Consider the following 56488-nt stretch of genomic DNA (forward strand, 5'->3'; position numbering starts at 1 on the left):
TAAGTAGTTTGCTATGTAGTCATGATATAGAGCTAAAAATTATTTGAGGAGGGGTTAGCTTGATACCTAGAATTAATGTATTGCAAAAATTGATGCAGTCAGGGGTAGTTGCTGTAATTCGAGCACAGAATTCTGAGCAGGCCATTAAGATCACTGAGGCATGTATGAAGGGTGGTATTGCTGCCATTGAAATTACCTTTACTATTCCAGAGGCAGCCCAAGTGATTACGGATTTACGGAAGGTATATTCGCCGGAAGAAATGATTATTGGGGCAGGAACGGTGCTTGATCCTGAAACAGCTAGAATTGCCATTTTAGCAGGCGCTCAATATATTGTCAGCCCATCACTAAACCTGGAGACAGTTAAGTTATGCAATCGTTACCAAGTTCCTGTCATGCCTGGAGCTATGACCATTGCTGAAGTTATTGCCGCCATGGAAGCGGGTGCTGATATCGTAAAAATATTCCCAGGTGATGCCTTTGGACCATCTTTTATTAAAGCCATTAAAGGACCAATTCCACAAGCACCACTCATGCCAACTGGCGGCGTGAATTTAGAGAATGTGGGAGAATGGATTAAAGCCGGTTGCGTCGCAGTTGGCATCGGCGGAAATTTGACAGCGGGTGCTAAAACTGGTGATTATCAGTCTATTGAGGAGATTGCGAAACAATTTATTGGAAAAGTACGTGTTGCTCGCGGTTTATAAAACATATATTTTAGGGGGAATTAATGGTGGAAAAATTAAATAGTTCATTAGTAAATGGGGATTTTTCATTTACAAATGATTTAAAAGTACAAAAATATCCAGGGGATTTGCCTGAACGTGTAATACAGTTCGTTGAAGAGAATTTTTCTAAGAGCTCTTGCTGATTGGATGATTCGTTTATTAAATCAACAAAATTTGTTTAATGATCGTGTTATAGTGGTGCAACCCATTAAAGAAGAACTTGCTGATATGGTCAATGAACAGGACGGCTTATAAAATAAAGTCAAAAAGGAATGTGTCAGAGAAACAATCTAAAATGAAACGAGGGTGTACCCCTTCTGTTACTTCTATCACCGAAGATGGAAGAAAAATTAGTAATGAGCAAATTAAAGAATGTTCTTACGAAAAGAAAAGCTTCCGTCAGTGCAGAGGTCTCTTTGTCCTTGGTTAGCCTATAACCTAAAATGAGTCAGGAATATCCTCGGAAGCAAAGAACTCATAAGACGCTGCCAGTAAAAAATAACAAAGAGAAGTTACTTATAATCAAGTTTGTTACTCAATCATAAGTAGCTTCTCTTTATTTTTTGCAAATTAGTTTTTCTGATGTTGCTTTAGTGAATCAGGTTTCCTTTAATTCAAGGGGCTTGCTGATTCTAGTGACAAGTCAAATACCACCCAGAATTAATACCATTCTCATAATGGTATCAATTCTGGGTGGTTCAGAAAGAAAGATTACCTCCGATAATTGTAATTGCTAGTATTGAGGTAGATGCCTTACCAGCTTCGGTATTGGATAAAATATAGATTCAGAGGAAAAATGCTAATGCTGAAGCTAATACGCCATCATATAGAAGATAAGCTATTGCGTAGAATCCCCACTGTACGGTACCATGTTCAAACAAAGCTGAATAAAAGGAAATAGGATAGCTCCTTAAGCATTGTTGCATATTGCAAGGCATCACAGTGCTGCAATTTTAATTTGACCAGAATACTTGGGATTCTCCAAGCAACGGCACCTGAAAGTGTTAAAGCAATAATCCACCAGGCACCCCCACTATTTACGACACCTTCATTGTTTTCGATTTCCCTCTACAAGTTGAGTTTAAAAAATTACTTGAATATTATGCTCTTTAAAGAGATCCATCCAATTGGCGGCAGGTTCACAGTCCGTAATTACATAATCAATATAGCTAAAATCAAAAAGTTTTACAAACGCGGTTTTATTAAATTTAGTATGGTCTGCTAGTAGAATGACTTTTTCTGCTTGTTTGACCATACTTTTTTTTAATTCACTTTCAGGTTCATTTGACTCCATAATACCTTTATCTAAGGAAAGTGCCTTACAACTCATGATTGTCATATCAACGTAATAGTTTTGGAATGTATTGTGGGCGACGGATCCTACCAGTGCAAGAGAGAAAGCGCGGAGTGTTCCACCCGTCGAAATAATATTGAAATCTGAATTGCTAAAATCATGAGGAATTTTAATTGAATTCGTAATAATGGTTATATTCATTTTGTCCTGAAGGATAGGTAGGAGTTCTAAACAAGTGGTACTTGTATCCATCATAATAGTGGAACCATTATTGATTAGCAGAGCAGCTTTTAGGGCAATTTTTTGTTTAAGATCACTATTGATTGATTTTCTTGCGGGAAAGGATAAATCTTCGTTTGTATGTTGGTTGAGGACAGCACCTCCGTAAGTACGAGTCAGCATATTATCATTTTCTAATTTTTCCAAGTCGCGGCGAATGGTTTCTTCTGTGACATCAAATAATTGACTCAAATTTGATACATGTACTTTTCTGTCTGTTTGAATAATTTCGACAATCTTCTGCCGACGTTCTATGGCAAGCATAAAGGTTTCTCCTTTACATTCAAATATGGCACTTATTTATATTATAACGGTATAGTGACTGTATATCAAACAAAAACAAACATATAAATAAAAGCACCCAAAGAAAGAAAAAACAAATAAAATCAACAAAATAATCTGTTTTTATATTGACAAAAAAGATTATGATGATAAGATTAAAGTAGAAGTTTCAGAAAATAGTAATTAAATCAACAATTGATTTAATTTAAGAAACGTTCTAATTGTGGAAAAACAACATAAATAAACAAGAAGGTATAGTGCTAAAGCTCATTATATAATTCGTCGCAAATAAGGGAGTGCAGATGAAAAAACATATTGCAATTGATATTGGTGCATCAAGCGGACGCTTGGTGAGTGGAAGTCTCAATAATGGAAAAATTGAATTACAAGAAATTTATCGTTTTGATAATGGGGTTATTGGTCAAAATGGAAACTATTTTTGGAATATTGATAAATTGTTTGATGAAATTATTAATGGTTTGAAAGTGGCTAAAGAAACAGGTGTCGAAGAATGTACTCTAGGCATTGATACTTGGGCAGTAGATTATGTTTTGATAGATGCACAAGGCAACCGTATACAAGAAGTTTATGCATATCGTAATGATCGTGTTAAAACAGCCATGATGGACATAGAAAAACAAATATCTCTTACGGATATCTATGAAAGAACGGGAATCCAGCTTTTGCACTTTAATACGTTGTTTCAATTGTATATGCATGATAAGGAAGAATTAAAAAAAGCACATAAAATACTGTTAATACCGGATTATTTGTATTATCGCTTATCAGGAAAATTAATTAGTGAGAAAACCAATGCATCAACAACCCAACTAATGAATCTTGCTACTAAAGAATATGATAATGATTTGTTAAATCTGATAGGTGTAAGGCGCGAACAGTTCGCTATGTTAACTGAGCCAGGTGCATCTATAGGAATGATGCCTGCATCCCTACGGGAACAGTATAATTTACCTCAATGTGAGCTAGTCTGTGTAGCAAGTCATGATACCGCCTCCTCTGTTCTGGGAGTTCCAGGGGCAGGTAAGCACTTTGCTTATCTTTGTAGTGGAACTTGGTCTCTTATGGGAGTAGAAAATGCTTACCCCATCGCGAATGCACAGTCCTATTCCATGAATTTTACGAATGAATGGGGAGCTTATGGAACCTATCGATTTTTAAAAAATATTATGGGACTTTGGCTGATTCAGGAAGTGCATCGTGATTTAGGTACAGAGTTTTCCTTTGCCGATCTTATGATGGAAGCTGAAAAAATTATACCTTTCCAGTTCTTAATTGACTGTAACGATGATTGTTTTTTGAAACCGGAGAATATGATCAGCGAAATTCAAAACTATTGCAGCCAAACAGGGCAATTAGTACCAAATACAAGGGGAGAGCTTGCCAGGTGCATTTTTGATAGTCTTGCCTTAATGTACCATAAGACACTAGAGGAACTTGTCACGATCACTGGACATTCGATTGATTTTTTACATGTAGTTGGAGGAGGCGTGCAAAATGAACTGCTTTGCCAAATTACAGCAAATGTTCTACAAATTCCAGTGATTGCAGGTCCAGTAGAATCAACTGCACTAGGTAATATTTTGGTGCAGATGATTAGTAAGGGGGAAGTGAATACTATTGCTGAAGCTCGAAAAGTGATTATGAAATCTTTTGCTATAAAAACATATCAACCTACTAAAGTCGAAAATTTAGATGAAGTGTATAAAAGATTTAACCAGTTAATAAGAACATGCTAATTATATTAATTTTAAAATAGTAGGTTATGATCTATAAGAGCATTTTTAATAAAAATATAGAGTTGTAGAGGGAGAAATATAAAATGGAAAATTTGCTGAACAGACGATATGAAGAAGCAAAAACAATTTACGCTGCAATAGGAATTGATGTGGAAGCAGTGCTCACTAAACTGGCACAAGTAAAACTTTCACTGCATTGCTGGCAAGGAGACGATGTGCATGGTTTCCTTAGAAATGAAGCATTATCAGGTGGCATTTCAGTTACAGGTAATTACCCAGGAGCAGCTCGCACCCCTCAAGAGCTCCGTCAGGATTTAGAAAAAGCACTTGTGATGATTCCCGGAAAGCATAAGGTGAATTTACATGCCATTTATGCCGATACTGATGAAAAAGTTGATATAGATGCATTAGAACCGAAGCATTTTACACCTTGGGTAGACTGGGCAAAAGAACATGGGCTTGGTTTGGACTTCAACCCAACTTGTTTTTCCCACCCTAATTTCCAGAATGGATTCACTATAAGCCATCTTGATCGCAACATTCGAAATTTTTGGATAAAACATTGCAAAGTATCTCGCAGAATTGCTGAATATTTTGGTAAAGAATTAAAGCAGACTTGTGTTACGAATTTCTGGTTTCCTGATGGATTTAAAGATGTACCTATTGACCGCATGGCACCTAGAAAACGGATGAAAGAAGCACTTGATGAGGTGTTTGCTGAGAAAATAAGTTGCCAATATATTGTGGATGCAGTGGAAAGCAAGTTGTTTGGCATTGGTTCAGAAAGTTACGTAGTAGGCTCCCATGAATTTTGCTTGAATTATGCGATTCAAAATAAGAAGGCAATTTGTTTAGATGTAGGTCATTTTCATCCGACAGAAACCATATCAAACAAGCTTTCTGCTATAGCGTTGTTTGATACTGAAATTTTGCTGCATGTGAGTCGTCCAGTTCGCTGGGATAGCGATCATGTTGTTATTATGGATGATGAATTACAGGAAATAGCCAAAGAACTTGTACGTAATGATTTGTTAGGTAAAGTTCATATAGGGCTAGATTATTTTGATGCTAGCATTAATCGCATTGCTGCATGGGTAATTGGATCGCGTAATATGCTTAAAGCATTGCTTCGTGCGTTGCTTGAGCCGACTGAAATGCTAAAAGAAGTTGAAAATAAAGCTGATTTTACAACCCGCTTAGCTATGTTAGAAGAAATGAAATCCTATCCTTTCGGTGCAATCTGGGATTACTATTGCGAAACAATGGATGTTCCGATTCGAGAATCATGGTTGGCAGATGTAAAGAAATATGAAATAGACGTATTGCTAAAACGATAGGATTAGGATAAGTAATTGCATGCCATAATAATGGCTGCTAGTCAAGGAATGGAGGAATAAATATGGGATTAATTACAACACAACATAAAATTCCCTTTGTAAATGAGATGATGGAAGTTACTCGCAATATGTGGGAACTAGGCTGGGATGAACGTAATGGTGGCAACCTCAGTTATCTTCTAACAGAGAATGAGGTGGAAAAATATATCGATATAAATGATGTAAAGCGGACTCTTTCTCTTGAATTCCCAGTCAAAGAGTTGAGCGGCAAATATTTTATTGTAACTGGAACGGGTAAATTCTTTAAAAATGTGGCTGCCAACCCGGAAGAGAATCTTGGGGTTATTCGTGTAACAAAAGATGGAAATGGGATTGATATTTTATGGGGATACGACGATGGTAGTCGACCCACTAGTGAATTAGCAGCACATTTTATGAGTCATAGTGAACGCCTGCAGAAAGATCCAGATCATCGTGTTATCATGCATGCTCATGCTACAAATACACTGGCGATGACTTTTGTGCATGATCTTGATGAGAAGATTTTCACCAAAACTTTGTGGCAGATGTGTACAGAGTGTTTGGTTGTTTTTCCCGATGGCATTGGTGTCGTTCCCTGGATTGTTCCGGGAACGAATGAAATAGGTCAAAGAACAGCAAAAAAAATGAAAGATTATCGGTTGGTTATATGGCCACAACACGGAATCTTTGGCGCAGGTACAACAATGGATGAGACCTTTGGCTTGATCGAAACTGTGGAAAAGGCAGCGCAAATTTATATGCTGATTAGTTCTCATCAAGGAGGAGTGAAACAAATTATTACAGAGCAGCAACTTACTGATTTGGCCAGATTCTTCGGGGTGAATCCAGTAGAAGGAATACTCAATGCAAAATGAAAATAAGTTTTCACAGTAAAGAAGGGAGGGAAAGAAATGATTCGTAAAGCATTTCTGATGAAACTATTTGATAACTGTTATGAAGAATACAAAAAACGTCACGATGAGATCTGGCCAGAAATGGTTAAGATGCTAAAAGAACATGGGGCATGCAATTATTCGATTCATTTTGATCCCAATACCAATTCATTGTTTGCGTACCTTGAAATTGAAGATGAAAGTCAATGGCGTAAAAGCAGCGAAACATTGGTTTGCCAGGAATGGTGGGCTTATATGAAGGAGGTGATGGAGACTCATTCTGATAATTCTCCGGTGACAGTTAACTTGCAAGAAGTATTCTTTTTAAAATGACTATAAAGTGGAAAAGGAGTGTTAATTAAATTTATGGCAAATAGTTTGAAGGGCGTTGGAAGAAGAGATATAGTACATAAAATAAATTTACTTATGGATAATTTAATCAATATTAAAGACGAAACTGGAGAGTTTCTATTAAAGCTCGACGATGGAAGGATTATAGATACGAAAGGCTGGGGCGGCTGGGAATGGACCCATGGAATTGGGTTATATGGAATGTATAAGTACTATGAATTAACCCAAGACGAAAAAGCTTTATGTATTATAAATGAGTGGTTTACTGCTCGGTTTGCAGAGAGGAGCACAACAAAAAATGTCAATACAGTGTCGCCTTTCTTGACCTTAGCTTATTTATATGAAGATACAAAAATTAAATCCTATCTGCCTTATTTAGAGCAATGGTTGGATTGGGTCATGTATGAAATGCCTAGAACAGACGAAAATGGTCTGCAGCATATTGTTTATAATAGTGAAAATAAGCAACAAATTTGGGATGATACCTTAATGATGTGTGTGTTGCCCTTAGCAAAAGTAGGTAAGCTTTTCAATAATCTTGCGTATATAGAAGAAGCAAAAAAACAATTTTTATTACATATCAAGTATTTGGCAGACAAAAAAACGGGGCTTTGGTTTCACGGCTGGAATTTTGAAGGGCGGCATAATTTTGCAAATGCTTTATGGGCAAGAGGAAATTGCTGGATAACAATAGCTATACCTGAATTCTTAGAGCTTTTGGACTTGAATGAGGATGATTCTATAAAAGAGTTTCTTCTAGATGCATTAAAAAATCAAGTAGAAGCATTGGCTAAATGTCAGGATGAACATAGTGGCTTGTGGCATACCATATTGGATGATGATACTTCTTATTTAGAAGCTTCGGCTACAGCTGGTTTTGCTTATGGCATATTGAAGGCAGTTCGCAAGCGTTATATTGATAAGAAATATGAAGAGATAGCGATTAAAGCAATACAGGGGATTTTGAATAATATCAGCGAAGATGGCGAGCTACAAAATGTCTCTTTTGGAACCCCTGTCTTTAATACTATTCAAGAGTATAAAGATATACCTCTTACCTCTATGCCTTATGGACAATCTCTTGCAATATTATGTCTGTCAGAATATTTACATAGTTATATTTAATACGCTTATTTTAGTAGTACTTCGTAATGTTACCTACTTTCCAATCATTATATCATTTTTTTATAATTTTGATTTTAGACCTATTACAGCTAAATATACTTTTCAATTGATGAAATTAGTGGAGAGAAGGAAGGCTTTTATTGTTGTTGCTGGGTAAAACAATGTAATTGGACTAATCATATTTTGAAAGGAAGAGTGTTTATATGATTGGAGAAGAGCGAAAATTAAAATTTATCAATTATTTTTCCTATGGTATAACCGATTTTATAGGCGCGGGAGCCTTTGCATTAACGAGCGCATGGTTATTATATTTCTATACTACATTTTGTGGATTAACATTAGTAGAAGCTAGCTCTATATTTGCATTGGCGCGTATTGTTGATGCAGTGGCTAGCCCTACAATGGGTTTTATAACCGATAATTTTCACAAAACTCGATTGGGCAGAAAATTTGGCAGACGCAAATTTTTTTTACTGATCAGTATTCCCTTGGTTATTTGTTATTCATTCATATGGATGACTGGCTTTTCCTATCTATATTATCTGATGACATATATCATATTTGAAATTGTATACACTATGATATTAATCCCTTACGACACATTAGCAGCGGAAATGACATCAAATTATAAAGTGCGTGCAAAACTTACCAGTGCCAGAATGTATTGTGCTCAGTTTTCGGCATTTGTAGCAGCATTCTTGCCAGGGAGATTAATCAACGCTTTGGGAAAAGAATCTTCTGGATCTTTTTTATATGCAGGAGCCATTTTTACCGGCATTTTCATAGTTGTGCTAATACTTGTATATAACTTTACCTGGGAAAGATCGTTAGAAGAAATAAAATCCACAGAGTCTAAAGAGCCAAAAGTAAAATTGGGTATTGGACAGAACATACAAAAAATTTATATCGATTTAATCACAACTCTTAAAATTCAAACATTCAGAGCTCATTTGGGAATGTACATAGGCGGATATCTAGCACAAGACACTTTCAATGCCGTATTCACTTACTTTATCGTGTTTGCTCTTTTTAAAGATGCGGTTTTAGTGTCAAATTTGCTGGCTATCATGTATATATTTCAAATTGCTGGTGTGGGAATAGCCACATATGTGACATTGAAAGTGAGTCCAGGATCAGCCTTTAGAATTGTATCTTCTCTGTTTATGCTAAGTATTTTTGGGTATTTGGCTATATATGGTGTTGGTGCTGATAGTGTAATTGCCTTGTATGTAGTGTCAGCTGTTGCTGGGCTTGGAAGAGGCGGGATTAACTTTATTCCTTGGAACAATTATACCTTTGTCCCTGATGTAGATGAAATTGTATCTGGTGGTAGAAGAGAAGGTGTTTTTGCTGGATTTATGTCTTTTTTAAGGAAAGCTTCACAAGCACTTGCAATCTTTGTGGTTGGGATTATATTGCAAGAGTTTAATTTTGTCTCTGGCATAAAGCAACAGTCTCATGAAGCCTTGACAGCTATGGTGGTTATATTGGTACTGGTACCTTTAGCATTCCTCATTGTAGGTATTATAGGGTCATATAAATTTAAAATTACAGATGCATCACATTCTATACTCAAAAAAGAAATTGAAAGAATAAAAAATGGCGGTCTTAAAAGCGACGTAGATGATATAACTCGCAGTACTGTTGAGGTTTTAACGGGATGGAAGTATGAAAATTTATGGGGCAATAATCCGGTGGGGTATGAAAATTGGAAAAAGTACAATAGAGTAGAAAAACCATTGATATCTAATTCTACCCCCAAAAATATAGCCGATTAAGATGTGCTTAAAATATCGTAAATATGAACAGCTTAAAATCTGATTAATTATATTTTAAAACAGGGGAGAAAATAATAAAAATTGAAAATATATGACAATTTGCTCTGATTATAACATCTGGGATTGATCGCATTGGGGTGTTGCTTGTACACCTTAAGTAATCCTTTTGGTAATGTTCGAATTTGACATATAATTCAATGTTTATTACTAGAAGGACTGTCGGAGGAAAGGGAGGGATTTTAAGCTTCCGCTGCTAGTCTAGTTCTTGTAGTTTGCGATAGATATGAGCATTGTTGGGGAAACAATGGACGCTCAGCTTACATTTTCTAGTTGACTTAGAAAAAAGTCAATAACTTAGGAGGGATAAGATGAAAAAGGGTTTGATTATTACATTAGCACTAGTATTTATGCTTAGTATTGCTGGTACAGCTTTTGCTGCCAAGCGTACTTTTGATGATGTTCCGCATACTGATTGGTCATATGGCGCTGTTAACAAATTGTTGCAAGCTGGTATCATTGATGATTATGATGATAAAACTTTCAAAGGTGAAAAAATTGTTACCCGTTATGAAATGGCTCTGATTGTACGCAGAGCTATCGAAAAATCAGAAAAAAATAAAAATATAGATGATGAATCAAAAGCACTTATAAAGAAAATGACCACCGAATACGGCAGCGAACTCAAGGACTTGGGTGTTGGCTTTCTAGCTACTTCTGAGTCATCTTCAAAAAATAAAAAAGGGAATGTCATAGATTGGAGTGGTTCAAACTTTCGTATCCGATCTGACCGTAAATATACAACAACAAGTACGGGTACAACAACCTCCAGTTCGCGCCCGAAAGATTTCAATTACAATTTTGAATTGGTAGGCCGTTCAGAATTTGCTCCAGGTTGGACTGCGGAAGTTAGATTAGAAGGCAACAAAGATTCTAATGGTGTTGATACTGCTGCGGCTGATAACCTTTCTGGTGATTTTGATATTGAACAAATGTTTATTACAGGACCTGTTGGTTCAGGTACTTTGGAAGCGGGGAGATTTAAGAATAATCCTATTTTTGGCTTTGTAAACAAGGAGTTTGGAGAAGGGTTTCGTTATAGCTTTGGTAAGGTAGTAAAAACAAATATAAGTTGGGCTAAAAATGACAGTAAATATACATATGTTAAGACAAAGACTGTTACATCTAGTTCTGCTGGGCTTGCAGGAGAATCAAGTCTTAATCCTGGTTATGGCACGAATGTAGCTACTATAGATTTCAAATATTCTCTAGACAAGACAACTGATTTATTTGGTGCAGTTTATCTTACCAATAGTTCTAACTCAACGTATAAATCAGGTAGAATTTTCGAGGGTGCTTTTGCTAAAAAGCTCACTTCCGATGTTACATTGCGAGGAGATTATGCCCAAAGCAATCGCGACGACAACAATCACGCATATTATGCCAGCATAAGCTATAAGAAAGCTGATCTTGCTAAAGTCAGATCTTATGGCTGGGTTTTTGAAGTAGTAAGGAATGAGGCTAAGGCTACCATTAAGACAGATTCTGATATCAAAGATTATGCATATGATTCTACAAAAACAGGTTTAATGACTAATTCAGGGGAAACTCTTTCCAGTATTACGAATGGACAAAAGGGATTTGATATTGTATATCAGTATGTTCCTGTTAAAAACATGAAATTTACTGGCAGATATCTTTATGCTATGCCTATTAACGGAGATACTTATGATCATAAAACGCAAATTCGATTGCAACTGGAAGTCTTCTTTAATTAAAAAAGTTGAATCATTGTAATATCATTTTGAGCTTCTTCAGTTCTTGCTTTGAAAACAACATAATTTGTTGTTTTCAAAGCATTATGAGAATTATTGAATAAATTTAAAGTTATTTTTTTTAGAAAAGTCATCTTCAAGTTGTCAGCAAACTGCTAAGCTAAATGGAAAGGAGAACAATGTTAGTATGAGTGACATGAAAAAATGGCAGCATGAAGAAAGCGCAAAGTATATGGTTGCTGTATTAGAGCGTAAAGGTTTTGAGGCATATTGTGTAACTGATTTAGAAGAGGCAAGAAATAAAGTTCTAGATATAATACCAGAGAATGTATCTATAGGTCTTGGTGGTTCTGTAACCCTGGAAAAGATGAACATATTAGATACGCTAAGGTCTGAAAAGTACAGCCTGATTGATCGTTATCAAAAAGGTTCTTCAGAACAGCATATTAGATTTTATAAAGAGGCCTTACTGGCTGATTACTTTTTAACAGGAGCAAATGCTGTTACCAGAAATGGAGAAATTGTATGTACTGATTGTTCAGGTAATCGAGTTGCTGCTATGATTTTTGGACCAGAAAAAGTCATAGTGGTGGTTGGAGCAAATAAACTTGTAGAAGATATTGATGAGGCATTAAAGAGAATAAAAAAAATTGCTCCAATGAATGCAAAAAGAAACAATCATCAAACACCTTGTACATTTACAGGAAAATGCGAAAATTGCAATCATCCGGAGCGTATGTGTAATTACACAGCGATCATACACAATGGAATGAAGGTTAAGGGGCGAACAACTGTAATCGTTATAGCAGATGAGGTTGGATTTTGAGATTTCCCCAATGGTTAATCGGCAAAGGCAACTAATAAAAATGGTCAATGGAAGTGAAAAAATGGAATTTGATGTTGAATTGATAACTTGTGGCTTGAAAGCCAAGTTATCAAATGGAATTATAACTGTCGAATTTGATGAAAACGCTATGGTAACGTCGCTGACTAAAAATAATATAGAACTGGTTAAAAACTTAAGTGGTGCAGCTACAGACCCGGATAAAGATCATACATTTTATCTTGACTATCATGCGGAGGGCAAATTTAGAAATATTACAGTGAGCAATTTGAAAGTGCTTAAGAATACTAAAGATGAGGCTCATATTGCTTATATTGATACAACAGGCTTGCTGCATATTGAGTATAACATACTCATGAAAAAAGGGGAAAGCGGGCTGCATTCCTATGTTGTTGCCAAAAACAATACAGAAAAACAATTCAAACTTAGTGAATTGCGGACGGTTTATCGTTTGGATTCTGGTATTTTTGATCATGCTTATAATTCGGAACGAAAAGGCAAACAACCTGTGCACAGCCATTTATGCCAAGGGAAAAAAATCCAGGATGAAACTTATGAATTGCCGGATGGTGAAGAATATACCAATGGCAAAATATATTCCAAATATGATTATGCTGGCTATTATAAGGACAATCCTTTTTGGGGGCAGTACGGAAACGGTTTTGGGTTTTGGTTTATTCCGGTAAGCAATGAGTATTATCCCAGCGGTCCTTTAAAGCAGGAATTATTAGTACATTATAACGCGATTATCTTAAATTATATGACTGGCGCTCATTTTGGCACAGGTGATTTTTATGTACCGCCAAGCTGGCAGAAATTATACGGGCCCTGGTATCTTTATATAAATTGCGGCAACGAGGAAGAAATGATTTGTGATGCCGCAGTAAAAGCTGCTGCTGAAGAACAAAAGTGGCCGTACGATTGGGTTAATGAATCTCTATATCCTATGATTAGAGGCGCTGTCACAGGAAAATTAACAATTACTCACAAGCGGTCCAGCAACAGGATGATGGTTGTTTTAGCAAAACCCGGTGGTGATTTTATCAGGCAAAAAGCGGATTATATTTTTTATTCACAAGTTGATAAAAATGGGAATTTCAAATTAAATAACGTCAGGGCGGGGACATATACATTGTATGCCTATGCTACGCAAGGCGACATAACTAGTGAATTTCAAAAAGATAATATAGTTGTTAAAGATGTTGATATACATCTAGGTGAAATCATTTGGGATCCAGTTTATCGCAAAAATAAGCTCTGGCAAATTGGCAACGCTAATCGTACTGCAACAGGATTTAAATTTGGCAATGAATTAAGAAATTATAAATGGCACTGTATGGTTCCGGGACGGTTGGATTATGTAATAGGGAAAAGCCAAGAGAGTGAAGATTGGTATTATGCACAAGCGAAACCGGGAGACTGGAACATACGCTTTCTGATGAAAGATGTTGCAGCTAAGAAATATTATTTGACAGTAGCCATTGCAGCAGCTACAAAAGGCAAAATTGATGGAGCCGAAGATCCTGATGTAATTATCAAAGTGAACGACCATGTAGTAAAAGCTCTTTCTTATTCTAGTGATACTACGATTTATCGTTCAGCGACTCAAAGCGGCTGGTATCATTTGCAGGAGATTGAATTGGATGCAGCTATGTTACATACTGGGGAGAATATCGTTACTTTTACCAACAACCATAGCGCCATAATGTATGACACAATTTTATTAGAAAGTGATTAATACCAAATATCCAGAAAAAATTGAAATATTAAAAAATATATTTTATGGAGGGATATGAATGTATAGACGCTTGCTATGGGTATTTCCAATTATCTTGTCAATCTTATTTTGTTCTTTGGAACCAGTTATGGCTGCTCAACGTTCGAGTGCAATAGATGAAAAGACATCGAAGGAGATTGGACAAGATGTTCAGTTAACGGTTGATGGTTTGAAAGTTAGAATATCAAATGGATTATTGACCGTCGAATTTAAGGAGAACGGTACAGTTCAGTCGTTAGTAAAAAATAATGTGGAGCTAGCTCACAATATTGTAGATGGTAAAGATACTTTTTATGTGGACTATTACGCAGAAGGTAAAGCTAGACCGTTAACTGTGGCTGAGTTGAAGGTCATCTCAAATACTGCAGATGAAGCTCATATTGCTTATATTGATAAAACGGGTATGCTCTACGTTGAGTATCATACTATTATGAAAAAAGGAGAAAGTGGAATTTATTGTTATACGGTTGTAAAAAATAATTTTGGGAATGAATTTAAGCTTAGCGAGTTGCGATCAGTGTATCGACTAGACACTGGTATTTTTGATCATGCTTATAATGCAGAACGAAAAGGTAGGCAGCCGCTGCGCAGCTATATGATCCAGTACAAAAAAATCCAAGATGAAACCTATGAATTACCGGACGGTGAATTATATACCAACGGTAAGATATATTCGAAGTATGATTATGCTGGTTATTTTAAAGACAATCCTTTCTGGGGGCAATATGGTAATGGCTTTGGCTTTTGGTTTATTCCAGTCAGCACGGAATATTACCCGAGCGGTCCTTTAAAACAAGATCTTTTAGTGCATTATGATGCCATTACATTGAATTATATGACAAGTGCTCATTTTGGAACAGGTGATTTTACAGTTCCGGCTAATTGGGAGAAATTATATGGTCCATGGTATGTTTATGTAAATGCTGGAAATGAAGATGAAGTGATTCGTGATGCCAAGGAAAAAGCGATAACCGAGGGAAAAAAATGGCCATATGCTTGGATGACTGAGCCACTATATCCTATCCAGAGAGCCTCTGTTACAGGGAAATTAGCTATGACTCATAAACGGTCCAGTGAAGGAGCAATGGTCGTTTTAGCTAAATCCGGCGGCGATTATATCAGACAGAAAGGGGATTATATATTCTATTCCCAAGCTGATAAAGATGGAATTTTCAAATTGAATAATGTTAGGCCTGGAACATATACTTTGTACGCTTATGCCACAAAAGGATATATAACTAATGAATTAAATAAAGATAACATAGTTGTGGAGAAAGCTAATATGAATCTGGGAACGATTAGTTGGGATCCACCCTATCATAAAAATAAGTTATGGCAAATTGGTGTGGCCGATCGTACTGCAAAGGAATTTAAGTATGGTAATGAATTAAGAAATCATAAGTGGCAAGCTGATGTTCCTGAAAAATTAGATTATGTGGTGGGTAAAAGCAAGGATAGCGAGGACTGGTATTATGCGCAAACCAAATCGGGAGATTGGAATGTACGATTTAATATGCAGAATGTCAATGAGAAAAAATTCTATCTGACGGTAGCTATGGCGGCTTTTACTAAAGGCGGCATCTATGGAAAGAATGGGAATTTAGCCATTACAGTGAATGGACATACTGTTAAAACCATTACATATACCAATGACAGCACTATTTATCGATCTGGTAACAAAAGTGGCTGGTACCACATGGAAGAAATAGAGATTAGTTCCGATTTGTTACAAGCAGGTGAAAATGTTATTACTTTTACTAATAATAACAGTGCCATAATGTATGACACGATATTGTTAGAGAGTGATTGAGCGATTCTTAGGATACGTTTGGATAAAATAGTTAATTATAATGTATTTTGAGGGGAGAATATAGGATGGAAAAACCTGTTCGTGAACTAAAGTTAATCAATAAATTGGGGTTTGCGTGTTATCAAATGTCCACAGTGACAGATACGCTAGTTAATGCCTGGCAAATGTATTTTTACACAACATTTTGCAATATATCCATTGTTATGATTACCTCTGTACTTGCTGCGAGCAAACTGATTAGTGCCTTTCTTACTCCAGTGATGGGGTCAATTAGTGATAATCTTTATAAAACGAAGTTTGGCAGAAGATTTGGAAGAAGAAAAGCTCTTCTCCTCATTTCCATTCCTTTCAAAGTACTTACTTTCCCACTTTATTGGATACCGGATATGCCGACAATTTATTATGCAACATTACTGATAGTAACCGCGTTTGTTAATCCGCTAGCAATTGTTTCTCAAGGTACTTTTGCCGCAGAAATGACAAGAACACCCTCTGAACGGGCACAATTAGCAGGGCTGAATCAGGTTGGTGCGGCCATTGCAGGTATATCTTCGTCTATGGCTACCGTATATTTCTTTAGCGTTTTCGGTGACAAGAATCCTATGACATTTTTCATCGCCGCAATCGTTTATGATTTAGTATCACTTGTCATGCTGGTACTATTTTATCTATCGGTATTTGAACGTCCGATAGATGAAACATTATTGCAAGTAGCTCAGCCAAGACCGTCCCTGCTCCAGCATTTTGTGACGATTGGTCGTGATTTTTCTTCTGCTATCAAGCTAAGAGCTTATCGATTGTATTTGGGGATGTATTTATCAGAGCAGATGTTTCGGTCATTAGCTGGCACAATCAATACTTATTTTATTGTTTTTGTATTAATGCTAAATCCAAAAGTGGTTTCGGTATCCACAAGCATGGGCTTTGTGTTTGGAATTGCATTCTTGACATTCCATATATGGCTAACCGCTAAGACTAACGGTAATGTTACCTATCGCTTAGGAGGAATTGGCGCTATCATTGTTCTCTTAGGGTTCCTCTATCTTGGCGTAGTAAAACCAGCGCATATGGAAATATTATTGATTACGTTTATCGTTGCTATGAATTTCGGCAAGGCAGGTTTAGTTAACGCCATGCAGTATACATTTGCATTCATACCTGATATTGATGAAGTAATGACAGGCAGAAGAAGAGAAGGGGTATACTCAGGGGTTAGTAACTTTTTGGATGTACTCTTTACTACTCTTGAAGTATTAATTGTTGGAGTGCTGTTAGAAGCAACTGGCTTTGTCAAGAATTCGGCCAGTCAGCCTCAAAGCACAATCGACGCACTGCTGATATTATATACCATTGTTCCTATTATTATGATTATTATTGGTATAGCAATTTCATTTAGATTTAGATTAGATAGAAAAGTTCATAAGATATTGGCTGAAGAGGTACAAAGATTGAAAAATGGTGGTTCTAAAGCAAACGTTTCTAATGAGGCTAAAGCGGTTGTAGAAGATTTGACGGGTTTTGCTTATGACAAATGTTGGGGTAATAATGATTTACTCTGCTGCGAAGTTAAAAATCAGCCAGATCATTCTACTGTAGTAAAGTAATGTCGCGTTTGAAAAATATGTTCAAAATTTTAACAATGTCATTTGAATGCTGCGGGAAATTGAGTTTATGAGATCATAAAGAAGATACATATAATAGTTACATTATAACTAACTTATAAACCCTACTCAAAAAAATATTGTCGCAATTATTGAGTAGGGTAAGTCACTATACTAATATATTCTCTTATAAGGAGTAGTGAATTTAATGAACTGGTTAAATAATTCTAGAATGGCGATTAAGTTAACTTTATTGATTTCTGTATTTATGATTTCATTAGCTGCGGTAGGATGTACAGGTTACTATTATTTATTAAAAGCCAGTAATGAGATGAATTCAATGTATAATGCGTATATGTTGCCAGTACAGTGGCTAAATGATAACCGTAATCAGTCACGGAAAATTGAAGCAGAAATGTTCGATTTGATGATTACTAAAGAAGATAAACAAAAGAAGCATATAATAGCTGATATTGATTCCCGGGAAAAATTGGCAATTTATAAAAACCTTGAATCCTATGAGAAAATCAGATTGGATGATTTTGAGTCTGAGACATTAAAGCAGACTTACAGCAATTTAGAAAAATACCGTGTGATAAGGCAGGAGGTTATTAACCTTGCTGTGCAGGACAAAAAAAGCGAAGCATATGAGTTATATACAAAAGAAGCTCGTCCTGTATTTGATAAACTAAGCATAAATTTACGCGACCTTACCGATTATAGGGAAGAAGCTGCTGATGGAATTAACAAACAAAATAAAAATGATTTTGAAAAGGCAATCTTGTGGTTTATTTCCATAATTATAATTGCTATGATAGCGGGAATAGCAGTGGGGTGGATTATTACACGTTCAATTACCAGGTCGCTTAGTGATGCGGTAGATTTCATAAGCGAATTGGCCAGCGGTGATTTTTCTAAAAAAGTATCGACAAGGAATATGAGTTTGGATAATGAATTTGGCAGATTAGCGCAAGCTGTTGATAAAATGAATAAAAATATCGGTGGTTTGATTAAACAAATCTCTCACACTTCTGAACAAGTCGCGGCATCATCCGAGCAATTAACGGCCAGTGCTGAACAATCCGCTCAAGCATCCAATCAAGTCGCCATATCAGTGAATAAAGTGGCGCAAGGTGCTGATAATCAACGGTGCTTAGTTCATTCAACAACAGAAGTTATTGAACAAATGTCCAAGGGAATTAATCAAGTTGCCGAAAATGCTACAGTGGTATCGGCGTCAGCAGAAAGGACGGCAAAGGCGGCGAATGATGGTGAACACGCTGTAGAAAAAGCCGTAAAACAAATGGTGATAATTGAGCAGAAAACAAATGCTACCTCCAATACAATTGGCGAGTTGGAAGAAAAATCAAAACAAATTGGCCAGATTGTTGAAGCCATCTCCAGTATTTCTGGACAAACCAATCTTTTGGCTTTAAATGCAGCGATTGAAGCGGCTAGAGCAGGAGAAGCTGGCAAAGGTTTTGCGGTTGTTGCCGATGAAGTTCGCAAATTGGCAGAACAATCACAAAAAGCTACGCAACAAATCGCTGATTTAATTGGTGAAGTTCAGGAAAAAACCATTGATGCAGTTGTTTTTATGAATGATGGCAAAAAGGAAGTTAATATTGGAACTGAAGTGGTAAGTCTAGCCGGAAAAAGTTTTCGCGAGATTATTATGATGATTCGAGAAATATCAAACCAAATTCATGAAATATCAGCTGCCATTCAGCAGATAACCAATAGTAGTCAACATATGGTAGGATCTATACAAGAGGTTGATAAAGAAAGCAAGAGTACGGCTGAACAAACACAGACAGTGTCAGCAGCAACGGAGGAGCAGTCTGCATCTATTGAAGAGATTGCATCCTCAAGTCAGTACCTGGCAAAGATGGCGGAAAATTTACAAACTGCTATTAATAAATTCAAAATATAAAGTAATACAAAAGAAGTTTATGATTTTATCCTTGTCGGTCAAGTATTTCGCATAGGAGATTATAAGGAGATTGTCCTATGGAAATTAATAAAAACTTGAATGGAAAAATATAATAAGGTCTTCTATGTATAATTTTGCTGGCGGCACAGATATGATTGCTGCTGTATGGTTAATGGTATTTTTATACCACTTTCTGTGACGTTATCCATTATAGCAGTTGCAATCTTAACAGTTACTAGATTTCTGACTTCTTTGCTTAGTCTGATTGTGGGACATATCAGTAATAATTTTTTATAAAAACCCATTAGGGAGAAGAGTTGGACGAAGAAAATTTTTCTTATTAATATGTATCCCCTTAAGGGCTATGATCATTCCATTAATATGGTGGCCTGGTCAATCTACATTGTATTACTGCATTGTGTGTGTGCTGGGGTCGTGTATCGGATTACTTTATTTAATTCCTGCCAAAGCTTTATTAGCTGAGATGCCTAGAAGCTTAGATGAAAAGGTGAAAATAACCGGTTTGACACAATTTGTGTCAAACTTAACTTCCATTTCAGTCTCTGCAAGGCATGGGTTCTTAGTTATACTAATCCTATGTCGGTATGTACAAGAACATTGTTTGAAATTTTTCCAGAAATTAAAGCCTTTGGCTGCTGCCATGAAGTTTTCCATGTTCAGAAACTATTTACGCAAATGCTGGAAGATATGGAAGGTATTAAGGATATAAAGCGTAAAGAAATAAAAATAAATGTGATTGGTATTAATCATTTTACCTGGAATTAGTGAAGCATCCTATCAAGGAAGAGATTTAATGCCACTATATGAAAGATTTGCTGATAAATATTATGAAGCAGGGTTCGAACCGTACAAAGATTTTTGGAAATCTAGTTCTTTTGAAAGTGCCCATCGGGTAAAATTTGATTTATTTAAGCAATATGGGCTCATTGCAGCAGCTGGCAACCGGCATTTGGCTGAATTTATGCCGCCTAATTATTTACGGGACAAAGAAACGATTGCTTCCTGGAAAATGCAATTAACGTCGGTTGATTCTCGGATGAAAACCTTAAAAGAAAAAATCAGTGATACTAAAAAAATAATTGCAGGCGAAAAGGACATAGAAGTAAAGCCATCAGGTGAAGAAGGCGTTGAAATTATTCTAGCATTGCTAGGCTTAAAAGATACAGTCAGCAACGTAAATATACCTAACAAAGGGCAAATAGGCAATCTTCCATTAGGCAGCATAGTTGAAACAAATGCGCTAATACAAAGAAATAGCATTAGACCTGTCTATGCTGGCAAGCTTCCATTAGATATATTAAACATTGTACAACGGCATGCGATCAATCAAGAATCAATTGTAAAAGCAGCATTAACTAAAGATAAAAAATTAGCATTTAATACTTTTGTAAATGAGCCATTGGTTAGCATTTCAAGAAGCCAGGCTGAAAAATTATTTGCAGAAATGCTTAATAACACAAATAAATATTTGAAAGAATGGGATTTATCGTGATGTTAGAAAAATTAAAGCAGGAATTTTCTAGTCCCAACGAAGAGTTTTCATTGATTCCTTTTTGGTTTTTAAATAGCTCCTTAGATAAAGAAGCACTGTTAAAAAAAATAAAAGAGTTTAAAAGTAAGGGATTAGACGGATTTGTAATTCATCCTCGAATAGGATTATCAAAAGATATTTCTTATCTAGGGGAAAAATATATGCATTTTGTTAGATTCATAGTTGAAGAGGCAAAAAAACTGAACATGAAAGTAGTATTATACGATGAAGGAATGTATCCGTCAGGTTCTGCCCATGGGAAAGTGGTAGAAAATAATCCGGAATATGCAGCTCGTGGTCTACGGATGGCTCAGCATAAATGCCAAGGTTATACTGAGATATACGAAGAAATAGAAGGTGATGAAGAGTGTATTTTAAGTGTAGCTGCCAAGAAAACAGCAGAAAATACAATAGATTTTCAAAGTGCCATAAAGTTGTATTCAAATGATAGAAAAGTTGTTTTTACTCCGACAGATATGGGAGAGTGGGTAATCATTTCCCTGATAGCAACGTTTTCTGAGGGAACAATACGTGGTATTCATTTTGGTGAAGACGATGGTGAAAGAGATGCGCCGCTAGCAGCTGATTTACTAAATGAAGATGCTATGAAGAAATTTATTACGGTGACTCATGAAGCTTATTATGCTGTTTTAAAAGAGCATTTTGGTAATACTGTTATTGCTATGTTTACAGATGAACCTAATATTTTGGGCAGATGTGTGGATGGAAATAAGATAAAACCTTGGACGACAGGTTTTATGGATTGGTATAAAAGCCAGGGAAATGAAGAGCTGGATGTCCTGGCGTTATGGTTTGATGTTGGCGTAGATAGTGAATTGAAAAGAAGAAATTTCAAAAAAGCTGTCAATAAAAAATTGGAGTTCTCGTATTACAAACCGATTTCTGATTGGTGTGAAAAGCATAATATAGCATTAACTGGGCATCCTGAGGCAAGTGATGATATAGGTTGTTTGAAGTATTTTCAAATTCCTGGACAAGATGTTGTTTGGCGTTGGATTGGTCCAGAAGATAATAAAGGCATTGAAGGGCAACATAGTACCATGGGAAAATGTGCTTCTGATGCCGCTAGGCATCTAGGCAGACGAAGGAACGCCAATGAATGTTTTGGATGTTGTGGGCCTGACGGACGTCAGTGGGAATTTTCAGCTGATGATATGAAGTGGTTTATGGATTGGTTATTTGTCAGAGGAACTAATCTTTTATATCCACATGCCTTTTTGTACTCCATTGAGGGAGACAAGAGAACTAATGAGCGCCCGCCAGATGTAGGACCGAATAACTTGTGGTGGAAAGATTATAATATTATCGCAACGTATGGCAAAAGAATGTCTTGGCTTATGACTGACAATGTGAATGTTACTTCGGTAGCTGTATTGTGCGAAGAGGATCATTTGCCCTGGCATATAGTAAAACCTTTATATCAAAACCAGATAGAATTTAATTACCTGGAAGACAATGTACTAATAAATAGCTGTATATTATCTAAGGAATTTATTAAAATTCAGGAACAAAATTATGATACGGTGATAATAGAAGACCTAAGTAAATTAGATAGCAAGCTAAACGAGATCTTGAATCGTTTTTCCCAAAATGGAGGTTGTATTATAGTATATAACCCTAATAATAAAAAACATGCATTAAAAAATGCAATCGAGATAGAAAAATATGAGGATGTAGTTAACTGTCTAGGGGAAATGGGTAAAAAACATATTTCATTGCTGCCGTATAATCCTGATTTGCGGGTAAGCCATGTTATAAAAGAGGGGATCGATTTTTACTTATTGGTAAATGAAGGTGAAAAAACTATCGAAGGTGAACTCTCAATCAGAAATATTGGATATTTTGAAAAATGGGATTCTTGGAGTGGTAAAATAGAAGAATTGGAATTAGACAGGATAGATACAGAGAACTCAGTAATTCCTATACACATCAAAAGGCGGGATTCTATTATAATATGTGTCAATAAAAGAAGAGAGGCTAAGTTCGCTAAAAAAAAGGAAGTATTAGAAGCTAAAACTGTGGATATAAATGAGGCATGGACTTTAAAAAGACCTTCAATGGAGAATATTATATGTGGGAAATTAATATCATGGACGGAATATGAGGATATGAAATGCTTTTCAGGAGAAGCAGTTTATGAAACTTCGTCTAAGGTAGAAGACGTTTCACAGATAAAAAAGGCCCTGTTAGATTTAGGTGAAGTGTGGGAAATCGCAAAAGTCTATATCAATGAAAAAGAAGTAGGAATTAAAATGTGGGCTCCGTTTGAATATGATGTTACTAATTTTATGACATCCACAGAATTTAAATTGAAGATCGAAGTAACGAATAGTATTAGTAATAAAATTTCAAAAACACAAGTTAAGTCAGGGTTTTTAGGACCAGTTACATTAAGATTGTTTTATTAGATCCCAATCACAATTTGGTTTCTGAAAGCTGAGATGAAGCTATAACATCAGCATTTTCTGACATAGATTAGTAAAAATAGTTTAGGGAGATATAGAAATGGCTAAAGAAAAACAGCGAGAATTTAAAGTTTTGGATTATGGAGCTAAGCCTGATGGAAAAATTCTTTGTACAAATTCAATTCAGAATGCAATCGATAGAGCAGCTACAGCTGGCGGAGGGGTTGTTGCTTTTTCAAAAGGAATATACCTGACTGGAGCCATATTTTTAAAATCTAATGTAGAGATGGTAATTGATGAAGGTGTTGAGATAAGAGGAGTGGTAGATGAAACAGCTTATCCTACTATTTGGTCAAGAGTTGCGGGCATCGAAATGGATTGGCCTAGTGGTTTGATAAACGTATGTGGCCAGAATAATGTTAAAATTACCGGGGCAGGACTTATAAATGGGCAAGGAGAATATTGGTGGGATAAGTATTGGGGAGAGGATAAATTAGGTGGTATGAGAAAGGATTATACTGCTAAAGGGGTACGATGGGCTGTAGATTATGACTGCGAAAGACCAAGAAACATTATAGTTTTGAACTCTTCAGAAGTTATACTGGAAAAATTTAATTCAATTCGCTCTCCATTTTGGAATATACATATATGTTATTCTGACAAAGTTCATGTGGATGGGTTAAAGATAAGAGAAAATAAAGGTTCTAGCACCGATGGAATTGATATAGATTCTTCTTCCAACGTTCTTGTAGAAAATTGTTATATAGAGTGCAATGATGATAATTTGTGTATAAAATCCGGAGGAGATGCTGATGGTCTGCGTGTGAATAGAGTGGCAGAAAATATTGTGATTCGAGGTTGTGAGACGGGTTTAGGAGGAGGAATCACTATAGGGAGTGAAACTTCTGGAGGCGTTCGTAATGTAGAAATATACAATATTAAAGCCAAAGGTACAGAGAATGGCTTGAGATTTAAATCTGCAAGGACGCGAGGAGGAGTTATTGAGAACATACATGTTCATGACGTAGAGATGATAGATGTTCCTAATCCATTTTCATTTCAGCTTAATTGGAATCCAAGCTATAGTTATGCTGTAATCCCAGAAGATTAGGATGGAGAGGTACCTGCTCATTGGAAAGTGTTAGCTAAAACCGTGGAGCCACCAGAGATGGGGATTCCTGAATTTAGAAATATCAACATTAACAATATAGAAGTTAAAAGCTTTAGTAAAATATCTGTTAAAAAAGAGAATAAAAAGCAACCGTTTTCTACTAAATGCAAAAGATTGGATAATGGGAAATGTTATACTGCGAACAGCTAACCAAGGTTCAATCTTGACCAATAATAGCCGCTCCTATGGCAAGACCTGCATCAACGGCCCCGACCAAACTCCCTTCGATACTCTCATGGATGATCTGATGGCTGCCATTTTTCTCACAAGCAGTATATGCTTTATAAAAATCAGCAACAAAGACCAAAAATACAGGGGGCTTGTGCAATCCAAGGTTGCCCTCCTGTCCATTCAGCATGAATATGATGCTGTCATGTCGAAATATTATAGTGAGCGTGGCGATAAGGATACAAATTGGAGCAAACAAGTCGCAAATGCATATAAACAGGTATATTTTCCCGATGTTTATCCAACCATGAAGAAACAAGGATTTACGAATGATAAGTAAATTCTTCTTAGTGTTAACTGAATACTGCTAGAGAAGGTACATTAATTGGTAATAAAAAAGGATATACATTCAAGGATGTCTCTGAGTGTATATCCTTTTCATATAAACCAAAGCTGTTTACTGCCAGATGATCTGAAGCGGTTTTCGCTCGACAAGCCGTTTATATGTATATTTGGGGTAGCCGACCATGATGCCCCCAGTAACCGCCATACCTTCAGGCAATTTCAGAAGATCGAGCAGGGGCTGATAACCGGATAAAGCACAGGCTTCAAAGAATCCTGCCCAACAGGTTCCTAATCCAAGTGTCGGTGCATATAGTTCAGCATATCCCAAGGAAAAGTGAGTATTATCACGACCGCGAGGCATAAAGTCTCGTGGAGCAATGGCTGCAACTAGACAGGGAGCACCGCGGAGGATACCGTCATGGCCTGTTTTGCGATATTTGTTCACAATCCCTTTGAAGTAAGGAGCCATTGGGGAAGCTGCCTTAACGGCTTCTTCCATCCACTGGATGGTTGCAGCGGTAATACCTTTTAGCGTATCAGGGTTATCGATCACGCAATAGGTGAGCCCTTGGGAATTGCCGCCCGTTGGTGCCAGTCTGGCTACGTTGAGAAGCTGCAGCAGTTTCTCTTTTGGGACTGCGGATGACTTATAGCAGCGGATCGAACGTCGAGAGCGCAGGAACGTTGCGGCGGTCTTTGCATCGAGTACAGGAGGGCCTTCTAAGGATACTTGATTCGATAAAGGGGCTTTTAAATTATTTAAAGCTTCTCGCGGACAGACGGCCACGCAGTGACCACAGGCAATACAGTGGTTTCCTGTGTCTTCCGGGCCATGTTTTCCCATTTGGATAACATCTGTGGGACATACGCTGGTACAGATACTGCAGCGGATACATTTTTCTTGGTCGACTTGAATGATGGAGTCCATAATGATGATTCCTTCTTTCTATCGTTTTTTCCCAAATCTTCAGCCTTTATCTTTGCAGGTATGCAATTAGCTTGCTTTTTAGCAGTTGAAATATGCAGGGCTATAATCTGTCGGCAGAAAATTTAGCTTATCATTACTATAACATAGAATGGAAAACAAGAATATGCGCATTTCATAGGAGGTAGACTTTATTTGCATTTTACGATACTATACTATTAACCCAAGTTGAAATCGGCAGAGAGCACGTTCTGCCAGTTTGTGAGAGGAAGTGATAGGATTTGGAATTTCGTCAGCTAAAGACGTTTATGAGTATAGTAAATTTAGGGAGCTTCTCACAAGCAGCCCAATTTTTAGGGTATACGCAATCGAGTGTAACGACTCATATTCAGCTTCTGGAGAAAGAATTAAATACGATTCTTTTTGAACGGTTCGGGCATCAGCTGATGCTGACAACAGATGGGGAAAGACTCTATGATTATGCAGAGAAAATTACCAAGCTGGCTGATGATGCTAAAAATGAGTTTGATCATTTTGAAATTCCCCGAGGACCAATCATGATTGGCATGCCAGAGTCTTTATGTGTATATTATTTAACCGATTTGCTGCAGGAATATACATTGCTGTATCCAGATGTTCAATTAAAAGTGAAGTTCGGCATAGGCAGTGATTTTCGAAATCTCCTGCGAAAAAATATGATGGATTTTGCTTTTTTTCATGAGAAAGATTCATCCGATACCGATTTGATCAGTACATTATTATGGGATGAACCCATGGGAATGCTGGCGTCACCAGATCATGCTCTTGCAGCCTGTCATAACGTGCAGATCAAAGATTTGCAGGAACAGCGACTGATTTTTATGGAATCGGGAACGGCTTATCAAACTGCTTTGGAAGAAGGTTTGGCAAAAGCTGAAATTGTTCCTAAAACCATTTTGGAAATCTGTCATATTCAAACGATTAAGCAAATGGTAATTAATAATTTAGGAATTACCGTATTGCCTTTAGCTGCTGCAGCTGAAGAGTTAAAAGCAGGTATATTGATTCAACTGCCGTGGCAGGGAGTCGAGCTTGAGACAAATGCATATTTAGCGTATCATAAGGATAAGTGGCTCTCTCATGGAATACGAGCTTTTATTCGCCTGATGGAAGAACGATTGCTTAAATAATACAGCAGGTCTTGTTTTTCAGATGATCCTATGGTAAAGTGATTTCATAATTTAGCAAACGAATAGCGATGGAGCTATAAATGCATGCATTTATGGCTCTCTTTCTTATAAGTAAAGAAATGGAGTGAGCTGGAAATGGCTGAATATATCAATTCTGTTCGGATGCTGGTGGCTGGTGAACATGGTTTGGTAATTGAATTTGGGAATCAAATTTCACCTGAAATCAATGAACGAGTTCAACGATTTGCTAAGCTGCTCCATTTAGAGCAAATTCCTGGCATCATTGAGGTGATTCCCACCTATCGATCTGTGACTACTTATTTTGATCCTTTGGTGATTACGCGTCAAGAGCTTGCAAAATCAGTGATTCAGCTCTTGGGAAGGATTGAAAATAAATGCATTGAAGAATTGCTCCCGCCTAGGGTGGTGCATGTCCCGGTTTGCTATGGAGGTGTGTTAGGGCCGGATTTGGAATTCGTGGCGCGATATACAGGAATGTCACCGCAGGAAGTGATTTCTCTTCATACTTCCAAGCCCTTTTTGATCTATATGCTAGGCTTTATACCCGGTTTCCCGTATCTGGGAGGGATGCCTAGCGAGATTGCAGTGCCTAGGCAGGAACGACCCCGGGAGAGGATTCCTGGAGGATCGGTTGCGATTGGCGGCAATCAGACGGGATTTTATCCGATTGAAAGTGCAGGAGAGTGGTGGCTGATTGGGCGTACTCCTATAAAAGCCTTTCATCTTACGAGTGATAAGCCATTTTTATTTTCAGTGGGGGATTATCTGCATTTTCGAGAAATTTCGATTGAGAGATATTTTGCAGTTCGCAGATCGGTTGAAGAAGGGACGTATGTACCTGAGATTTCTTATCTGTAATGGGAGGTGAAACGTATGATCACAACGATAGAGCCGGGGTTGTTTACGACCATTCAGGATCAGGGACGCTGGGGATTTCAGGCATATGGTATGCCCATTTCTGGAGCGATGGATCGGTATGCCAGCCAAGTAGCGAATTTGCTGGTGGGCAACTGTTTGGATGCTGCTGTGCTGGAAATGACGGGCAGCGGAGGAACGTTCAAGTTTGATGAAGAACAGACTGTGGCTGTTTGCGGCGGGGATATGCAAGGTCTTATCAATCATACGCCGATTTCGAATTGGTCGGCCTTCACTGTTCCTAAAAGAGGCGTACTTCGCTTCAATGCTGTTAGCCGCGGATATCGAATGTATTTGGCTGTTCGGGGTGGTTTTGACGTTTCAGTTGTTTTAGGAAGTCGTTCCACTTGTACTCCAGTGAAAATCGGAGGGCATGAAGGAAGAGTACTGCGTCAGGGAGATGTACTGCATGTGGGACAAGATGTGGAGAGGACAATACAGATTGGTAAGTTGTCCAGTACATACATTCCCCAGTATGGTAAAGAGGTACAACTGCGAGTGCTTTTAGGACCTCAGGATGTGATGTTTGGGTCAGCCGTGCTGGATACTTTTTTCGGCAGTTCTTATAAGGTAACCAAGCAGTCCGATCGGACGGGATATCGGCTGAAAGGTCCCAAGATCAAACATCTTGGTAATGCTGATATTATATCAGAAGCTGTGTGGCTAGGTGCGATTCAAATACCTGCTGATGGCATGCCTTTTATTATGACGGCTGATCATCAAACGACAAGAGGATATGCCAAGGTAGGATCTGTGATTCGAGGAGATTTGCCTAAGCTGGTTCAGACAAAGCCCGGTGACAGCATTCGCTTTCGATGCTGCACAGAAGAAGAGGCAATTAAAGCTTTACAAGATGAGCAGGACCGTTATAAAAAGATTATATCTGCATGTAAAAAGGAGTGAGCAGGGTTTCTCATTCCTTGCTATCACTTAGGAGCAGGGCACTTTCGATAAAATTGAAGTGCCCTATTGTTTTTTTCAATTTTACAAAAGAAGTTATAGGGTGATATGATAAATCACAAGTTAATCGTTGGGTTCATGGCAACTCAGTGAGCAGAGGAAGCAAAGGCGCTTCAGACAAAGGTAACTCTTTGTTTGATGCGTCTTTTTGTTATTGCTTTGAAGGAGGGACTATATGTATCGAGTGGATTTGAATTGCGATTTAGGAGAAAGTTTTGGTGCGTATACCATGGGAACGGATGAGCTGATTCTGCCCTTTCTTACATCGGCGAATATAGCTTGCGGTTTTCATGCAGGTGATCCTCATGTGATGTTCAATACAGTGAAGCTTGCCATACAGAATGATGTGGCGATCGGTGCTCATCCCGGGCTGCCTGATCTCAACGGCTTTGGCAGGCGGAACATGGATATATCTGCCCAGGAAGCCTATGAGATGGTTGTTTATCAAATCGGAGCACTTTATGGATTTGTAAAAGCAGCAGGAGGAACGATGCGGCATGTAAAGCCCCATGGTGCTCTTTATAATATGGCGGCAAAGCGGCAAGATCTTGCCGAGGCGATTGCAGAAGCTGTATATAAGGTCAATCCAGAACTTATTTTATTTGGCCTATCTGGCAGTGAGCTGGTTACTGCCGGAGAAAAAATCGGACTGATAACCGCTCATGAAGTATTTGCGGATCGTACGTACCAAGCCGATGGAACCTTGACCCCGAGAAAAGAGGCAGGGGCTATGATTACCGATCAGCAGCAGGCTGTGTCTCAGGTGGTTCGTATGATAAAAGAAGGCGTTGTACGATCGCAGCAGGGCAAGGATATTGCGATTAAGGCAGATACTGTGTGTATCCATGGTGATGGTGCTCATGCCTTAGCATTTGCCTCTCAGATTCGCAGCTTTTTAGAAGAGTCTACCATTGCCATTCGTGCAGTAAGTGGAAGATAGCGAGGTGAAAAGCTTGAGTGAAAGCATTAAGAATGAGATTTCGGATGCCAAGATTCTTCCATTTGGTGAATCAGCGATCCTAATTGAATTCGGTAAAGGAATTGACCCGGAAATACACAGCAGGGTTAAAGTGTTTACGGAAGATCTGGATTTGAATCCTTTACCGGCAATGATTGAATATGTATCGGCATTTTCTAGTGTTACTATATTTTATAATCCGATGAAGGTCAGGAAGATGCAAAAAGATGTTCCTGAAGAAAAATCACTGCTTACGTTTGAAATTGTTGCAGCCATGGTAAGAGAGAAGTTGTGCAAATTGGAGCGTGGAGCAGATTATACACCACGGATCGTGGAGATTCCGGTTTGTTATGGTGAGGAGTTTGGACCTGATCTACAGTATGTAGCTGAATGTAACAAGCTTACGGTTGACGAGGTAATCCACATTCACAGTCATGGTGAGTATTTGGTATATATGATTGGATTTGCTCCCGGATTTCCTTATTTGGGCGGAATGTCCGAGACGATTGCAACTCCTCGGAGGCAATCGCCCCGCATGTCCATTCCTGCGGGTTCTGTTGGAATTGCTGGCATGCAAACGGGGGTATATCCAATTGCTACACCTGGCGGCTGGCAGCTTATCGGCAATACGCCAGTAGAGCTTTTTAGACTTCAGGACAATCCGCCCACTCTGCTGCAGTCAGGGGATCGGATACGATTTTATCCCATTTCTCGTAAGGAGTATGAAGAATATAAGGGAGGAAGATCATGAGTATCAAAGTTCTTAGCCCCGGTCTTCTGACCAGTATACAGGATTTGGGAAGATACGGGTACCAGAAGTATGGCGTGATTGTCAGTGGTGGCATGGATACCTACGCTTTGCGCCTTGCCAATCTTTTAGTTGGAAATAAAGAGGGAGAAGCAACGCTTGAAATGACTCTTATGGGACCTTCGCTTCTTTTAGAAGCCGATCTTCTCTTGGCTATTACCGGAGGCGATTTGTCACCAACTATCAATGGAGAGTCAGTACCTCAGGGCAGGCCGGTTTTGGTTCGAAAGGGAAGTGTTTTAAAATTTGGTGCTTTAAAATCCGGCTGCCGTTCTTATTTAGCCGTTCGAGGCGGTTATGATATACCCGAGGTAATGGGCAGTAAGAGTACTTATTTGCGGGCGAAGATTGGCGGTTACCAAGGCAGAGCGTTATTGCAGGGAGATATCCTTCCTGTACGATGTTCTTCTCCCTTGTCCCTTGCAGAGTCTTTAGAAAAGACTATGGGTTCCCGTTCTTTTGCTTTTCCATCCTGGTATGTCGGAAAATCGTATGTTTCAGAAACGTCTCAGGAATATAAAGTTCGCGTTATACCAAACAGTCAGTTTCCCTTATTCAGTCCAGACAGCAGAAAACAGCTTTTTCAGCAGCCCTTCCAGGTTACCACGCAATCGGACAGAATGGGATATCGTCTTTCAGGAGCATCTTTGCAGCTGACAGAGCCTTTAGAAATGGTTTCTGAAGCAGTGGCCCTTGGAACCATTCAGGTACCGCCAGATGGCAATCCTATTATACTGCTGGCAGATCGGCAAACCGTAGGAGGATATCCCAAAATTGCCCAAGTAGCGGGTGCGGATATTTCTACAGTAGCGCAGATTAAACCGGGGAGCAGAATTTGGTTTGTGGAGATTTCTTTGGCAGAGGCCGAAAGATTATATGCTGCCAGAGAAGCGGATATACAGCGCATTACCATTACGGTTCAATCGCAGTTAGCTGGAATTACAACGTGACTTTGCCCATGATAAAAAGAACAAGGAGTGAAAGTAATGCTTACATTTGATGAGATAAAAGAAGTGATACGCATGGTAGAGCAGTCATCGATACAGCATTTTGAATTAGAACAGGAAACGAGTAAAATTGTAATTTCAAAAGCTGGGGTTCATAGAGTGCAGACTGATTCCCGCGTGTCCTTGGAGGCACTGCAAGCGGTGCCTACGGCTGCTAAAGGCGAGCAGCATCTGGCAGAGGAGATTCCCGATGTCCAGGCAGAGCCGCTGCACACCATTGTATCTCCCACAGTCGGGACCTTTTATATGGCTTCTGAGCCAGGGGCAGATTCATTCGTTAAGGTAGGGGAAGAAGTAGAGTGCCACACGATTGTCTGTGTATTAGAAGCCATGAAATTATTCAATGAAGTCGTTGCAGGCGTAAAAGGTACGATTGTAGAGCGATTGGTTAATGATGGAGACTTTATTGAATATGGACAGCCGTTATTCTTAGTGAAAATTGAGTCATAGAGAAAATACGTAAAGGGGCGAGGAACATGTTGACACTTCTAGGTATCGCAGTTGTTATTATTGGATTTGTATTACGGTTTAATCCCTTGCTGGTTGTTGTCGTTGCAGGCATTGTAACGGGTATCGCTGGAAATTTGCCATTTGATAGGATTCTTACTATTTTTGGTGAAGCATTTATAAAGAATCGGTATTTGTCTTTATTCATTCTTACCCTACCAGTTATTGGACTATTGGAAAGGAACGGTCTAAAGGAGCAGGCTCAAGAGCTGATTGGAAAAATAAAAGCGGCTACGACTGGCCGTGTCTTGATACTGTATTTATTCATCCGTGAAATTGCAGCAGCAATTGGTTTGACAGCCTTAGGCGGCCATGCACAAATGGTGCGTCCTCTGATTGCACCAATGGCAGAGGCGGCAGCCGAGAATAAGCATGGAGAATTACCGGAGGATACCCGTAATAAGATTAAAGCGTTTGCGGCATCTGCCGATAATGTAGGGGTATTCTTTGGTGAAGATATCTTTATTGCTTTTGGTGCTGTATTACTTATGAAGGGATTTTTTGAACAAAACGGTATTATACTAGAACCTTTGCATATTGCTCTATGGGGTATTCCTACAGCGATTGCTGCTTTTATCATTCATGGTGTGAGGTTGTATTTATTGGATCGCAAGATTGCCCGGGAAGTAGAACAAAGTGCTTCTAGTCATGGAAAAGCAAAGGAAGGTGCAGCATTATGATTATCAGCCTTACTTATATTTATTATATTGCAGGGATATTTGTCGCTCTGATTGCACTATTGGCAATGAATGATAAAGGGAATTCAAAACGGATTTTAACAGGTGCATTTTGGGGAATCTATGCTGTCTCCTTCTTGTTTGGTACTGTTATTCAACCGATGCATGTAGGCATAATGGTAATTGTTATGGCGGTTATTGCCGGATTTGGCGGCGTAGGCATGGGAAAACATGAGGAAGCGACAGGAGAGCAGCGTATTGCTCAATCCCAAAAACTAGGAAATTGGTTATTCATGCCGGCACTTCTCATTCCGATCATTACTGTATTTGGGACCCTTGGACTTAAAGATGTAAAGCTAGCTGGTTTAGACTTGTTTGATAAGGCGAATCTTACTCTTGTCAGTTTAGGTGTTGCCTGCGTAGTTGCCCTGCTGGCAGCTATAATGTTGACCAAGGAAAAAGGAATGCAGCCTGTTAAAGAATCACGGCGTTTAATCGATGCTATTGGCTGGGCGGCTGTGCTGCCACAGATGCTGGCAACTTTGGGTGCTTTATTTGCTGCTGCAGGTGTTGGGCAAGTTGTTTCCGATCTGGTAAGCGCAGCTATTCCTGTTGATAATCGGTTCTTGGTTGTTTTTGCCTATACGGTAGGAATGGCACTCTTTACTATGGTCATGGGAAATGCCTTTGCTGCTTTTCCTGTCATGACAGCTGGGGTTGGACTGCCGTTAATTGTAAAACTTCACGGCGGTGATCCGGCAGTTTTATCAGCAATTGGCATGTTTTCAGGCTATTGTGGAACCTTGATGACACCTATGGCTGCCAATTATAATATCGTACCGGCAGCATTACTGGATTTGCCCGACAAGAACGGCGTTATTAAAGCCCAGGTGCCGACAGCTCTCATGTTATTGACGGTAAATGTATTTTTAATGTACTTTCTTGTATTTTAAGAAGAAAGATGTGTTAGAACAATAATCATGCCAAAGGGGAAAACGTGATGTTTAAGAAAGTCATGATTGCAAATCGGGGAGAAATTGCGGTGCGAATCATCCGGGCCTGCCGCGAGATGGGCATTGCAACTGTTGCAGTGTATTCAACAGCAGATGAAAAAGCTAGCCATGTAAAATTGGCAGACGAAGCATATTGTATTGGCCCTGCCTCTTCTAAGGATAGTTATTTAAATATAAACAGGCTGCTGAGTGTTGCTCAATTTACTAAAGCAGATGCCATTCATCCCGGCTATGGCTTCTTGGCAGAAAATCCGGATTTTGCGCAAGCTTGTGCCAATTATCAGATTGCCTTCATCGGTCCTGAATCTGATGCGATTTGCAAAATGGGAGCGAAAGCCGTTGCCAGAGAAACGATGGAAAATGCAGGTGTTCCGATTGTTCCAGGTACTGATGGCATTATTGAGGATGTAAATACAGCCATTGGAGTGGCCAGAGAGATTGGTTATCCTGTCATTGTCAAGGCAACAGCCGGTGGCGGCGGAAAAGGGATGCGTGTAGCTCAAGATGAGGAAGACTTAATCAAAGGAATTCGTCAGGCCCAGAAGGAAGCGGCGATTACCTTCGGCAATGCAGGTGTGTATTTGGAGAAGTATTTGGAGGATCCTAGGCATGTAGAGGTTCAGCTTATGGCTGATCAATATGGAAATGTGGTGTATCTTGGTGAGCGGGATTGTTCCGTTCAGCGCCGGCATCAAAAGCTGGTAGAAGAAGCTCCTTCCCCTGCTCTTGATCAGGCATTGCGCAAGCAGATGGGAGATGCTGCCGTATTGGCGGCAAAAGCCGTGAAGTATCAAGGAGCAGGAACGGTAGAATTTTTGCTAGATAAACACGGTCGGTTTTATTTTATGGAAATGAATACTCGCATTCAGGTTGAGCATGGAGTCACAGAGGCGATTACAGGAATCGATCTGATTCGAGAGCAGATTGCGGTTGCTGCAGGAGAGCCGCTGTCCTTTTCTCAGGAAGACGTAAAAATCAATGGCTGGGCTATTGAATGCCGAATTAATGCGGAAAATCCAGCAAATCATTTTATGCCATCGCCGGGGAGAATCGAGGCATATCTGCCTCCAGGCGGGTTTGGCGTGCGAATTGATAGTGGGGTATATGCAGGCTATGAAATCTCACCTTTTTATGATTCTATGGTGGCAAAGGTGATCGTTTGGGGTAAAAGTCGGCAAGATGCGATCGATAGAATGAAACGAGTACTGGGTGAATTTGTTATTGAAGGAATTTATACTACCATCCCTTTTCATCAGCAATTATTGAATCACAGTGTGTTTGTTGAGGGAGAATTTAATACTGGCTTTCTGGAAAAATACAAGTGCGATTTTGATATGTCGTTGTAAAATAAGAAGATCTTGCAATCTGAAGATCCATGGATGAGGTGAAGAGAGTGTCAAATCTTTCGGGGCGGGAAATCGTAAAGATGTTTACAGAACTGGCACCTTATATCAATGAAATATTTGTCGAGGATGTAGGCGTGTCAGTGATTCAGGACGGAATGTATACGGCGTATGTTCCAGGTAAGAGTTTCGATTTAGGTGTTAGAGCTGGCGAGCCGATGAAGGGGCAGGCATGTGAACAATGCATCAATACGGGAAGTCGTGTGATCCGCATGATTTCTCGGGAACAGTCAGCTTTTGATATTCCTTATATTGCCTGCGCAATTCCGATAAAAGACGGCAATCAGGCAATTGGATGTCTGATTACAACGCAGGCTGTTGTGAATCAGGAAAAAGTTCATACTATAGCCGGAACTCTAGCCAATTCTTCGGATGAATTCACGGCGAGTATGGATGCGCTGGCTGCAGGAGCCAAAGAATTGTCAAATATTTGCAGTGACCTGGGTGCGTTAAGCAAAGAGTTGGCTGATACGATTCATAAGACGGATGAAATTGTGGATTTTATTAAAAACGTATCCAATCAGACCAATTTGCTGGGGCTTAACGCTGCAATTGAAGCGGCCCGCGTTGGGGAAGCCGGCAGAGGGTTTAGCGTAGTTGCCGAAGAAATTCGCAAATTGGCTTCTGTAAGTGCTCAGTCGGTACAGAATATTAATTCTTCCTTAAAGCAAACGCAGGATTCTATCGAGAGCATGAATCGCAAAGTCGTGAATATTGATCAGACGGTTCAAAGCCAGGCAAGCTCCATTCAGGAGATGGCTAAAGCCAGTCAGGGGCTGGCATCTATGGCCGGAGAATTATCCAGTGTTTCTGAGAATATGATACAAGGAATGAAATAAAAGAAGCCCCAAAGATCGTTGGCAGGCGAATGCTGTCAGGATCTTTGGGGCTTTTGCATGTTTGTTACACTATGGCTAGGTTTTAAAGTTTGTCTTTTCTTCCGTTATTTTGCGACTGCTCCAGTAGCCTGCGAGGATGCTGCCGCTGAAGTTGTGCCAAACGCTGAAGATTGCACCGGGGATCGCTGCGATAGGGTCAAGGTGTGCCATTGCTAAAGCAACAGCCAGACCAGAGTTTTCCATGCCGATTTCGAAAGAAATGGCTCTGGCTTTGCCTTCACCCATTCCTACGCTTTTTGAAGTAATATAACCTAGGAAAAGGCCGATGGAGTTGTGAAGAATAACAGCTAAAAAGGCCATTCCTGCTATGGTTACCAGCTTGGTTGCATTCAGTGCCACTACTGCCGTAATAATCATAATGATAGCTACCACAGAGAAGGCAGGGATGGCTTTGTTAAAGGACTCAACAAATGACGAGGCTAGCATGCGTAGGGCGATGCCTAAGAATACTGGCAGCAGAACAATTTTTAAAATATCTACCAGTAAAGCACCTGCTTGAATAGGGATCATGGTTCCAGCAAGGTATAGGAAGATAAAAGGGGTGAGAAGAGGGGCTAAAATCGTATTGAAGCTAGATACGGTAACGGATAAAGCCGTATCTCCTTTAGCGATGAAGGTCATTACGTTGGAGGCAGTGCCGCTGGGGCAGGCTCCTACTAGTATCAGCCCTGCCGCTAAGGCTGGCGGCAGGCTGAGTAATTTGGCTACTCCAAAGGCAACTGCGGGCATAATCAAGTAGCGCAGCAGTATACCGAAGAAGACGTCTTTGGGGCGGGTAAGTACCAATTTAAAATCGTTTAATGACATGGTAAGTCCCATACCTAACATAATAAGCCCAAGCAAATAAGGAATATAGGTTCCAATGGGTTTAAAGGGAGCAGGCTGAAAAAATGCGGCTGCTGCAAACACAATAACCCATAGGGGAAAATATTGAGTTATGAGCTTGGAGAGCCTTTCAATGAATGCCATAGACTTTTGACCTCCTTATTTTAATACAGCACCTGTATTGGCTGAAGTGACTAGGCGAGCATATCGGGACAAATAACCAGTTTTAATCTTAGGTTCAGGCTGTACCCATTTGTGGCGGCGTGCAGCCATTTCTTCGTCACTGATTTTTACGACTAAACTGCGATTTGGAATATCAATAGCGATTTGATCTCCATTTTCTACTAGAGCAATAGGACCGCCCTCCATGGCTTCCGGAGAAATGTGACCGATGCAGGCTCCCTGGGTCGCACCGCTGAATCTTCCATCTGTGAGAAGTGCTACTTTCAGTCCCATCCCTGTAATAATAGCAGTAGGGTTGAGCATTTCTTTCATGCCGGGACCACCTTTTGGCCCTTCGTAGCGGATGACAACAACTTCTCCGTCTTTGACTTCTTTTGCCAGCAACGCTTCAATGATGGCTTCTTCGGAGTCAAATACATGAGCAGGTCCTTCGAAGACTAGCATATCTTCTTTTACCGCGCTTTCTTTGACAATAGCATTGTCAGGAGCCAGATTGCCAGAAAGAACAGCAATGCCGCCTGTGTTTCGATATGGGTTTTCAATGGTATGAATCACATCATCACGGGTAATCTCAGCATTGGCAATGCGGTCTTCTACCAATCCGGTGACGGTAAGAGCGTCCGTATGAATGACCCCTGCCTTAGTGAGTTCTTTCATAACTGCATTAATACCGCCGGCTTCATTTAAATCTTGCATATGGTGAGTGCCGCTTGGGCTTAACTTTGTAATATATGGAGTTTTGGCACTGATGGTTTCAAATAAGGATAGAGGCAACGCAATACCTGCTTCATGGGCTATAGCAGTTAAATGCAGTACGGTGTTGGATGATCCGCCAATTCCCATATCTACGGCTATGGCATTTTCAAAGGCTTTGCTTGTCATGATATCCCGAGGCCGGATATTATTCTTGATTAAGTTCATGATTACGGATCCTGCTCTTTTAGCAAGAGTTTTTCGTGCTCCTGTATAGGCAGCCGGAATTGTACCGTTGCCGGGAAGTCCCATGCCCAGTACTTCCGTCAAACAGTTCATCGTATTTGCTGTGAATAGTCCCGCGCAGGACCCACAGCCAGGACAAGCGGATTTTTCCATGGTATCGAGTTCGTCGGCAGTGATTTTTCCCGCTTCAAACTTTCCTGCTGCTTCAAACATGGTACTTACACTGATATCTTTTCCTTGGTAGCGTCCTGCCAACATTGGGCCGCCGCTTACGACTACACAGGGAATATTGATTCTTGCAGCTGCCATAAGCATAGCAGGAACAATTTTGTCACAGTTTGGCACCAGGATCAAACCATCAAATGCATGACCTCCGGCTACAGCTTCAATCGAATCGGCGATAAGCTCACGGCTGGGCAGAGGATATTTCATCCCCTTATGTCCCATGGCAATCCCATCACAGATACCAATCGCCGGAAATTCCATGGGAGTTCCGCCAGCAGCAGCAACGCCTAATTTGGCAGCTTGTACAATGTCCTTTAGGTGTCCATGACCAGGAATAATTTCGTTAAAGGAATTCACAATACCGATGAGCGGTTTGTTCAAGTCCTCTTGGTCATATCCCATGGCATAAAATAAAGAACGATGGGCTGCTCTGGTTGAACCTTTTTTTACAATGTTACTATGCATAATAATAGCCTCCTTTTAATTATAGATAAAAAAAATAAACCCACGCCTCCTAAAAAAGGGGCAAGAGGTTTCTCTCGCGGTACCACCCTTGTTGTATTCAAAAAGTATGAATACATCTCTCTCATCAGGTCTATTGCTAAACCCTAGCAAGTTAACGGCTGCGTTCCATTAGGAACTGATTCCGGCGCGGCCTACTCAATGTTTTCAGCCTTGCAGTTCAGGAGTGACTCAAGAATATACATATGCTGCCGGCTCCCACCTTACCCGGCTCTCTGAAGCATAGGGGTACTTCTTTTTCTCCATCATCACTTTTAAAGTGTAAAGTTGTAAACGTATTGTTAGACTTATTATAATGGTTTTTTTAAATATGTCAACAGTAAAAATACAACATTGCATATTGATAATACTTCATGTAATAATTGATGCGAAAAAAGTAGAAAAAGAACATAATATGTTACTTGTAGTTTTTGGTTGTTTATTAGATAGAATTTGTCATTCTTGACTTATTTCGACAAAAAAATCACAAAAAGCTGTATATAATAAAGTGAATTATGAAAAAATTCACGCAGTTTACCAATCGTTGTACTGCGGCAAAGAAAGAGGGAGTGGAAAAGTGGATAGGCGAGGTTTTTGGGGAATACGAAATAGGTTAATTGCAGCTTTTATTGGGGTTACACTAGTTCCGTTAGTACTGATTAGTTTCTTTGGGATGACGATGCGATTGCAGAATCAAGAAGACGTTAGCGGTGTAATTATAGCAGTAGCATTGCTATCCATAGGATTCGCATTTACGGCAGCGTTATTTGTTTCCAGATATTTTTCACGGCCTCTTATTGCCGCGATTACTCATATTGGTGAATTTGGAGCTGGTAACTTTAAGACAAACGTATTACAATCTTTTAACACTCGTACAGACGAGCTGGGGGAATTGTCTAATGTGATCCTGAAAATGCAAAACGATATGATCATCTTATTGTGCCAAGTACAGCAGATCAGTCAAGGTGTTGAAAGTAATTCGGATAAAATGAAAGCTGTAGCCGAAAAAAATAGTCATTCCATTAAAGAAGTGGGGCTGTCTGTGGGACAGATCGCAAGCGTATCTGTGAATCAATCTCAAGAGATGGAGTCTGGTGTAGGGCGTATGCATGAGCTTGCAAGTCATGTCAAGGCCGTTCAGCTTTATACGGATGAGATGGGGCAAAGCTATGGGGAGATGTGCAGTTTAAATGATAAAGTGGCAGGGATTATATGTTCACTGACCGAAAAGATGACTGAAGGCAGAGAGGCCTCTCAGGATGTAGATATTGTAGTACGAAAAGTAAATGAAATGATTGGACAAATTGGTTCCATCACTACTGTCATCGAGCAGATTGCTGCCCAAACCAATTTGCTGGCGTTGAATGCCTCTATTGAAGCTGCGCGAGCAGGAGAGCAGGGGCGAGGATTTGCTGTAGTGGCAGAAGAAGTTAGGAAATTGGCGGAGCAATCGGGCAGCGCGGTTAACGATATTAAGGCATTGATTCAAGATGTTCAGCAACAGTCTAGAGTTGCAGTATCTTCTATTGAAAAGGCCCAGCAGGTTGTAAGTGATCAGGAGGAAACGGTGAATGCAACATGGACTATTTTTGAAGAGATTGCGGCAGCCGTTGAGGCTCTTACGGATAAGATGTCTGAAATGCAGAGTCGATTTACGGTTATGAGCAGCAAAAGCGATGAAATTGTAACTGTATTTAGTAATATATCAGCAGGATCAGAAGAAACTTCTGCTATTACCCAGGAGGTTCATACGGTCACGGAAAAGCAGATCCTCGACATGGATGAGACGATTGTTTGTGTCACTGAGCTGCGCAATATGGTAGGACAATTACAGGATAAAATGTCAAAATTTGCTCTATAGTGATGATTTAGGCACAAAAAGTGATGAACACGAAGAGGGTTGCGATTTCTTCGTGTTTTTCGCGTATTCGCGTTTCAAAATACGTTTTTTACTGGTCGTAGCATTTTTTGCGAAGAAAATAAATATTTTTAAAAAAACTTGATATAAATCACAGATAAGATGAAAATTATGGGGTATGATAAAGATAATATTTGAGGAGGTGGCACAATGTTACCTAAAGGTGCTAATTTACAAAAGATTCATAATGGAAATCGTACGTATGCTATAACACCCCATTTGCCTGGAGGTTTTATAAAACCAGATGTTATGAGAAAGTATGCTGATATAGCTGAAAAATATCATGGAGTCTTGAAGCTGACATCTGCGCAGCGGGTGATGATTACAGGACTTAAGGCCGAAGATATCGATAAAATATGGGAAGAACTTGGTATGCAGCCTGCCATGGGCTTTGCCAATTGCGTGCGCAGTATCAAAATATGCCCTGGAAATATCTTCTGCAAGAGAGGCAAGCAGGACAGCATTAAACTAGGCATGGAACTTGACAAGCTGTATCATAAAAAAGAAATGCCTTCTCGCATGAAATTTGGTGTAGCAGGCTGTGCCAATTCTTGTTCAGAGGTGCATGTAAAAGATATTGGTGTCATGGGAAGTGATATTGGCTGGGATATTTATGTGGGCGGTACGGCTGGTGCCCATCCTCGTTTGGCAAATCTTTTAATAGAAGGTTTGGAATACGATGAGGTGATACGTATTGTAGATGTTATCGTTCAATATTATCAAAAGAACGCGGATATAGAGAGAATGGGACAATTTATCGATCGTGTTGGCTTTAAAAAGTTTAGAGCGGATGTGCTAGCTGCTTTTTACCAAGGAGTAAGCCAAACCACAGAACCCCTAGTGCCTCAATCAGCAGAAGGAAAAGTGATTGTTCCTGTAGCAGGTGGTCTCACAGAAGGAACATTGGTAATTGGTGATAAAATTACAGAAGAGAGTGTAATTAGTGATATTATCAGGGTTTATCCACAAACGGTTCCTGTATTCCGCTCCTTTGGTATGGGATGCTTAGGATGCCCATCCGCCACTGGAGAGGCGTTAGAAAAGGCGGCGGGGATTCATGGTCTAGATGTAAAAGAAATTATAGCAGGTTTAAATAAAGTAATTTAGGAGGCTCATCATGAGTGCATTTTTAGGTCATATTCATTACTGGTTATATCATAAAATCGGACGGGTAGTTGAACGCGAGCAGCTGATTTTTCAGAAGGCTGAGGAAATGTGCGGAGCTGCGGCAGAGGAGCTGCAGTCTCAGGTTTGGCAGATTTATGGTCAGCCTTTGCCGGATACAGAGCTTGGCGAGTTAATTGATCATTCCAATATTCATGGCTGGCTGCAGCGTCAGATTACAATTGCAGAGACCAGGGAAGCTGCTTTCATTAAAGAACTGCTGGATACTTGCGGCGGCGCCGCTCAAGATATTGTACTATCCGCCTATGCTGAACATGGCAAGCTGTGCGGTGAACACGCCAAATCCCAGGAAAAATATGATGGACAAAGAGCAGCGGGGATTTATCAGGCAGTCAATGACTATATACTAAATGGCATGCCTTGTGATCAGGGAGATGTAGTAACCGTCAATGAAGCTGATACGGTTATATGGGAAGGTGAAACCTGCCTGCAGGAACGGAATTGGACGAAAGCTGGCGTGGATAAAGCCTTTATGAAAGAATGCTATCAGAAATGGTTTGTTGGCTTTGTGAAAGCTCTTAACCCTGCATTTACGTATAATCAAACGGCTGATACCTTAAAAGGTGGTCCGGTAAATCGACACCAAATTCTAAAAGAAGCATAGTGCAACGAGAATAAGGACTGCCAAATTGTTGGCAGTCCTTATCTTTGGTGCTAGCCTATCCCTCTCTGCGGTTCGGTCTTTTATATGTTTTTTCGGTCTTCGCGGTGGAAACGGTTTTTTGAAAAAAGCATGAGAAATACGAGTATAGGGTAGGATAATATTTGACATTTTAGATAGGTAAACATATAGTAATAGAAGAGTAATTTTGTATAGTCTAGGTATGAGTGTAGGGGGTTTTTTACGATACAATGGAAGATTTAGAATTGACGATTAATAAACGGCGAACATTCGCGATTATTTCCCATCCGGATGCTGGGAAAACAACATTAACGGAGAAATTATTGTTATACGGCGGTGCCATCCGTTTGGCAGGATCAGTAAAGTCACGTAAGGCAGCAAAGCATGCTGTTTCTGACTGGATGGAGATTGAAAAGCAAAGAGGTATTTCTGTAACGTCTAGTGTACTGCAGTTTGATTATGATGGATATCGGGTGAATATCTTGGATACACCTGGTCACCAAGATTTTAGTGAAGATACATACCGTACTCTTATGGCCGCAGATAGTGCCGTAATGCTGATTGACGTGGCAAAAGGGGTAGAGGATCAGACAAAAAAGCTGTTTCATGTATGCCGTCAGCGGGGGATTCCTGTATTTACTTTTGTGAATAAGCTGGATCGCTATGGCAAGAATCCTTTTGAACTCATGGAAGAAATTGAACAGGTTTTAGGGATACGAGCATATCCTATGAATTGGCCTGTAGGTATCGACGGCAATTATGTTGGCGTTTATAATCGCCAACAGGCACAAGTGGAATTGTTTGCTAAAGATGGTGCCCATGGGCAATCTGTGCTGCCTTCCACGATGGGAAGCGTTAGTGATCCTGCTTTTCGCGATCTGTTAGGTGAGAGCGTTCACACGTCATTGTGTGAAGATATTGAACTGTTAGATATGGCCGGCGATGCTTTTGATTATGATCTGGTAGCTGCCGGTGAGCTCACTCCAATGTTTTTTGGTAGTGCTATGACTAATTTTGGAGTAAGGCCTTTTCTCGAGGAATTTTTAAAACTGGCACCTGCTCCTGTAGCACGTATGTCTAGTGAAGGAGAAATTAATCCTGCAAGTGAGGATTTTTCTGCTTTTGTCTTTAAAATCCAGGCCAATATGAATCCAGCCCACCGTGACCGTTTGGCATTTATTCGTATCTGTTCTGGTAAATTTACTAGAGGGATGTCTGTATATCATGCCCAGTCAGGCAAAGCAATTAAATTAGCACAGCCACAGCAATTTCTGGCTCAGGAGCGTACCATTATTGATGAGGCGTACCCTGGTGATATTATCGGTTTATTTGACCCAGGTATTTTTGGAATTGGAGATACGTTGTGTAAGGAAGGAGCTAAATTTACCTTTCAAGATTTTCCCGTATTTCCTCCGGAGCAGTTTGCCAAGGTTCAGCCTAAGGATACAATGAAGCGGAAGCAATTTGTTAAGGGAATGACCCAATTGACCCAAGAAGGGGCAGTGCAGGTCTTTCGTCAGAGTGAATTTGCATCCGAAGCCTTTATTATTGGTGTAGTTGGCTCCCTGCAATTTGAGGTGCTGGAATATCGATTGAAAAATGAATATGGTGTAGAGCTGCTTATGGATCGCTTATCCTTTAGTGTTGCTCGCTGGTTATCTGGCGATGAACAGGCTATTAAATCGATGAAGAGCATTGACAGCGGTATGATGATACGTGATATCAAAGATCGTCCAGTGCTTCTGCTTAGCAATGAATGGGCAATTCGCTGGGTTAGCGAGCGAAATCCCGGTGTGGAGTTTCTCGAAATTCCACCAGACACTGCAGCCTTTTAATAAAACGCCTCAAAGTCAGCAAATGCTAACTTTGAGGTTTTCTTAAAAAAGAATCTTTTTTGGGAGACATTGACAAGCTATAGGGCATGCTATACTCTGGGATAAAGAGAATATGACGATTATGGTAGGATGGTGATCGAATTGCCAAATCATATCGAGACGGAATTGAAGCTGGGGTGCTCCGACGAGAGTGTCTGGGAAGAAATCATGTCAGCAGAAGCACTGGTGTCAGTTACTGTTTCTGGATCGGAGAATATCCAGCAATTAGAAGCTCGTTACTTTGATACGCCTAGTCATGCACTGCAAAAAGCACAATTGGCATATCGGCTGCGCCGTGAAGGTGAAAATTGGATTGCGACCGTGAAGGGCGGCGGTTCTTCGAAGGGCGGACTGCATGCTAGGTTAGAATGGAATGTAGTTGTTTCCAGCAATGAACCTGATATAGGAGTCTTTGCGCATACGGAAATTGGTGAACGACTGCAGGAAGTCATAGGTGATGAAATCGTAGAGCCGATCCTGATTACTTTCTTTGAACGGCGAATGGTAGATGTTGTGATGCCTGATAGTAGTACGATTGAAGTTGCAGCCGATAAAGGTGCTATTATTGCAGGTGAGAAGACAGCTCCTATCTTAGAAATTGAATTAGAATTAAAAGCAGGCGATCCTAAGACACTCTTTATGCTAGGTGCTGCTTTATCCAGGGAGCTTCCTTTGCTGCCAGAATCAGATAGCAAATTTTATCGAGGACTTTTGCTGGCAGGTTTATCTACTGTACAGCAAAAGAAAAATCCTGTACCGCAAGTGGGTACGGCCAAGCCTGTTAGTGAGGCTATATCCGAATTGCTGATAGACCTGATTCATCATATTTTAACAGCACAGCGCGCTTTTCTTGAAAACCCTCAGCTGCCGGAATTGGTCCATGAATTGCGCATTGGCTTACGGCGTCTGCGATCTGTTATGGAGTTTGCTGAGCCCTTGAATGTGATCAAACAATACACTTGGTATCAGGATGAGCTAAAAAAGATTAGTCAAAGGCTGGCTGCCCTGCGAGAGTTAGATGTAGCGTATGCCAGTTGGCGTCAGCTGCAAGAGCATCAGTCTGAGGAAAGAGGCTCCAAGGTTTGGTTAGGAGATGTTCTGGCAGAGAGTCGTAATCAGGAAATGGAGAAGATTGTAAGCGAGTTCAATTTTGGTTTAACAACACCCGTACTGCTTGGTCTGTGGGGGGAACTGTTAGATAACGACTGGCGGGGATCTATTGTTTCCGATTCTACGGCAGAAAAGTTTGTTAGCAATGGATTAGTCAATTGGATCAAGAAAGTGAGAAATGGGGCAGAATCTGTAGTTTGGTCCGATGTTAGCGATGTACATAATTTCCGGCTAGGTATCAAGAAACTTAGGTATGTAGTAGAAGTAATGCAGCCGCTGCTTGGTGATAGAGCTTCTATTGAAGAACAACTGGAAAAATTGCAGGACACTCTTGGGAATATAACGGATGTTCGTAGTACGGAGCTTTTACTAAAGGATTTATTGCGTAGTAAATCCAGCAGGGCAGTGCATTTGGAGGCAGGTATGCTGATGGGCTGGCAGATGCGTGAACAGCTGCTGCTGCAGAAGAAAGCAAATAAGAATTGGAAAAAATTCAATCGTGCAGCGAAAAAGTGGAAATAGGAAAAGAACCTCCAGTGCAAAATTAAATGCACAGGAGGTTCTAGTTTTTTATAACGACTTATTTTGTTCCGTAATTTTCACCTTTGCTGATGGCAGATTGTGCGGCAGCTAAGCGGGCAATGGGAACTCTATAGGGAGAGCAGCTGACGAAGTCAAGGCCAATTTGGTGGCAGAATTCGATGGAGCGAGCTTCGCCGCCATGTTCGCCGCAAATACCAATCAGAATGTCGGGTCTGGTTTTCCGCCCACTTTCTACAGCGATTTGCATTAACTTTCCTACGCCTTTGCGATCGAGAGTGATAAAGGGGTTATCCGATAAAAGTTTCATATCTAAATAATCATTCAGGAATTTTCCTTCTGCATCATCGCGGCTAAATCCTAGGCAGGTTTGTGTTAAGTCATTCGTACCAAAGCTAAAGAACTCCGCTGCTTCTGCTAATTCGCCAGCTAAGAGGGCTGCCCGCGGCAATTCAATCATAGTACCTGAAGTATAATGGAAGCTTACTTTATATTTTTCCATCGTATCGTTAGCAATGGTATCAATTTTTTCTTTGAAGAAATTCATTTCTGCGCTGCCGATGGTTAATGGAATTTCAATTTCAGGTAAGACTTTCAAGCCTTCGACGGTGAGTCGGGCAGCTGCATTGCAAATGGCTTGTATTTGCATTTCGTAGATTTCTGGGAATGTAATGCCAAGACGGCAGCCCCGATGTCCTAACATTGGGTTGGATTCATGGAGAGCACGTACTTTTCGAAGCAAGGCTTCTTTTTGCGCGAGGAGAGTCATATTTTCTTGTGTAATTTGCAGGGTAGTTGTTTCAATCAGCAGCTCGTTCATACTGGGAAGGAACTCATGAAGGGGCGGATCTAAGAGACGAATGCAGACGGGATATCCGGCCATAACTTTTAAGATACCATAAAAGTCTTCTTCCTGCATTGGCAGTAAATGAGTTAAGGCAGTTTGACGTTCTTCAAAGTTCTCAGCCAAAATCATTTCCTGCACATGGGGCAGGCGATCCTGGCCCATAAACATATGCTCTGTACGAGTTAATCCAATGCCTTTGGCTCCAAACTCTAAGGCTTTTTGTGCATCTGCAGGATTGTCTGCATTGGCTCGAACTTCTAGTTTTTTGTACTTATCAGCCCAATTCAATAGGGTTAGATATTCCGTAGATAGTTCAGGATCTTTCATAGGGACAACGCCTGCGATGACCCGCCCTGTTGCGCCGTCAATGGAGATGAGATCGCCTTCTTTTATCATTGTGTCCCCAATGGTGAAGGTTTTAGTATGATAGTTGATTTTTACTGCTTCACAGCCGCATACGCAAGGTTTTCCCATGCCTCGAGCAACTACCGCTGCATGGCTGGTCATGCCTCCTCGGCTGGTTAAGATACCTTGTGCTGCAATAATACCATGAATATCGTCAGGAGTAGTTTCGGTTCTCACCAGCATTACTTTTTGTCCTTTTTTGCCAAGATCTTCAGCATGATTGGCGTCAAAGACAACAATGCCAGAAGCGGCACCGGGGGATGCTGGTAAACCCGTAGCCATTATATCAAGCTTGGCACTAGGGTCGATTTGACGATGCAGCAGCTGATCAAGCTGGCCCGGTTCGATCAATAGCAAAGCTTCTTGTTTAGTAATCAAGCCTTCTGCCGCTAGATCATGAGCGATTTTAATACTTGCTTGAGCAGTACGTTTGCCATTTCTAGTTTGCAGTATATATAAAGTACCTTTTTCAATAGTGAATTCAATATCCTGCACATTTTTATAATGTTTTTCTAAGATTTTAGCTGTTTTTGCAAATTGGGCATAAACTGCAGGCATTTCTGCTTCTAATTTTGCAATGGGCTGAGGCGTACGAATACCGGCGACTACATCTTCTCCTTGGGCATTTGTTAAGTATTCTCCATATAACAGATTTTCACCATTGGATGGATTTCTGGTAAAGGCTACACCGGTACCGCAGTCGTTTCCCATATTTCCAAATACCATCGACTGAATATTAACAGCAGTACCCAGATCATGATCAATCTTATTCAGATTGCGATAGATAAAGGCTCGGTCATTGTTCCAAGAGCGAAATACCGCTTCAACCGATAAGAATAATTGTTCCATTGGATCTTCAGGGAAGATGGAACCCGTTTTTTCTAATACGAGTTCTTTATAACTGTCAATTACTGCACGCAGGGTATCAGCAGACATTTCTTGGTCAAAGGTAACGCCTTGCTTTTTTTTGTGCTGCGTCAAAATTTGTTCAAATTCATATTTGTGGATTTCTAAAACAACATCGCCAAACATTTGAATAAAGCGGCGGTAGGAATCGTATGCAAAGACCAAATTGTTTGTACTTTTAGCTACGGCTTGTACCGTTTTTTCGTTTAGGCCAAGGTTCAAGATGGTATCCATCATGCCAGGCATTGAAAATACGGCTCCAGAACGAACCGAAACTAACAGGGGATTGGTTACATCTCCTAGTTTTTTGCCAATGCTCTTTTCCAGGTGAGCCAAATTCTGGCGTATCTCTTCAATAATTTGGTTTGGAAGCTTTTTGCCGTTTTCATAGTATTCTTTGCAAGCATCTGTGGTAACGGTCATGCCTGGTGGTACAGGCAGACCAATATTAGTCATTTCTGCCAGATTTGCTCCTTTGCCTCCTAATAGTGAACGCATATCGGCACTGCCCTGGTCAAATAAATATACGAATTTTTTCATTGTTCAACGACTCCTTTTCGATAAAAATCCAGAACTCTTTCAGCAGTTTCTTCTGTTGCTTTATTTGTGATGTCAATGACGGGACAACCGACTTTGCGCATGATATCCTGAGCGTAATCCAGTTCTTCAATAATACGTTCTAAATTGGCATAGTTGCTGGACGGCTGCAATCCCATTGCTTTTAGCCGCTCTCTGCGAATTTCGAATAATAAAGACGGTTTAATAGTAAGCCCGACAACTTTATGAGAAGCCACCTGAAATAGCTCGGCCGGCGGCGGAATTTCTTTCACTAAAGGTACATTGGCAGCTTTAATTCCTTTATGAGCCAGGTACATGCATAACGGTGTCTTTGATGCTCGTGATACACCTGTAATGACAATATCTGCTTGCAAGAGGCCACGAGGATCTTTACCGTCATCAAATTTTACAGCAAATTCAATGGCTTCAATTTTGGTGTAGTATGCTTGATCAATTTTGCGAATGAGACCCGGTTCGTTGCGCGGGGACAAGTGAGTAACTGCTTGCAGGCCATCGATGACAGGTCCCATAATATCGACATGTGTTATTCCTAATGTATGTGCTTTGGTCTCTAAGACCTCTTTCAAATCCGGACGAACTAAGGTATAGAAGATCGCTCCGTTTCTTTGTGATGCTTGTTCTACTATCGCATCAATTTGTGCAGCAGATTTTAAATACGGCTTGCGTTCAAACTCGATGTTCGCACCATTAAACTGACTAATTGCTGCTTTTACAACCAATTCGCCTGTTTCCCCAATCGAGTCCGAGAGTATGTATACAACGGGAACCTGGCTGTTATGTAGAATATTCAAAAGAGGACCTCCTTTGTCTTAGAAGTTGAATGAATGATTACTTTTCTGCTAATTGAACAAAAAGTCGTGTGATATTCGTTTTCGTAAAACGACCAACTACCTGATACTTTGTGATTCCACCATTCTTTATGATTTTAACTACCGGAAGAGCGTCTACTTGATGATACAGAAGTTTCTGAGCAGCAGACAGCACGGATTCCTCTGGCGTTGTTAAGATGATCTTTGGCATTCTCGTCATGATAATATTGACGGGAAGATCATTGTTATTTTTTCCTCCCATTGCTGCCTTTAATAGATCTTTTCGTGAAAGGGCCCCTTCTAAGAAGTTGTCTTCAGATACTACGAAAATCGTTCCGACGTCTTCTGTAAATAAGGTAAGAATTGCATCATAAACGGTGCTGCTTTCTCTCACCACAATAGGTGCAGAAAGGGTATCGGCAATGAGAATGGCATCAAAGGACATGGTATTTAGCTGCTGCAGGTCGCGGCCTGTAAAGTAATAGCCAACTTTCGGTTTCGCACTGACGAGTTTGGACATCGTCAAAATAGCTAAATCAGAACGAAGAGCTGCTCGGCTGAGATTAAGTTTTTCTGCGATTTGACTGCCTGTAATTGGACCAAGGATTTGTATGATTTCCAGAATGTTAGTCTGTCGTATGGTAAGTTGTATAATAAAATCACCTTCTATAACATATAGTGCGCACTATATGTTGAAATTGTATTATATAGTATACTACATTGATTCAATAATACCTGCTTATATATGCACAAAGTATAAATTTTTTTATTTATAATCCTCTGTGTGCTCGGAGATTATTTCATTCTGTTTGCGATGACGGCAAGACGTAACAGCGTTATCTTATAACTTGCGATCGATGAGGTTCTATAGATGTACTTTACTATTTATATGCAGATGCCAGTACAAATACTATTCGTATTATTTCCACTGTTGGTGTACTAGACTGAAAGGCCAGCATTAGAGGCTAAGTTATTTTCTCTTATTAGGGGAATTTACTTGGTGTCTTTATTTTATTTCGGCGGGAAAGAAAATAAGCGGTCTATAAAACGATCTTACTCCATAAAGAATGATAAGGAAAAAATAGGGGAAGCGAATCGACCGTAATCCGTAATACAAGGAATTCATACTGCATGAGAAAGGGAAATAGAATGATAAATGAGAGTATTGCATATCTATTACTCAATATTGATAAATATTATGATGCTGTCATTATACACATAGAGATTAGCTTGGCTGCGATTGCTGTTAGTTTTATGATTGCCGTTCCCTTAGGAATCTGGTGCTCAAAAAATGGCAGAATATCCTACTCGGTGATCAATGCGTTTACTATTTTGCGCATCATACCTAGTTTGGCGGTGTTGGTTCTTGCGATGCCCATATTAGGTACGGGTTTTGTACCTGCTTTGTTTGCGCTTACGCTACTGGCAATTCCGCCGATATTGATTAATACATACTCGGGTTTTAGAAATATTGACCCTTCTGTGCTGGAATGTGCGACAGGGATGGGAATGAATGCAAGCAGGATTTTAGTTGGTATTGAAATTCCTTTAGCGATGCCCCTCATATTGACAGGATTGCGGACCTCTGCTGCGGAGGTTATCGCTAGTGCCACATTGGCATCCTATATCGGTGCCGGAGGACTAGGAGATTTTATCTTTACTGGCATTGGAATGAATGATGTAAGGATAGTATTGATTGGAGGGATGTCAGTAGCATTATTATCCGTTTTGACGGAGATATCCTTAGCAGCTGTACAGCATATGGTTACGAAGTATCAGCGGGATTAAAACATAGGAGAGTGAAAAATGAGTAAAAGAATATCGAGATTCAGAATGTTTTTGTTGTTATCCATGGCAGCCGTATTACTGGTTGTAACAGGATGCAGCAGCAACCCTGCCAGCTCTGATCAAGTAAAAGAGAAAAAGGTGACGATAAAGGCAGGCTCAAAGGATTTTACCGAATCCCTGATCTTAGGTGAGTTATATAGCTTAGCTTTAGAAAATGCGGGCTATACAGTCGAGCGTAAGTTAAACTTAGGCAGTGCGATTGTTCATAACGCCCTTACCAATGGTGATATTGATTTTTATCCTGAGTATACGGGGACAGGTTTGCTAACGGTATTAAAAGAAACCCCTAAATTTGATTCGAAAGAAGTCTATCGTGAAGTTTCTGCTAAGTATAAAGAAAAATTTAAACTGATTTGGCTGGACCCTTCTGCTGCCAATGATTCTCAAGGTCTAGTGATGAATAAAAGAGCAGCGGAGCAATATCAGATCCGAACAATCTCTGACTTGCAGAAACATGCCAGTCAGATTCGGTTTGCTTCCCAAGGCCAATTTGATGAGAGAGCAGATGGACTGCCAGCCCTGGTCAAGGTATATGGTTCTTTTGATTTTAAAGACCGCAAGCTATATGACAATGGCATTAAATATGATGTACTTCACAATGATAAGGCAGATCTGGCGGTAGCATATACCACAGAAGGAGAGTTGAGCAAGGATGAATTTGTTGTATTGGAAGATGACAAGCATGTATGGCCGCCATATAATATTGCTCCTGTTATCAGACAGGATGTAGTGGAAAAGTACCCTGAGATAAAGGATATCTTGAATAAAGTGACGGCAAAACTGGATAACAAAACAGTGATCATGCTAAATGCTGAGGTGGATATTAAGAAACGGGAATACAATGAGGTAGCAAAGGAGTTTTTTAATACGATCAAATAAATCAGGCAGCAGCGCCAAGACTTGGGAAATGAGAAAAGGAGGTAATAAAGTGGCTAGAACTGCAATCGAGTTTCGTAATGTAAGTAAGCAGTATGCCAATACGTCTCAATACGCTGTAGCAGGTGTCAATATGCGTATTAGCGAAGGAAGCTTTATTACTATTTTAGGAACTTCGGGATCTGGCAAGACGACTCTTTTAAAAATGGTGAATCGAATTTATGAGGCAACATCCGGTGAAATCTTGTATTTCGGAGAGCACATTCATAACTTAAATTTAGAAGAGTATCGGCGTAAAATTGGGTATGTGATTCAGCAGGTTGGTTTATTTCCTCATATGACAGTTGAAGAAAATATTGGAACCATTCCTCAACTTTTAAAGTGGGATACAGATACAATTGCCAAGCGTGTAGATGCGCTCTTAGAGTTGGTATGCCTTTCGCCTCTGGATTTTAAAAAGCGGTATCCCAGACAATTATCGGGAGGCCAGCAGCAGCGGGTCGGTTTGGCTAGAGCGATGGCAGCTGATCCGGGCATTATGTTAATGGATGAGCCCTTTGGTGCAATTGATGCCATCACGAGGCAGAACTTGCAGGAGGAGCTGATTCGCATTCAAAGGAAGTTGAATAAAACCATACTCTTTGTGACCCATGATGTTAATGAAGCATTTAAGCTAGGTGAAAAAGTGGTGATTATGCACGAGGGAACAATTCAGCAGTTTGACACGCCTTATGGCATTATTACAAAGCCCGCTAATGGATATGTTGCTCGCTTGATTGAAACCCAGGATATTGTGCAGCGATTAAAAGTACTAAAGGCACAATCAGTAATGCTTCCAGTTGATCCCCAACTCAGTGATTGTGCTTTTCGTGTGGGTACAGAAGAATCCTTGCATAATATTTTGACTTATTTCTTAGAAAATGACCAGAAGCATGTATTGGTAGAGGATAATAGAAGAGGTATAGTAGGTAAAATCACATGGGAGCAGCTTAAAGGGAGTACCAGACAGGGGAAAGTTTTATCTGCTTAATGAATAAGGTGGCTGCATATGATTACGTATCTATTAAAATATTATGATCAAATGTTAATGCTGCTATTAGAGCATTTGTATTTGGTTTGTTTAAGTATGCTGATTTCTCTCTTAGTGGCAATACCAATTGGATTGTTTCTTTCAAGGTCAAAATGGCTGTCCGCGGCTGCATTATCGTTCTTTGGCGTTGTTTACTCCATACCCAGCTTAGCCTTGTTTTCTTTTTTGATTCCAGCATTCGGTTTGGGAAAGATGACGGCTATTGCTGTGTTAGTCATCTACAATCAATACATTTTGGTCAGGAATACAGTAGCGGGCTTTCAGTCCATCGATGCATCTATTATCGAAGCAGGATATGGGATGGGGCTTAGTGCCAAATATATGTTTTTAAAAATACAGCTGCCTCTAGCCTTACCGATTATTTTAGGAGGTATTCGTATCGCAACTGTTTCTACCATTGGTATTGCAACCATTGCAGCCGTAATTCATGCAGGGGGATTAGGCGTCCTGCTGTTTGACGGGTTACGGATGAATTATTTGCCCAAGATTTTCTGGGGGACGATTTTGTCCTCCCTTTTGGCTTATCTGACCAACCATATTTTCTTGTCTTTTGAGACAAAAGCCATAGAAAAGGCGAGGGGGGAATGCAGGGGAGATGAGGTTTAGACGGCTAGGAAATTATTTCTGTGAGTTATTTTGTGCCAGATATGATAGAATATTCATGAGATGCTACATCATGATGTATTCGATTGGAGGGCTCAAATGGTACATAGAATGATACTTCGCATAGGAGTGGTTTTTGCTGCAATTGTTTGCATTGTTACCCTGTATGGGGTGCCGTGTGCTCAGGCCGCTATGATTAGCACGAAGAGTGAAATCAGTATTGGCCGTGATGTAGGCAAGCAGCTTGAAAAAAAATATGGCGTGGTGGATGATCCAGCACTGCAAGAACGGGTAACTAAAATAGGTATGAACATGGTAGCTGTTAGTGACCGAAAAGATTTACCCTATTCGTTTAAAGTTTTAAACTCGAAAGATGTCAATGCCATGGCAGCACCTGGCGGGTTTATTTACATATTTAAGGGTTTAGTGGATCTAATGCCATCTGATGATGAATTAGCTGGTGTAATCGGACATGAAATAGGACATGTGGTCAAACGGCATTCGGTTAAACAAATTGAAAAAAATCTACTGCTCAATATTGGTTTTATTGCAGTATTTGGTGATAAGGCCGCGATACTTCAGAATTTAGCCATGAATGCGATTATGGCCGGCTATAGCCGATCTGATGAGAGAGAAGCTGATTATCTTGGATATCTTCATTCTTCTAAGGCGGGCTATAATCCCTATAGTATGAAAATGGGTTTGATGAAACTTTCCAGCTTGGAAAAAGGTTCACAAAATGATTTATTCTCCGATCATCCTGAGAGTAAAGAACGAATTGCTCTGGTGCAAAATTTTCTGGATAAGGACAAGATCCATCCCAAAGCTCAATTAGCATCTGATGGAACATCGGGCCTGGTTGTAGACGGTAATTGGCAATTGCCGACGATTAGTGCGGAGTATGGCAGCTACAAGCCATTGTATCGAGCTTATTTTGTAGCTGGCTCCTTATATCGTATCAGTCAGTTGAAAAACTATAATCCGGATAAATATATCTTGGACTATGATGGAGAAAATGTGATCGTGTGTTATGATGACATTCAAATTGTCACCATTACTCCTGAGGATGCCATGTTTCATAACATGAGTGTCATGGATCTGGCTGGTTCCCATGTTGATAAGTTAAAGGAATGGAATCCTAAATTATGAGTTATATTAAACTAGACAGCCATTGATCTATGGCTGTCTAGTTTTTTTATAAGTATGAGCGTATCCGTTCTTAGATAGTGTAGAGATTTTTGAATGGAATATCTATAAATTGTTATGCTGTTGTTACGAAGCTGTCACATTAGCAGTTTATAATTAAAATACGTATTAAAAGAGGAGGCGGAAAAGCTAACAAATTTCATACTGTAAAAGGCTTACTAAAAAAGTGCATAGAGACGATACATTTTTTAAGATAGATAAAGGTGGAATGATTTATGAGAAGCATAACAAAGAAAATGATGATATATTCTCTTGCGGGCATGCTGCAGCTTGGTTTTGGTGCATCCATAATCGAGGCTTCGCCGCTACATAATGAAGATATGCCTCCGATGGGGCAATATGAGCAATATGATCAACGTGGTCCGGGACCGAATCCTTATGAACGCGATCGCATGGAACGTGAAAGACATGAGCGGGAACGGTCTGAAAATGAGCGACATGAACATGAGATGAAACGGCGTCCTCATGAGAGTAAAAAAGCGTGGCATAAAAGACAGCAAAAAGAGATTGAACGACATGAAAGAGCTTTGCGGGAAATCCGTGAACATCGCGACCATCGGTAAGGAAAGGGGCTGTCGCACTAGCCCTAAAAAACAAAAATGGCAACCGGCAGTAGCCGGGAGCCATTTTTTTGTGTAAAATCAAGTTTGTTGGAACATGAAAATACAAGCAAATTATATAACAGACACAAATATATATCAACTAGTCTTGCCGATGGACATCGGCGAGATGATCCCAGAAGATGACTCGGTACGGTTACTCAGCGCAGTGTTAGAAAGGCTGGATTATAGCAAACTGTACACTACGTACTCCCGAATGGGGAGAATCGAGAGATCACCGAAGCGTCTATTTAAAATTCTTGTCTATGGGTACATGAACGGCATCTATTCA

Annotated in this window: 49 protein-coding genes, 2 pseudogenes and 1 other annotated feature; of the genes and pseudogenes, 43 read left to right on the forward strand and 8 right to left on the reverse strand. The window is 39.9% G+C overall.

Features of this window, described 5'->3' with window-relative positions:
* Positions 1–62 precede the first annotated feature (62 nt).
* A complete protein-coding gene (locus BMZ99_RS16515; protein ID WP_090939813.1) occupies positions 63–707 on the forward strand; it encodes a bifunctional 2-keto-4-hydroxyglutarate aldolase/2-keto-3-deoxy-6-phosphogluconate aldolase in 645 nt (214 codons plus the stop codon).
* Positions 708–730: 23 nt separating this feature from the next.
* A complete protein-coding gene (locus BMZ99_RS26400) occupies positions 731–871 on the forward strand; it encodes a hypothetical protein (protein ID WP_175490590.1) in 141 nt (46 codons plus the stop codon).
* Between the two features lie 938 nt (positions 872–1809).
* Here BMZ99_RS26400 and BMZ99_RS16525 read toward each other — a convergent pair.
* Positions 1810–2565, reverse strand: coding sequence for a DeoR/GlpR family DNA-binding transcription regulator (locus BMZ99_RS16525; RefSeq protein WP_090939685.1), 756 nt, complete (start codon positions 2563–2565; stop codon positions 1810–1812).
* Positions 2566–2885: 320 nt separating this feature from the next.
* Here BMZ99_RS16525 and rhaB point away from each other — a divergent pair, with 320 nt between their 5' ends.
* The 17 genes and pseudogenes from rhaB (at position 2886) to BMZ99_RS16605 (ending at position 24671) form a co-directional block, all read left to right on the forward strand.
* On the forward strand, positions 2886–4340 hold the full coding sequence (gene rhaB, locus BMZ99_RS16530) for a rhamnulokinase (RefSeq protein WP_090939688.1): 1455 nt from the start codon (positions 2886–2888) through the stop codon (positions 4338–4340).
* Between the two features lie 83 nt (positions 4341–4423).
* On the forward strand, positions 4424–5677 hold the full coding sequence (gene rhaA, locus BMZ99_RS16535; protein WP_090939691.1) for an L-rhamnose isomerase: 1254 nt from the start codon (positions 4424–4426) through the stop codon (positions 5675–5677).
* Positions 5678–5739: 62 nt separating this feature from the next.
* Positions 5740–6573 (forward strand): rhamnulose-1-phosphate aldolase, encoded by an 834-nt coding sequence (gene rhaD, locus BMZ99_RS16540; protein ID WP_090939694.1) that lies wholly within the window; start codon positions 5740–5742, stop codon positions 6571–6573.
* A 36-nt stretch (positions 6574–6609) separates the two neighbouring features.
* Positions 6610–6924: an L-rhamnose mutarotase gene (gene rhaM / locus BMZ99_RS16545; RefSeq protein WP_090939696.1), complete on the forward strand. Its 315-nt coding sequence runs from the start codon at positions 6610–6612 to the stop codon at positions 6922–6924.
* Positions 6925–6957: 33 nt separating this feature from the next.
* Positions 6958–8067 carry a beta-galactosidase BglB gene (bglB, locus tag BMZ99_RS16550; RefSeq protein WP_090939699.1) on the forward strand — a complete coding sequence of 370 codons (1110 nt, stop codon included), beginning with the start codon at positions 6958–6960 and terminating at the stop codon, positions 8065–8067.
* Positions 8068–8270: 203 nt separating this feature from the next.
* A complete protein-coding gene (locus tag BMZ99_RS16555) occupies positions 8271–9845 on the forward strand; it encodes an MFS transporter (RefSeq protein WP_090939702.1) in 1575 nt (524 codons plus the stop codon).
* Between the two features lie 368 nt (positions 9846–10213).
* Positions 10214–11620, forward strand: a complete 1407-nt coding sequence (locus tag BMZ99_RS16560; protein WP_090939706.1) for an S-layer homology domain-containing protein — start codon at positions 10214–10216, stop codon at positions 11618–11620.
* Positions 11621–11804: 184 nt separating this feature from the next.
* Positions 11805–12443 (forward strand): lactate utilization protein, encoded by a 639-nt coding sequence (locus tag BMZ99_RS16565; protein ID WP_090939709.1) that lies wholly within the window; start codon positions 11805–11807, stop codon positions 12441–12443.
* A 10-nt stretch (positions 12444–12453) separates the two neighbouring features.
* Positions 12454–14199, forward strand: a complete 1746-nt coding sequence (locus BMZ99_RS16570) for a polysaccharide lyase family protein (protein ID WP_175490591.1) — start codon at positions 12454–12456, stop codon at positions 14197–14199.
* 58 nt (positions 14200–14257) lie between these two features.
* A complete protein-coding gene (locus BMZ99_RS16575) occupies positions 14258–16048 on the forward strand; it encodes a polysaccharide lyase family protein (RefSeq protein ID WP_090939716.1) in 1791 nt (596 codons plus the stop codon).
* Positions 16049–16113: 65 nt separating this feature from the next.
* Positions 16114–17652: an MFS transporter gene (locus BMZ99_RS16580; protein WP_090939719.1), complete on the forward strand. Its 1539-nt coding sequence runs from the start codon at positions 16114–16116 to the stop codon at positions 17650–17652.
* 205 nt (positions 17653–17857) lie between these two features.
* Positions 17858–19582 carry a methyl-accepting chemotaxis protein gene (locus tag BMZ99_RS16585; protein ID WP_090939723.1) on the forward strand — a complete coding sequence of 575 codons (1725 nt, stop codon included), beginning with the start codon at positions 17858–17860 and terminating at the stop codon, positions 19580–19582.
* 265 nt (positions 19583–19847) lie between these two features.
* Positions 19848–20162 (forward strand): annotated as a pseudogene (locus tag BMZ99_RS27600) (MFS transporter); the annotation flags it as partial.
* Positions 20114–20368, forward strand: a complete 255-nt coding sequence (locus BMZ99_RS27075; protein WP_281246832.1) for a family 4 glycosyl hydrolase — start codon at positions 20114–20116, stop codon at positions 20366–20368. The pseudogene BMZ99_RS27600 and the gene BMZ99_RS27075, both read left to right, overlap by 49 nt.
* Positions 20340–21095 carry a family 4 glycosyl hydrolase gene (locus BMZ99_RS16595; protein ID WP_281246831.1) on the forward strand — a complete coding sequence of 252 codons (756 nt, stop codon included), beginning with the start codon at positions 20340–20342 and terminating at the stop codon, positions 21093–21095. The genes BMZ99_RS27075 and BMZ99_RS16595 overlap by 29 nt, the downstream gene beginning before the upstream one ends.
* Entirely contained in the window at positions 21095–23563 is a 2469-nt protein-coding gene (locus BMZ99_RS16600; protein ID WP_090939732.1) for a glycosylhydrolase-like jelly roll fold domain-containing protein, read from the forward strand. Before BMZ99_RS16595 ends, BMZ99_RS16600 begins: the two co-directional genes overlap by 1 nt.
* Positions 23564–23660: 97 nt before the next feature.
* On the forward strand, positions 23661–24671 hold the full coding sequence (locus BMZ99_RS16605; RefSeq protein WP_217645107.1) for a glycoside hydrolase family 28 protein: 1011 nt from the start codon (positions 23661–23663) through the stop codon (positions 24669–24671).
* Between the two features lie 217 nt (positions 24672–24888).
* On the opposite strand, the gene BMZ99_RS26405 is transcribed toward BMZ99_RS16605, so the two are convergent.
* A complete protein-coding gene (locus BMZ99_RS26405; RefSeq protein WP_175490588.1) occupies positions 24889–25059 on the reverse strand; it encodes a nitroreductase family protein in 171 nt (56 codons plus the stop codon).
* On the opposite strand from BMZ99_RS26405, the gene BMZ99_RS26410 reads away from it, so the two are divergent.
* Complete coding sequence (locus BMZ99_RS26410) at positions 25054–25239, forward strand: hypothetical protein (protein WP_175490589.1); 186 nt, start codon at positions 25054–25056, stop codon at positions 25237–25239. The two genes, BMZ99_RS26405 and BMZ99_RS26410, sit on opposite strands and share 6 nt — an antisense overlap.
* A 117-nt stretch (positions 25240–25356) precedes the next feature.
* Here the strand turns inward: BMZ99_RS26410 and BMZ99_RS16610 are convergent, their stop codons facing one another.
* A complete protein-coding gene (locus BMZ99_RS16610; RefSeq protein WP_090939735.1) occupies positions 25357–26172 on the reverse strand; it encodes a nitroreductase family protein in 816 nt (271 codons plus the stop codon).
* A 278-nt stretch (positions 26173–26450) separates the two neighbouring features.
* Here BMZ99_RS16610 and BMZ99_RS16615 point away from each other — a divergent pair, with 278 nt between their 5' ends.
* The 11 genes from BMZ99_RS16615 to BMZ99_RS27415 all read left to right on the forward strand — a co-directional run bounded on the left by BMZ99_RS16615 (position 26451) and on the right by BMZ99_RS27415 (position 36446).
* Positions 26451–27338 (forward strand): LysR family transcriptional regulator, encoded by an 888-nt coding sequence (locus BMZ99_RS16615; protein ID WP_090939738.1) that lies wholly within the window; start codon positions 26451–26453, stop codon positions 27336–27338.
* A 135-nt stretch (positions 27339–27473) separates the two neighbouring features.
* Positions 27474–28217: a 5-oxoprolinase subunit PxpB gene (gene pxpB / locus BMZ99_RS16620; RefSeq protein ID WP_090939741.1), complete on the forward strand. Its 744-nt coding sequence runs from the start codon at positions 27474–27476 to the stop codon at positions 28215–28217.
* Positions 28218–28232: 15 nt separating this feature from the next.
* Positions 28233–29177, forward strand: coding sequence for a 5-oxoprolinase subunit C family protein (locus tag BMZ99_RS16625; RefSeq protein ID WP_090939744.1), 945 nt, complete (start codon positions 28233–28235; stop codon positions 29175–29177).
* Between the two features lie 232 nt (positions 29178–29409).
* Positions 29410–30174, forward strand: a complete 765-nt coding sequence (gene pxpA, locus BMZ99_RS16630; protein ID WP_090939747.1) for a 5-oxoprolinase subunit PxpA — start codon at positions 29410–29412, stop codon at positions 30172–30174.
* Between the two features lie 4 nt (positions 30175–30178).
* A complete protein-coding gene (gene pxpB / locus BMZ99_RS16635) occupies positions 30179–30943 on the forward strand; it encodes a 5-oxoprolinase subunit PxpB (RefSeq protein ID WP_245755016.1) in 765 nt (254 codons plus the stop codon).
* Entirely contained in the window at positions 30940–31950 is a 1011-nt protein-coding gene (locus BMZ99_RS16640) for a 5-oxoprolinase subunit C family protein (protein WP_090939750.1), read from the forward strand. Before pxpB (BMZ99_RS16635) ends, BMZ99_RS16640 begins: the two co-directional genes overlap by 4 nt.
* Positions 31951–31986: 36 nt before the next feature.
* The gene (gene accB, locus BMZ99_RS16645) at positions 31987–32457 is read left to right on the forward strand and encodes an acetyl-CoA carboxylase biotin carboxyl carrier protein (protein WP_090939753.1); all 471 of its coding nucleotides are present in this window, start codon (positions 31987–31989) and stop codon (positions 32455–32457) included.
* 26 nt (positions 32458–32483) lie between these two features.
* Entirely contained in the window at positions 32484–33194 is a 711-nt protein-coding gene (locus tag BMZ99_RS16650) for a DUF969 domain-containing protein (protein WP_090939756.1), read from the forward strand.
* A complete protein-coding gene (locus BMZ99_RS16655) occupies positions 33191–34144 on the forward strand; it encodes a DUF979 domain-containing protein (protein WP_090939759.1) in 954 nt (317 codons plus the stop codon). Before BMZ99_RS16650 ends, BMZ99_RS16655 begins: the two co-directional genes overlap by 4 nt.
* Before the next feature lie 47 nt (positions 34145–34191).
* Positions 34192–35550: an acetyl-CoA carboxylase biotin carboxylase subunit gene (accC, locus tag BMZ99_RS16660; RefSeq protein ID WP_090939762.1), complete on the forward strand. Its 1359-nt coding sequence runs from the start codon at positions 34192–34194 to the stop codon at positions 35548–35550.
* A 47-nt stretch (positions 35551–35597) separates the two neighbouring features.
* Positions 35598–36446 carry a methyl-accepting chemotaxis protein gene (locus BMZ99_RS27415; protein WP_090939765.1) on the forward strand — a complete coding sequence of 283 codons (849 nt, stop codon included), beginning with the start codon at positions 35598–35600 and terminating at the stop codon, positions 36444–36446.
* 75 nt (positions 36447–36521) lie between these two features.
* Here the strand turns inward: BMZ99_RS27415 and BMZ99_RS16670 are convergent, their stop codons facing one another.
* Both BMZ99_RS16670 and ilvD read right to left on the reverse strand, forming a co-directional pair.
* Positions 36522–37475: a bile acid:sodium symporter family protein gene (locus BMZ99_RS16670; RefSeq protein WP_090939768.1), complete on the reverse strand. Its 954-nt coding sequence runs from the start codon at positions 37473–37475 to the stop codon at positions 36522–36524.
* A 15-nt stretch (positions 37476–37490) separates the two neighbouring features.
* On the reverse strand, positions 37491–39143 hold the full coding sequence (gene ilvD / locus BMZ99_RS16675) for a dihydroxy-acid dehydratase (protein WP_090939771.1): 1653 nt from the start codon (positions 39141–39143) through the stop codon (positions 37491–37493).
* A 53-nt stretch (positions 39144–39196) separates the two neighbouring features.
* Positions 39197–39458: a binding site (T-box leader), on the reverse strand.
* A gap of 229 nt (positions 39459–39687) precedes the next feature.
* Here ilvD and BMZ99_RS16680 point away from each other — a divergent pair.
* From BMZ99_RS16680 to BMZ99_RS16700, 5 genes are all read left to right on the forward strand, one after another.
* Positions 39688–41040, forward strand: a complete 1353-nt coding sequence (locus tag BMZ99_RS16680; RefSeq protein ID WP_245755017.1) for a methyl-accepting chemotaxis protein — start codon at positions 39688–39690, stop codon at positions 41038–41040.
* 207 nt (positions 41041–41247) lie between these two features.
* Complete coding sequence (locus tag BMZ99_RS16685; RefSeq protein WP_090939776.1) at positions 41248–42204, forward strand: DUF1858 domain-containing protein; 957 nt, start codon at positions 41248–41250, stop codon at positions 42202–42204.
* Positions 42205–42214: 10 nt separating this feature from the next.
* The gene (locus BMZ99_RS16690; RefSeq protein ID WP_090939779.1) at positions 42215–42886 is read left to right on the forward strand and encodes a hypothetical protein; all 672 of its coding nucleotides are present in this window, start codon (positions 42215–42217) and stop codon (positions 42884–42886) included.
* Between the two features lie 248 nt (positions 42887–43134).
* On the forward strand, positions 43135–44739 hold the full coding sequence (locus tag BMZ99_RS16695) for a peptide chain release factor 3 (RefSeq protein WP_090939782.1): 1605 nt from the start codon (positions 43135–43137) through the stop codon (positions 44737–44739).
* Between the two features lie 129 nt (positions 44740–44868).
* The gene (locus tag BMZ99_RS16700; RefSeq protein ID WP_245755018.1) at positions 44869–46410 is read left to right on the forward strand and encodes a CYTH and CHAD domain-containing protein; all 1542 of its coding nucleotides are present in this window, start codon (positions 44869–44871) and stop codon (positions 46408–46410) included.
* Positions 46411–46468: 58 nt separating this feature from the next.
* On the opposite strand, the gene ppdK is transcribed toward BMZ99_RS16700, so the two are convergent.
* From ppdK to BMZ99_RS16715, 3 genes are read right to left on the reverse strand one after another with little or no spacing between them, the layout of a single operon-like run.
* On the reverse strand, positions 46469–49126 hold the full coding sequence (ppdK, locus tag BMZ99_RS16705) for a pyruvate, phosphate dikinase (RefSeq protein ID WP_090939789.1): 2658 nt from the start codon (positions 49124–49126) through the stop codon (positions 46469–46471).
* A complete protein-coding gene (locus BMZ99_RS16710; RefSeq protein WP_090939792.1) occupies positions 49123–49956 on the reverse strand; it encodes a pyruvate, water dikinase regulatory protein in 834 nt (277 codons plus the stop codon). The genes ppdK and BMZ99_RS16710 overlap by 4 nt, the downstream gene beginning before the upstream one ends.
* 37 nt (positions 49957–49993) lie before the next feature.
* Complete coding sequence (locus BMZ99_RS16715) at positions 49994–50644, reverse strand: helix-turn-helix transcriptional regulator (protein WP_322787902.1); 651 nt, start codon at positions 50642–50644, stop codon at positions 49994–49996.
* A gap of 479 nt (positions 50645–51123) precedes the next feature.
* Between BMZ99_RS16715 and BMZ99_RS16720 the strand changes: the two genes are divergently transcribed.
* The 7 genes and pseudogenes from BMZ99_RS16720 to BMZ99_RS25980 form a co-directional block, all read left to right on the forward strand.
* Positions 51124–51762, forward strand: a complete 639-nt coding sequence (locus BMZ99_RS16720; RefSeq protein WP_090939817.1) for an ABC transporter permease — start codon at positions 51124–51126, stop codon at positions 51760–51762.
* A gap of 18 nt (positions 51763–51780) precedes the next feature.
* Entirely contained in the window at positions 51781–52701 is a 921-nt protein-coding gene (locus tag BMZ99_RS16725) for a glycine betaine ABC transporter substrate-binding protein (RefSeq protein ID WP_090939798.1), read from the forward strand.
* A gap of 49 nt (positions 52702–52750) precedes the next feature.
* Positions 52751–53728, forward strand: a complete 978-nt coding sequence (locus BMZ99_RS16730) for an ABC transporter ATP-binding protein (RefSeq protein ID WP_090939801.1) — start codon at positions 52751–52753, stop codon at positions 53726–53728.
* A gap of 18 nt (positions 53729–53746) precedes the next feature.
* Entirely contained in the window at positions 53747–54394 is a 648-nt protein-coding gene (locus BMZ99_RS16735; RefSeq protein WP_090939804.1) for an ABC transporter permease, read from the forward strand.
* A 96-nt stretch (positions 54395–54490) separates the two neighbouring features.
* A complete protein-coding gene (locus BMZ99_RS16740) occupies positions 54491–55540 on the forward strand; it encodes a M48 family metallopeptidase (RefSeq protein WP_090939808.1) in 1050 nt (349 codons plus the stop codon).
* A gap of 272 nt (positions 55541–55812) precedes the next feature.
* Positions 55813–56160, forward strand: coding sequence for a hypothetical protein (locus BMZ99_RS16745; protein WP_090939810.1), 348 nt, complete (start codon positions 55813–55815; stop codon positions 56158–56160).
* A gap of 94 nt (positions 56161–56254) precedes the next feature.
* Positions 56255–56488, forward strand: a pseudogene (locus BMZ99_RS25980) (IS5/IS1182 family transposase); the annotation flags it as partial.

This window comes from Pelosinus propionicus DSM 13327, from assembly GCF_900114615.1.
GTDB classification, from domain to species: domain Bacteria; phylum Bacillota; class Negativicutes; order DSM-13327; family DSM-13327; genus Pelosinus; species Pelosinus propionicus.

Coding starts and splice junctions, on each gene's coding strand:
- BMZ99_RS26400 (WP_175490590.1), top strand. CDS start 731: ATGGTGGAAAAATTAAATAGTTCATTAGTAAATGGGGATTTTTCATTT.
- BMZ99_RS16525 (WP_090939685.1), bottom strand. CDS start 2,565: ATGCTTGCCATAGAACGTCGGCAGAAGATTGTCGAAATTATTCAAACA.
- rhaB (WP_090939688.1), top strand. CDS start 2,886: ATGAAAAAACATATTGCAATTGATATTGGTGCATCAAGCGGACGCTTG.
- rhaA (WP_090939691.1), top strand. CDS start 4,424: ATGGAAAATTTGCTGAACAGACGATATGAAGAAGCAAAAACAATTTAC.
- rhaD (WP_090939694.1), top strand. CDS start 5,740: ATGGGATTAATTACAACACAACATAAAATTCCCTTTGTAAATGAGATG.
- rhaM (WP_090939696.1), top strand. CDS start 6,610: ATGATTCGTAAAGCATTTCTGATGAAACTATTTGATAACTGTTATGAA.
- bglB (WP_090939699.1), top strand. CDS start 6,958: ATGGCAAATAGTTTGAAGGGCGTTGGAAGAAGAGATATAGTACATAAA.
- BMZ99_RS16555 (WP_090939702.1), top strand. CDS start 8,271: ATGATTGGAGAAGAGCGAAAATTAAAATTTATCAATTATTTTTCCTAT.
- BMZ99_RS16560 (WP_090939706.1), top strand. CDS start 10,214: ATGAAAAAGGGTTTGATTATTACATTAGCACTAGTATTTATGCTTAGT.
- BMZ99_RS16565 (WP_090939709.1), top strand. CDS start 11,805: ATGAGTGACATGAAAAAATGGCAGCATGAAGAAAGCGCAAAGTATATG.
- BMZ99_RS16570 (WP_175490591.1), top strand. CDS start 12,454: ATGGTTAATCGGCAAAGGCAACTAATAAAAATGGTCAATGGAAGTGAA.
- BMZ99_RS16575 (WP_090939716.1), top strand. CDS start 14,258: ATGTATAGACGCTTGCTATGGGTATTTCCAATTATCTTGTCAATCTTA.
- BMZ99_RS16580 (WP_090939719.1), top strand. CDS start 16,114: ATGGAAAAACCTGTTCGTGAACTAAAGTTAATCAATAAATTGGGGTTT.
- BMZ99_RS16585 (WP_090939723.1), top strand. CDS start 17,858: ATGAACTGGTTAAATAATTCTAGAATGGCGATTAAGTTAACTTTATTG.
- BMZ99_RS16600 (WP_090939732.1), top strand. CDS start 21,095: ATGTTAGAAAAATTAAAGCAGGAATTTTCTAGTCCCAACGAAGAGTTT.
- BMZ99_RS16605 (WP_217645107.1), top strand. CDS start 23,661: ATGGCTAAAGAAAAACAGCGAGAATTTAAAGTTTTGGATTATGGAGCT.
- BMZ99_RS16610 (WP_090939735.1), bottom strand. CDS start 26,172: ATGGACTCCATCATTCAAGTCGACCAAGAAAAATGTATCCGCTGCAGT.
- pxpB (WP_090939741.1), top strand. CDS start 27,474: ATGGCTGAATATATCAATTCTGTTCGGATGCTGGTGGCTGGTGAACAT.
- BMZ99_RS16625 (WP_090939744.1), top strand. CDS start 28,233: ATGATCACAACGATAGAGCCGGGGTTGTTTACGACCATTCAGGATCAG.
- pxpA (WP_090939747.1), top strand. CDS start 29,410: ATGTATCGAGTGGATTTGAATTGCGATTTAGGAGAAAGTTTTGGTGCG.
- BMZ99_RS16640 (WP_090939750.1), top strand. CDS start 30,940: ATGAGTATCAAAGTTCTTAGCCCCGGTCTTCTGACCAGTATACAGGAT.
- accB (WP_090939753.1), top strand. CDS start 31,987: ATGCTTACATTTGATGAGATAAAAGAAGTGATACGCATGGTAGAGCAG.
- BMZ99_RS16650 (WP_090939756.1), top strand. CDS start 32,484: ATGTTGACACTTCTAGGTATCGCAGTTGTTATTATTGGATTTGTATTA.
- BMZ99_RS16655 (WP_090939759.1), top strand. CDS start 33,191: ATGATTATCAGCCTTACTTATATTTATTATATTGCAGGGATATTTGTC.
- accC (WP_090939762.1), top strand. CDS start 34,192: ATGTTTAAGAAAGTCATGATTGCAAATCGGGGAGAAATTGCGGTGCGA.
- BMZ99_RS16670 (WP_090939768.1), bottom strand. CDS start 37,475: ATGGCATTCATTGAAAGGCTCTCCAAGCTCATAACTCAATATTTTCCC.
- ilvD (WP_090939771.1), bottom strand. CDS start 39,143: ATGCATAGTAACATTGTAAAAAAAGGTTCAACCAGAGCAGCCCATCGT.
- BMZ99_RS16685 (WP_090939776.1), top strand. CDS start 41,248: ATGTTACCTAAAGGTGCTAATTTACAAAAGATTCATAATGGAAATCGT.
- BMZ99_RS16690 (WP_090939779.1), top strand. CDS start 42,215: ATGAGTGCATTTTTAGGTCATATTCATTACTGGTTATATCATAAAATC.
- BMZ99_RS16695 (WP_090939782.1), top strand. CDS start 43,135: ATGGAAGATTTAGAATTGACGATTAATAAACGGCGAACATTCGCGATT.
- BMZ99_RS16700 (WP_245755018.1), top strand. CDS start 44,869: ATGGTGATCGAATTGCCAAATCATATCGAGACGGAATTGAAGCTGGGG.
- ppdK (WP_090939789.1), bottom strand. CDS start 49,126: ATGAAAAAATTCGTATATTTATTTGACCAGGGCAGTGCCGATATGCGT.
- BMZ99_RS16720 (WP_090939817.1), top strand. CDS start 51,124: ATGATAAATGAGAGTATTGCATATCTATTACTCAATATTGATAAATAT.
- BMZ99_RS16725 (WP_090939798.1), top strand. CDS start 51,781: ATGAGTAAAAGAATATCGAGATTCAGAATGTTTTTGTTGTTATCCATG.
- BMZ99_RS16735 (WP_090939804.1), top strand. CDS start 53,747: ATGATTACGTATCTATTAAAATATTATGATCAAATGTTAATGCTGCTA.
- BMZ99_RS16740 (WP_090939808.1), top strand. CDS start 54,491: ATGGTACATAGAATGATACTTCGCATAGGAGTGGTTTTTGCTGCAATT.
- BMZ99_RS16745 (WP_090939810.1), top strand. CDS start 55,813: ATGAGAAGCATAACAAAGAAAATGATGATATATTCTCTTGCGGGCATG.